The organism is Tepidanaerobacter syntrophicus, assembly GCF_001485475.2.
Classification (GTDB): Bacteria; Bacillota; Thermosediminibacteria; order Thermosediminibacterales; family Tepidanaerobacteraceae; genus Tepidanaerobacter; species Tepidanaerobacter syntrophicus.
Genome location: NZ_DF977003.1, coordinates 461,374 through 519,044, shown reverse-complemented (window position 1 = coordinate 519,044; position 57,671 = coordinate 461,374). Strand labels below are relative to the sequence as shown.

The 57,671-nt window shown below is 36.9% G+C and carries 59 protein-coding genes (2 of these 59 only partly in view); all 59 read left to right on the top strand.

Annotated features, from left to right (window positions below; genetic code table 11):
- Positions 1–1,112 carry the 3' portion of a flagellar protein export ATPase FliI gene (gene fliI / locus TSYNT_RS11465; RefSeq protein WP_083497753.1) on the top strand. The gene continues 211 nt to the left of window position 1, outside the view, so 1,112 of the gene's 1,323 nt are visible here — the last part of the coding sequence; its start codon lies beyond the left edge, outside the window; its stop codon occupies positions 1,110–1,112.
- Positions 1,113–1,116: 4 nt separating this feature from the next.
- Positions 1,117–1,587 carry a flagellar export protein FliJ gene (gene fliJ, locus TSYNT_RS11460; protein WP_059034162.1) on the top strand — a complete coding sequence of 157 codons (471 nt, stop codon included), beginning with the start codon at positions 1,117–1,119 and terminating at the stop codon, positions 1,585–1,587.
- A complete protein-coding gene (locus TSYNT_RS11455; protein ID WP_059034159.1) occupies positions 1,574–2,152 on the top strand; it encodes a MotE family protein in 579 nt (192 codons plus the stop codon). Before fliJ ends, TSYNT_RS11455 begins: the two co-directional genes overlap by 14 nt.
- Before the next feature lie 34 nt (positions 2,153–2,186).
- The gene (locus TSYNT_RS11450; RefSeq protein ID WP_059034157.1) at positions 2,187–3,515 is read left to right on the top strand and encodes a flagellar hook-length control protein FliK; all 1,329 of its coding nucleotides are present in this window, start codon (positions 2,187–2,189) and stop codon (positions 3,513–3,515) included.
- A 12-nt stretch (positions 3,516–3,527) separates the two neighbouring features.
- On the top strand, positions 3,528–3,920 hold the full coding sequence (locus TSYNT_RS11445) for a flagellar hook capping FlgD N-terminal domain-containing protein (protein ID WP_059034154.1): 393 nt from the start codon (positions 3,528–3,530) through the stop codon (positions 3,918–3,920).
- Between the two features lie 15 nt (positions 3,921–3,935).
- Entirely contained in the window at positions 3,936–4,325 is a 390-nt protein-coding gene (locus TSYNT_RS11440; protein ID WP_059034152.1) for a TIGR02530 family flagellar biosynthesis protein, read from the top strand.
- A gap of 75 nt (positions 4,326–4,400) precedes the next feature.
- A complete protein-coding gene (locus tag TSYNT_RS11435; protein WP_059034150.1) occupies positions 4,401–5,648 on the top strand; it encodes a flagellar hook protein FlgE in 1,248 nt (415 codons plus the stop codon).
- A 60-nt stretch (positions 5,649–5,708) separates the two neighbouring features.
- Positions 5,709–5,894, top strand: a complete 186-nt coding sequence (locus TSYNT_RS11430) for a flagellar FlbD family protein (protein WP_059034149.1) — start codon at positions 5,709–5,711, stop codon at positions 5,892–5,894.
- Positions 5,895–5,923: 29 nt separating this feature from the next.
- The gene (locus TSYNT_RS11425; protein WP_059034148.1) at positions 5,924–6,739 is read left to right on the top strand and encodes a motility protein A; all 816 of its coding nucleotides are present in this window, start codon (positions 5,924–5,926) and stop codon (positions 6,737–6,739) included.
- A gap of 37 nt (positions 6,740–6,776) precedes the next feature.
- A complete protein-coding gene (locus TSYNT_RS11420; protein ID WP_238142724.1) occupies positions 6,777–7,457 on the top strand; it encodes an OmpA/MotB family protein in 681 nt (226 codons plus the stop codon).
- Between the two features lie 17 nt (positions 7,458–7,474).
- A complete protein-coding gene (locus tag TSYNT_RS11415; RefSeq protein ID WP_059034146.1) occupies positions 7,475–7,954 on the top strand; it encodes a flagellar basal body-associated FliL family protein in 480 nt (159 codons plus the stop codon).
- 18 nt (positions 7,955–7,972) lie between these two features.
- On the top strand, positions 7,973–8,965 hold the full coding sequence (gene fliM, locus TSYNT_RS11410; protein WP_059034145.1) for a flagellar motor switch protein FliM: 993 nt from the start codon (positions 7,973–7,975) through the stop codon (positions 8,963–8,965).
- Positions 8,958–10,121 (top strand): flagellar motor switch phosphatase FliY, encoded by a 1,164-nt coding sequence (gene fliY / locus TSYNT_RS11405; RefSeq protein ID WP_059034143.1) that lies wholly within the window; start codon positions 8,958–8,960, stop codon positions 10,119–10,121. The genes fliM and fliY overlap by 8 nt, the downstream gene beginning before the upstream one ends.
- Before the next feature lie 16 nt (positions 10,122–10,137).
- Positions 10,138–10,497, top strand: coding sequence for a response regulator (locus TSYNT_RS11400; protein WP_059034138.1), 360 nt, complete (start codon positions 10,138–10,140; stop codon positions 10,495–10,497).
- 18 nt (positions 10,498–10,515) lie between these two features.
- Positions 10,516–11,070, top strand: a complete 555-nt coding sequence (locus tag TSYNT_RS11395) for a flagellar biosynthetic protein FliO (protein ID WP_059034137.1) — start codon at positions 10,516–10,518, stop codon at positions 11,068–11,070.
- A 151-nt stretch (positions 11,071–11,221) separates the two neighbouring features.
- The gene (fliP, locus tag TSYNT_RS11390) at positions 11,222–11,842 is read left to right on the top strand and encodes a flagellar type III secretion system pore protein FliP (protein WP_059034367.1); all 621 of its coding nucleotides are present in this window, start codon (positions 11,222–11,224) and stop codon (positions 11,840–11,842) included.
- A 26-nt stretch (positions 11,843–11,868) separates the two neighbouring features.
- Positions 11,869–12,138 carry a flagellar biosynthesis protein FliQ gene (fliQ, locus tag TSYNT_RS11385; RefSeq protein WP_059034136.1) on the top strand — a complete coding sequence of 90 codons (270 nt, stop codon included), beginning with the start codon at positions 11,869–11,871 and terminating at the stop codon, positions 12,136–12,138.
- Positions 12,139–12,165: 27 nt separating this feature from the next.
- Entirely contained in the window at positions 12,166–12,942 is a 777-nt protein-coding gene (gene fliR, locus TSYNT_RS11380) for a flagellar biosynthetic protein FliR (protein WP_059034134.1), read from the top strand.
- On the top strand, positions 12,939–14,015 hold the full coding sequence (flhB, locus tag TSYNT_RS11375) for a flagellar biosynthesis protein FlhB (RefSeq protein ID WP_059034132.1): 1,077 nt from the start codon (positions 12,939–12,941) through the stop codon (positions 14,013–14,015). The genes fliR and flhB overlap by 4 nt, the downstream gene beginning before the upstream one ends.
- Positions 14,016–16,049 (top strand): flagellar biosynthesis protein FlhA, encoded by a 2,034-nt coding sequence (gene flhA / locus TSYNT_RS11370; protein WP_059034130.1) that lies wholly within the window; start codon positions 14,016–14,018, stop codon positions 16,047–16,049. It abuts the gene before it with no gap.
- Positions 16,046–17,191: a flagellar biosynthesis GTPase FlhF gene (gene flhF, locus TSYNT_RS11365; protein ID WP_059034128.1), complete on the top strand. Its 1,146-nt coding sequence runs from the start codon at positions 16,046–16,048 to the stop codon at positions 17,189–17,191. The genes flhA and flhF overlap by 4 nt, the downstream gene beginning before the upstream one ends.
- Position 17,192: 1 nt before the next feature.
- A complete protein-coding gene (locus tag TSYNT_RS11360) occupies positions 17,193–18,089 on the top strand; it encodes a MinD/ParA family protein (RefSeq protein WP_059034126.1) in 897 nt (298 codons plus the stop codon).
- Positions 18,090–18,731 (top strand): flagellar brake protein, encoded by a 642-nt coding sequence (locus TSYNT_RS11355; protein WP_114272619.1) that lies wholly within the window; start codon positions 18,090–18,092, stop codon positions 18,729–18,731.
- A 39-nt stretch (positions 18,732–18,770) separates the two neighbouring features.
- Positions 18,771–20,801, top strand: a complete 2,031-nt coding sequence (locus TSYNT_RS11350) for a chemotaxis protein CheA (RefSeq protein ID WP_059034125.1) — start codon at positions 18,771–18,773, stop codon at positions 20,799–20,801.
- Positions 20,802–20,813: 12 nt separating this feature from the next.
- Positions 20,814–21,269, top strand: coding sequence for a chemotaxis protein CheW (locus TSYNT_RS11345; protein ID WP_059034123.1), 456 nt, complete (start codon positions 20,814–20,816; stop codon positions 21,267–21,269).
- Positions 21,270–21,281: 12 nt separating this feature from the next.
- On the top strand, positions 21,282–21,920 hold the full coding sequence (locus tag TSYNT_RS11340) for a chemotaxis protein CheC (RefSeq protein WP_059034121.1): 639 nt from the start codon (positions 21,282–21,284) through the stop codon (positions 21,918–21,920).
- Positions 21,907–22,371 (top strand): chemotaxis protein CheD, encoded by a 465-nt coding sequence (locus TSYNT_RS11335; RefSeq protein WP_059034363.1) that lies wholly within the window; start codon positions 21,907–21,909, stop codon positions 22,369–22,371. Before TSYNT_RS11340 ends, TSYNT_RS11335 begins: the two co-directional genes overlap by 14 nt.
- Positions 22,372–22,385: 14 nt before the next feature.
- Entirely contained in the window at positions 22,386–23,129 is a 744-nt protein-coding gene (locus TSYNT_RS11330; protein ID WP_059034119.1) for a FliA/WhiG family RNA polymerase sigma factor, read from the top strand.
- Between the two features lie 18 nt (positions 23,130–23,147).
- The gene (locus tag TSYNT_RS11325; RefSeq protein ID WP_059034117.1) at positions 23,148–24,599 is read left to right on the top strand and encodes a DUF342 domain-containing protein; all 1,452 of its coding nucleotides are present in this window, start codon (positions 23,148–23,150) and stop codon (positions 24,597–24,599) included.
- 9 nt (positions 24,600–24,608) lie between these two features.
- The gene (locus TSYNT_RS11320; RefSeq protein WP_162781001.1) at positions 24,609–24,905 is read left to right on the top strand and encodes a hypothetical protein; all 297 of its coding nucleotides are present in this window, start codon (positions 24,609–24,611) and stop codon (positions 24,903–24,905) included.
- A gap of 277 nt (positions 24,906–25,182) precedes the next feature.
- Positions 25,183–25,884, top strand: coding sequence for a 30S ribosomal protein S2 (gene rpsB / locus TSYNT_RS11315; protein WP_059034113.1), 702 nt, complete (start codon positions 25,183–25,185; stop codon positions 25,882–25,884).
- Positions 25,885–25,951: 67 nt separating this feature from the next.
- Positions 25,952–26,578, top strand: coding sequence for a translation elongation factor Ts (gene tsf / locus TSYNT_RS11310; protein WP_059034111.1), 627 nt, complete (start codon positions 25,952–25,954; stop codon positions 26,576–26,578).
- Between the two features lie 98 nt (positions 26,579–26,676).
- Complete coding sequence (gene pyrH / locus TSYNT_RS11305) at positions 26,677–27,390, top strand: UMP kinase (RefSeq protein ID WP_059034109.1); 714 nt, start codon at positions 26,677–26,679, stop codon at positions 27,388–27,390.
- A 30-nt stretch (positions 27,391–27,420) separates the two neighbouring features.
- The gene (frr, locus tag TSYNT_RS11300) at positions 27,421–27,954 is read left to right on the top strand and encodes a ribosome recycling factor (protein ID WP_059034361.1); all 534 of its coding nucleotides are present in this window, start codon (positions 27,421–27,423) and stop codon (positions 27,952–27,954) included.
- A gap of 82 nt (positions 27,955–28,036) precedes the next feature.
- Positions 28,037–28,786, top strand: a complete 750-nt coding sequence (locus tag TSYNT_RS11295; RefSeq protein WP_059034107.1) for an isoprenyl transferase — start codon at positions 28,037–28,039, stop codon at positions 28,784–28,786.
- 13 nt (positions 28,787–28,799) lie between these two features.
- Complete coding sequence (locus TSYNT_RS11290; protein WP_059034106.1) at positions 28,800–29,609, top strand: phosphatidate cytidylyltransferase; 810 nt, start codon at positions 28,800–28,802, stop codon at positions 29,607–29,609.
- Positions 29,609–30,688: a sporulation integral membrane protein YtvI gene (ytvI, locus tag TSYNT_RS11285; RefSeq protein WP_059034104.1), complete on the top strand. Its 1,080-nt coding sequence runs from the start codon at positions 29,609–29,611 to the stop codon at positions 30,686–30,688. The genes TSYNT_RS11290 and ytvI overlap by 1 nt, the downstream gene beginning before the upstream one ends.
- A 10-nt stretch (positions 30,689–30,698) precedes the next feature.
- Positions 30,699–31,724, top strand: coding sequence for an RIP metalloprotease RseP (gene rseP / locus TSYNT_RS11280; protein WP_420340976.1), 1,026 nt, complete (start codon positions 30,699–30,701; stop codon positions 31,722–31,724).
- A gap of 63 nt (positions 31,725–31,787) precedes the next feature.
- Positions 31,788–32,849 (top strand): flavodoxin-dependent (E)-4-hydroxy-3-methylbut-2-enyl-diphosphate synthase, encoded by a 1,062-nt coding sequence (ispG, locus tag TSYNT_RS11275; protein ID WP_059034100.1) that lies wholly within the window; start codon positions 31,788–31,790, stop codon positions 32,847–32,849.
- Between the two features lie 46 nt (positions 32,850–32,895).
- On the top strand, positions 32,896–34,332 hold the full coding sequence (proS, locus tag TSYNT_RS11270) for a proline--tRNA ligase (RefSeq protein WP_059034098.1): 1,437 nt from the start codon (positions 32,896–32,898) through the stop codon (positions 34,330–34,332).
- A gap of 45 nt (positions 34,333–34,377) precedes the next feature.
- Complete coding sequence (locus TSYNT_RS11265) at positions 34,378–35,031, top strand: glycosyltransferase family 2 protein (protein WP_059034096.1); 654 nt, start codon at positions 34,378–34,380, stop codon at positions 35,029–35,031.
- An 18-nt stretch (positions 35,032–35,049) separates the two neighbouring features.
- Entirely contained in the window at positions 35,050–39,348 is a 4,299-nt protein-coding gene (locus TSYNT_RS11260) for a PolC-type DNA polymerase III (protein WP_083497750.1), read from the top strand.
- Positions 39,349–39,480: 132 nt separating this feature from the next.
- Positions 39,481–39,954, top strand: a complete 474-nt coding sequence (locus tag TSYNT_RS11255) for a ribosome maturation factor RimP (protein ID WP_059034094.1) — start codon at positions 39,481–39,483, stop codon at positions 39,952–39,954.
- Positions 39,951–41,024 (top strand): transcription termination factor NusA, encoded by a 1,074-nt coding sequence (gene nusA / locus TSYNT_RS11250; protein ID WP_059034093.1) that lies wholly within the window; start codon positions 39,951–39,953, stop codon positions 41,022–41,024. Before TSYNT_RS11255 ends, nusA begins: the two co-directional genes overlap by 4 nt.
- Positions 41,014–41,280 carry an RNase P modulator RnpM gene (gene rnpM / locus TSYNT_RS11245; RefSeq protein WP_059034090.1) on the top strand — a complete coding sequence of 89 codons (267 nt, stop codon included), beginning with the start codon at positions 41,014–41,016 and terminating at the stop codon, positions 41,278–41,280. The genes nusA and rnpM overlap by 11 nt, the downstream gene beginning before the upstream one ends.
- 60 nt (positions 41,281–41,340) lie before the next feature.
- On the top strand, positions 41,341–43,359 hold the full coding sequence (infB, locus tag TSYNT_RS11240; RefSeq protein ID WP_059034088.1) for a translation initiation factor IF-2: 2,019 nt from the start codon (positions 41,341–41,343) through the stop codon (positions 43,357–43,359).
- 24 nt (positions 43,360–43,383) lie between these two features.
- Positions 43,384–43,770, top strand: coding sequence for a 30S ribosome-binding factor RbfA (rbfA, locus tag TSYNT_RS11235; RefSeq protein ID WP_059034086.1), 387 nt, complete (start codon positions 43,384–43,386; stop codon positions 43,768–43,770).
- A complete protein-coding gene (locus TSYNT_RS11230; protein ID WP_059034084.1) occupies positions 43,770–44,756 on the top strand; it encodes a DHH family phosphoesterase in 987 nt (328 codons plus the stop codon). Before rbfA ends, TSYNT_RS11230 begins: the two co-directional genes overlap by 1 nt.
- Positions 44,744–45,637 (top strand): tRNA pseudouridine(55) synthase TruB, encoded by an 894-nt coding sequence (truB, locus tag TSYNT_RS11225; protein WP_059034082.1) that lies wholly within the window; start codon positions 44,744–44,746, stop codon positions 45,635–45,637. The genes TSYNT_RS11230 and truB overlap by 13 nt, the downstream gene beginning before the upstream one ends.
- 18 nt (positions 45,638–45,655) lie before the next feature.
- On the top strand, positions 45,656–46,597 hold the full coding sequence (locus TSYNT_RS11220; protein WP_059034357.1) for a bifunctional riboflavin kinase/FAD synthetase: 942 nt from the start codon (positions 45,656–45,658) through the stop codon (positions 46,595–46,597).
- Between the two features lie 124 nt (positions 46,598–46,721).
- Positions 46,722–46,991, top strand: a complete 270-nt coding sequence (rpsO, locus tag TSYNT_RS11215) for a 30S ribosomal protein S15 (RefSeq protein ID WP_059034081.1) — start codon at positions 46,722–46,724, stop codon at positions 46,989–46,991.
- Between the two features lie 114 nt (positions 46,992–47,105).
- On the top strand, positions 47,106–49,214 hold the full coding sequence (locus tag TSYNT_RS11210) for a polyribonucleotide nucleotidyltransferase (RefSeq protein WP_059034079.1): 2,109 nt from the start codon (positions 47,106–47,108) through the stop codon (positions 49,212–49,214).
- A gap of 114 nt (positions 49,215–49,328) precedes the next feature.
- Complete coding sequence (gene alr / locus TSYNT_RS11205) at positions 49,329–50,459, top strand: alanine racemase (protein ID WP_059034077.1); 1,131 nt, start codon at positions 49,329–49,331, stop codon at positions 50,457–50,459.
- Positions 50,460–50,499: 40 nt separating this feature from the next.
- On the top strand, positions 50,500–50,952 hold the full coding sequence (gene dut / locus TSYNT_RS11200; RefSeq protein ID WP_059034075.1) for a dUTP diphosphatase: 453 nt from the start codon (positions 50,500–50,502) through the stop codon (positions 50,950–50,952).
- 144 nt (positions 50,953–51,096) lie between these two features.
- Entirely contained in the window at positions 51,097–52,773 is a 1,677-nt protein-coding gene (locus TSYNT_RS11195) for a ribonuclease J (protein WP_059034073.1), read from the top strand.
- A gap of 100 nt (positions 52,774–52,873) precedes the next feature.
- Entirely contained in the window at positions 52,874–55,036 is a 2,163-nt protein-coding gene (locus TSYNT_RS12060) for an FtsK/SpoIIIE family DNA translocase (RefSeq protein ID WP_059034071.1), read from the top strand.
- A gap of 24 nt (positions 55,037–55,060) precedes the next feature.
- Positions 55,061–55,972 carry a helix-turn-helix domain-containing protein gene (locus tag TSYNT_RS11185; RefSeq protein WP_059034069.1) on the top strand — a complete coding sequence of 304 codons (912 nt, stop codon included), beginning with the start codon at positions 55,061–55,063 and terminating at the stop codon, positions 55,970–55,972.
- Between the two features lie 57 nt (positions 55,973–56,029).
- Positions 56,030–57,385 carry a 30S ribosomal protein S12 methylthiotransferase RimO gene (gene rimO, locus TSYNT_RS11180; protein ID WP_059034355.1) on the top strand — a complete coding sequence of 452 codons (1,356 nt, stop codon included), beginning with the start codon at positions 56,030–56,032 and terminating at the stop codon, positions 57,383–57,385.
- Positions 57,386–57,447: 62 nt separating this feature from the next.
- Positions 57,448–57,671, top strand: partial view of a competence/damage-inducible protein A gene (locus TSYNT_RS11175; protein WP_059034068.1) — the 5' portion only. The gene runs 1,033 nt beyond the window's last position; 224 of the gene's 1,257 nt are visible here — the first part of the coding sequence; the start codon lies at positions 57,448–57,450; its stop codon lies beyond the right edge, outside the window.

Sequence of the window (57,671 nt, the reverse complement as noted above, 5' to 3'; positions counted from 1 at the left end):
TAATGCCGCTAGGTGATATGGAAGACCTGGGACCAGGGTGGGATGTAGAGGCAACAGGAAAAAAGCTTACAACTCCTGTGGGCACTGAGCTTCTAGGAAGAGTTCTTGATGGCCTCGGAAGTCCAATTGACGATAAAGGACCGCTAAATACGAAACTTCGCTACCCGATATTTAACGATCCGCCTAATCCTGTTGAAAGACCTGTTATCAGCAAGCCGCTACCCATGGGGATTAAAGCCATTGACGCACTGCTTACATGTGGAGTGGGTCAAAGGCTAGGCATTTTTGCCGGAAGCGGTGTAGGCAAGAGCACACTTTTGGGCATGATCGCCCGAAACACAAAAGCAGATATTAATGTCATAGCTTTAGTCGGCGAAAGAGGAAGAGAACTTAACTCTTTTATAAACAAAGACTTAGGTGAAGAAGGCTTAAAGAGGTCTGTTATTGTAGTGTCTACATCTGAAAAACCGCCATTGGTGCGAACAAGAGCCGCATTTACAGCTACAGCCATTGCAGAGTATTTTCGAGACCAAGGGGCAAATGTTTTATTAATGATGGACTCTGTAACAAGATTTGCTATGGCTCAAAGAGAAGTTGGGCTTGCAGCTGGAGAACCACCGGTTACCAGAGGTTATACTCCTTCTGTTTATGCAACACTGCCAAAACTTCTAGAAAGGGCCGGCACATCTTCAAAGGGAACTATAACCGGTATATACACAGTTTTGGTGGACGGCGATGATTTAAATGAGCCAATATCCGATGCTGTCCGCGGAATCTTAGACGGTCATATAGTGCTTTCTCGGGAGCTTGCTAACAGAAATCATTACCCGGCAATAGATGTTATGGCAAGTATAAGCAGGCTTATGAGCGATATAGTCAGCCCCCGCCATAAAAAACTTGCAGGCAAGGTTAAAAATATACTTTCGGTTTATAAGGAAGCAGAAGATTTGATAAATATCGGAGCATATGTTAAGGGGAACAATCCTCAAATAGACGAAGCGATAAAATATATAGATAAAATAGAGAATTTCTTACTCCAGGAAGTAAGTGAAAAACTAGATTTTGATGAAACTTTAAAGGCTTTAGAAAAAATCTTTGAAGAGGAGAATTAGTGATATGAAAAAATTCTCTTTTAGGTTAGAAACCCCTCTTCGAATTAAAGAACTAAAAGAAAAAATTGAAAAACAAAAGCTTGCCGAAGCTATTAATGAAAAAAACAAGGCAGAAAAATCTTTGACCCAATTAGAATTATCAAAGAAAGATACATGGGAGAAAATAGAAAAACAATTATATGATTCCGTGAAGACAAATGTTTTATCAGACTTTGGTGTTTATTCTGCTCATATTTCTTCTAAAATTGACAGGCAAAAAATCGTTGTAAAAAATACGCACAGATTTTATGAGGAGAGAGTGCATTCATATATAATTTCGAGAAGAGAAAAACAAATCCTAGAAAAAGTAAAAGAAAAAAAATTCGCAGTATACAATAAAAACCTGAATGCTGAGGAACAAAAAATCACCGATGAGGTTGCTAACATAAACTATGACCGATTAGAAAGGGATACAAACGGCAATGGAAACCAGTAAGGGCAGAAGCATTGTTTTGATTATAATAGCAATAATACTATTAATAGCACTTGCAGCAGGCATAATACTTTATTTTAATTTTTATGATATAAACAAACTCAATCCATCTTTAAAAGCGATTTTATCAAAAGTGCCTATTTTAAATAAAAAGATTATACAGCAAGATGTAAGCGCTGATGCAAACAAAGAAGAAGAAAAACAGCAGATACTTCAAGAAAAAGAGAAGATAAAGGAAGAATGGGCTGCAATAGAAAAACAAAAGTTAGAGCTGCAAAATAAAGAGGCAGAATTAAAGCAAAAAGAAGCAGAGCTTGAAGCAAAAGAACAAGAAATTCAAGTCAACAACGAAAAACTTGAGACACAAATAGCAAATGTTAAAAACTTAGCCCAGTACTACGAACTAATGGATGCAAGCAGCGCTGCTAAAATCCTTCAAAATGTAGAAGATGAATTTTTAATACAACTTTTTCAGAACATGAAAAAAGATGCCGTTGCCGAAATATTGTCCAATCTTGACCCTAAAAAAGCCGCTTCAGTTACTAAGAAAATGAGCGGATTACAGTAATTAAAAACAATGTGCGTGAAAGGAGGTGATAAAGATGAATATGGTTCTTCAACTTTCAGAGCCGGCGTCTGCATCAGCAAACAGTTCAACTAAAGCAAGAGTTAGCCCAAATGACAAGAAGGCAAAAAGTTTCCAGGATTGCCTAAAAAGCGTAAATCAGGACACGACTGAGAGCAGTCGACAAGCTGAAGATGATAGCGAAGATGGTATAAAAGAAGAAAAAACAGCAGTTTTAAGTCAGCTACTTATAATTTTGTACCAACACAGGCAAACAAAGGATTTGAATTTACCTTCAGATGCAAACGTTTTTGGAGCCTTGGTAAATTTTGAAAAAGATTTTCCTGTCTTGGAAATGACATTAAAATCTTGTGAAAAAAACCTTGCAGAATGCTGGCAAGATATACTTCATGAGTTTAACGCCAGTGGAAAAATCGACACTGAAAATATCAGTAAGTTTTATCAAATATTAAAAGATATCTTTCCTGATTTTTCAATAACAAAAGGCGAAACAGCTGATTTGCTAAATAAGACCTTGATAGCTACGCTGGATTCAAATAAAAACAATGGTAGTGATGTTTCAGACGATATAAACTCCTTACCAAATAAGCCCGAATTTTTCATATCCGATTTCTTGACAAAGGATAGCAAAAAGGCAGATAATGTAAATTATGTTAAAGAAGATAAGATAATAAATAATGAAAATCGGAAAGATAGGCAAACCTTGGACAAAAATGCCGCAAATGTTTTGATAAGCAAAGGCGATACGATCTCTGCGGAAACGTTGGATATTACGAATACCGGTAATAAAAACAGTTTTCAAGATTTATCTAATATGAATTTGCAAGACATATTTTTAAAAAAATCTTCGACAGTTGCCACGGCTAAATTTGGCTCTGAATTAACATCTGCTGCAAAAACCGATCAAAATTATGAGATATTTAATCAATTAATCGACAAAATAAATTTTGCTATAAAAGAAAATATGCAGCAAGTAAATATTAGATTAAAGCCTGATTATCTCGGAAATATCTTAATTAAACTGACATCAAGTAAAGATAAACTGAGAACAGAGTTTTTTGTGGAAAATGCCCAGCTCAGGGATGTTTTAAAAATGCATGCTATTGATTTTCAAAGTCAAATAAAAGAGCGAGGATACGAGGTCTCGGAAATTAATGTTTATAATTTGTCTGACGGACTTGACTTGAGCACATCCGACCAGCGGCAAAGTAATAATTACAATCGCAATAAGGCAAAAGGGGTGCGCAATATTTTTGGCAGTTTAGAAGAAGACGGAAGGCAAGCTTTACTGGAAAATCATTATGATCAATGGGGAAACATAAGCCAAGTCAATTACATTGTTTAGGAGGTGCGTTGTATGTCTACATCAATCAATACAGATTACTATAATGGCGCTGTAAACAAGCAGCAAGAATCAAAGGCGTCACAATTAGACAAAGATGATTTTCTAAAATTATTAGTAACACAGCTAAGATACCAAAACCCCTTAGAACCTATGGATAATAATGAATATATAGCTCAATTAGCTCAGTTTAGCTCATTAGAGCAAATGCAGAATCTTAATTTACAAGTAGCAAATCTTTCAGCTCTTAGTACTATAGGAAAGTCAGCCTCGGCTATTGTTGAACAAAGCGAAATAGAAGGTGTGATTACCGGAATTGCTTTTAATGAGGGCACAGTGAATTTGATTATAGACACAGGAGATTATGAAGTAAAAGTTCCTATAGCTAATGTAGCCGAAATAAGATAAAGAGAGGTTGTGAAAATGGACGATTATTTAAAGATACAACAAAGTATAAACGATGTGCGGATATTTCCTGCTTCAGAAAGTACAAAAAAACAGGATGCTGTTGCAAAAAACGGGACGTTCGGCGATATACTCAAGCAAAAAGTAGAAGAGAATGAATTAAAGATATCTCAACACGCCCAGATGCGTATGAATATGCGTAATATAAATTTAACAGAAGAACAAAAGAAGATGCTCAGCAATGCCGTTGACAGAGCAAGCCAAAAAGGCGTGAAAGAGTCTCTAGTTTTAATGCAAGACATGGCCTTTGTTGTTAGCGTAAAAAATCGCACTGTGATTACTGCTATGAACGGGGAGAGCATAAAAGAAAACGTATTTACAAATATTGACGGCGCCGTAATTTTATAAGCCGGACCGCAAGGAGGCTTTAAGCTCCCGACTGACTGAAGGAGCTGGCGCTAAAATTATTAGGAGGGATTTAGCATGATGCGGTCAATGTTTTCTGGGGTAACAGGCCTTAGAAATCATCAAGTAAAAATGGATGTTATAGGGAACAACATCGCAAATGTTAATACAGTTGGATTTAAAAAGAGCAGAGTAATTTTTCAAGATACATTAAGTCAGACTATGCAAGGAGCGTCGTCTCCTCAGGGAAACCGAGGAGGTACAAATCCCATGCAGGTCGGATTGGGTATGCAAATAGCTTCTATTGACACGATACATTCTCCAAGCAGTGCAGAATATACAGGGAATATGACAGATATGTCAATCGAAGGTGAAGGATATTTCATCCTTGGCGATGGAGCTCAAACATATTTTACAAGAGCCGGGAATTTCGGATTTGATGCAAACGGAAATCTTATAAATACTGCAAGCGGCCTTAAAGTAATGGGATGGCAAGATGCGGAAAAACATGAAGTTCCTCAAGACAAATCACCCGGGTCAATAACGAGCATTGAGATTAGAAAAGGCATGATGATACCGGCATCCGCTACAAGCGAAGTGAAGTTTGCAAAAAATCTCAATGCAGAAACAGCGGCTAATGAATCTTATACATTGCCATTTAAGGTATACGACTCCTTAGGCTCAGGACATACATTAAATATTAAATTTGCTAAAACTGCTACTGCAAATGAATGGTCTTATGAGATAACATCTGCAGACAGCGCATTAACCGGCTTGCAAAACAACACAGGCACTTTAAATTTTGATGTCAATGGCAAATATATCCCTCCGGCAAATGCACAAAATCCGCTGACTATAACGCTTAATAATGTAGCTGCCGATATATCAATTGATATTGATTTTTCAGGCATGACTCAATATGCAAAGGAGACTACCGCCGATCTTTCTTACCAAAATGGCTATCCGGCTGGAACATTGACAGATATTACTACTGATGCCAGTGGAGTAATTACCGGAATCTTTGACAACGGTTACAGCAAACAGCTTGCTCAAGTTGCCATCGCAAACTTTGATAATCCGGGGGGTCTTATAAAGGCAGGTCAGAATATGTACAACATATCTAACAATTCCGGTGAGCCTCAAATAGGAGAAAGCGGCACCGGCGGTCGCGGCGCTATTTCTCCTGGTTATCTTGAAATGTCTAATGTGGATCTTTCGGAAGAATTTACCCAGATGATAATAACTCAGAGGGGTTTTCAGGCTAATTCTCGTATTATTACTACATCGGATGAGATGCTTCAAGAACTTGTGAACCTTAAAAGATAGGATAATCTTTTATTAACCGGGCTTAGCAAAATGCTAAGCCCGGGATAGAGGTGTCAAAACATGATAGAACTTACCAGATTAAATGGCACAAAATTTTTTTTAAACGCCGAACTAATTGAAATTATAGAATCAACTCCCGACACCGTTATAACGCTAACAACCGATAAAAAGCTTGTAGTATTGGAAAACAAAGATGAAATTATTGATAAAGTAATAGAATATAAAAGACGAATTTTTCTAAAGTAAAACTTGCAATTTCGAAGGGACTGGCAAAAATGGATTTAGCTACAATTATAGGTATCATCAGCGGCATTGCGCTAATGACCTGGGCGATTTTCACAGGCGGTACCCTGTCTGCATTTATTGATATTCCCTCAGCTATGATAGTTTTTGGCGGCGTTATTGCAGCAACTCTTATTAATTATCCGCTGTCAAAACTTACTAGCTTAATGAAAATAATTAAAATCGTCTTTACTGAAAAACCCATTGAGGCAGGGGATGTAATACACACAATAATAGGACTTGCCGAAACTGCTAGAAGAGAGGGATTACTAGCCCTAGAAGATGCCGCATATCAGCTTAAAGATGATTTTATGAAAAAAGGGATACTCCTTATTGTAGACGGTACAGATCCTGAACTTGTAAAAAATATAATGGAGACTGAGCTTGCTTTTTTAGAGGAACGCCACAGCGAAGGCCAAGGCATACTTGAAACGATGGGTACCTTGGCTCCGGCTTTTGGACTTATAGGAACTATAATAGGACTTATAAATATGTTAAAAAATCTTGATAAACCTGAATTAATAGGTCCGGGGATGGCGGTAGCCCTTATTACTACATTTTACGGTGCGCTGATTGCTAATATGTTTTTCATTCCTATGGCAGGAAAACTCAAAGTAAGAAGTCGCGAAGAAATATTGGTTAAAGAAGTGATGATAGAAGGGATACTTTCCATACAGGCCGGCGAAAATCCAAGGATCATTGAAGAAAAACTCAAAGCGTTCTTAGCTCCAGACAATCGAAAACGTATGGGTTCTAATAAAAATACTGAAAGCGGTGAAGACGTTGCCTGGCAGCAGACGGCGAAATAATAATAACGAAAAGCAAGGCGGGGGTTCTCCTGCCTGGATGACAACTTACGGAGATCTTGTAACTCAAATTCTTTTATTTTTTGTTTTACTTTTTTCTCTTTCGAATTTAGACAGCGGAAAATTCAGCTCTGCAATGACATCTCTTCAAGGCTCTTTAGGCATATTAGATGGCGGTTCTGCTATTATGGGTGGAGAGTTTACGGAGGCCGGCAATAGCGGCGAATTCTTGATTTCTGCTGAGGAACAGCGAGAATTCGAGCAGCTGGAGTCGAAGATACAAAAAGTAATAGATGAAGGCGACATCGGCGGCGTGCATTTAAGTTTAGACGAAAGAGGGTTGGTAGTAAGATTTGTGGAAGGAGTGCTGTTTGATTCAGGAAAAGCAGAAATAAAAGACGATGCAAAAAAGATACTAGATAAGCTTGCACCTATTCTTATTGAAAGCCATAGGCAAATAAGAATAGAAGGTCATACAGATAATCTTCCCATACATACAAAAGAATTTCCGTCAAACTGGGAATTATCAACTGCTAGAGCGGTGAATGTGGTAAAATACCTTATAGAGCGGCACAATATGTCGCCTTATATCATATCAGCAGCCGGATATAGTGAATACAGACCGATAGCACCTAATGATTCCGAAAGAAACAGGGCCTTAAACAGGCGCGTTGATATTATAATTTTAAAATCAACATCAGAAGCACAAGAGCCTAGATAAAGGAGGACAATACAAACTTGGCAGCCCAAAATGAAAATGCAAATACTAACCCTAAAAAGGGTAAGTTCAGCAACTTGTTAATTATTATATTTATAGCTATAGTATTATTGGCCCTTACAACCGGTATAGCATACTTTGTTGCAACAAATACAGTAGGTCGAAGTTCAGATAACGCAAATGGTTCTTCGGAAAAATCTGCAAAAAGTTATGTTACTTATGATGCGGGAGAATTTCTTACTAATTTATCTGATAAGGGATATATAAAACTTTCATTAGTCTATTTATTAGAAAGCAAAGAAGTGCAAGAACAAGTTACACAAAAAGACAGTGAAATAAGAGATAGGATATTCAGTATACTAAGGTCGAAAACTTATGATTCAGTGAAAGACAGTAATGGCATGGAAGACCTGAGAAAAGAAATAAAAAGCTCATTGAACCAGATTCTTGGCGAAGGAAGTATCGTAGAGGTTTATTTTACCAGTATCATAGTAAACTAAAGACGGAGGCGGTAAGTTTTGTCAGATATACTTTCACAAAATGAGATAGATGCTCTTCTAGCCGCTCTGTCGACAGGGGAAGTCAAAGCTGAGGAAATAAAAAAAGAATCTGAAAAAAAAGTAAAACCATATGATTTTAAACGTCCGAATAAATTTTCTAAAGAACAACTGAATACCCTCAGCATGATACATGAAAATTTTGCTCGCCTTTTAACTACTTATTTATCTGCTCAATTGCGGACTTTTGTTCAAATAAATGTATTTTTTGTCGAGCAAATGACATATAACGAATTTATATCTTCTCTCCCGAATCCTTCTTTGATATCTGTTGTAGATTTTTCTCCGCTAAAGGGTGCGGCAATAATGGAAATAAATCCATCTATTGCATTTTCAATAATTGATAGATTACTAGGAGGACCGGGGGATTATAGCGGCAAGTTGCGGGAACCTACAGAAATTGAAACAACTATTATAGAAAAGATTTTTACAAAAATGACAAGTATACTAAATGAGGCATGGAAGGACATAGAAAATATTCAAACCAAAATGGAAAAACTTGAAACAAATTCTCAATTTGTTCAACTTGTTTCCCCTAACGAGGCAGTAGCCCTAATAACTTTTAATGCAAAAATCGGAAAAACTGAAGGTATGATAAACATTTGTATACCTCATATAGTCTTAGAGCCTATAATGCCTAAGCTGTCAACAAGAATTTGGTTGGCCACAACCGGTCAAGAGCAATCGAGTAGTGCAAAAGAAGTAATTATTGATAAGGTCCATGATACTAAAATACAATTGAGAGTTGAGCTTGGTCGAGCAAGTATAACAATAGGGGAGTTTCTTGGCCTTTCCGTTGGGGATGTAATAAGGCTAAACAGAGATATAAAGGATGGGGTAGATGTTCGCATAAGGGATAAATTAAAATTTTCAGGCTCCGTAGGTATACATCGCAACAAAATGGCTGTAAAAGTTCAAAAAATTTATTACGAAAAGGAGGGATCTTATGAATGATCACTTCCTGTCGCCGGAAGAGATTAAAGAGCTTATCAATGATCCGAATGGTGCAGATAAAAATATCCAGATTACAAAAGAAGAAATAGATGCGCTAGGAGAAATAGGAAATATATCAATAGGAACATCTGCCACCACACTTTATTCTTTGCTTAAGAATAAAGTTGTCATCACAACTCCGAAAGTATCGATAACAACTATTAAAAAACTAAAAGAGGCATATCCCATCCCATTTATAAGTGTTGAAGTTTCATATACTAAGGGCATAAACGGAAGTACCTTGATGATAATGAAAGAAGAAGATGCCAAAATTATAGCTGATCTTATGATGGGCGGAGATGGGCGAAACGTCGACGATTTGGAACTTGATGATATAAGAATGAGCGCCGTTGGAGAAGCCATGAATCAGATGATGGGATCTGCTGCCACTTCTTTGTCAATAATGCTTAAAAAGGACATAAGTATTTCGCCGCCTACTTTAACTAGAGTAGATTTAGCGGCAGATTCTTTGAAAGGGTATTTTGATGAAAATGAAGATATAGTAGATATATCCTTTACAATGGAAGTTGGCGATTTTCTAAAAAGCGAAATAATGCAGCTTATGCCCATAACCTTTGCAAAAAGGCTTGCCGCAGAGCTTTATTCGCTTTCGATGGGAGAAACTGCGCCTGAGGAAAGCCCTGCAAGTGGCGAAGATACTGATACAGATCTTACGGCAAATAGCACCTATAATAATGAACCGCCTAAAAAAGAACCTCAGCCAAATAGGCCAATAAAGCAGGAGGTACCGCAAAAATCAAAAGCAGAGGAGCACTCGGCTAACACGCAAAATCAAAATGTCACAGTTAAACCTGTAGAATTTCATCCGCTTCAAGAGGAAGCAGTGTTTAGCCCACCATCAAGCCTGGATTTAATATTGGACGTCCCGTTAGAGGTCACTGTCGAATTAGGCAGGACAGAAAAAACGGTAAAAGAGATTCTGGAAATTTCTTCAGGAACAATAATAGAACTGGACAAAATGGCAGGAGAGCCTGCCGACATTTTAGTTAATGGCAAACTAATAGCCAAAGGTGAAGTTGTAGTAATAGACGAAAACTTCGGAGTTCGAATAACGGAAATAATTAATTCTGTTGACAGGGTTAAAAGTTTACAGTAACAGGAGGATGAGTTTCATGGGAGGAATATTAATAGTAGACGATGCCGCTTTTATGAGAATGATGATTAAAGATATATTGACTAAAAACGGTTATCAAGTTTCAGGAGAAGCAGAAAATGGAGCGGTAGCAGTTCAGGCGTACAATGAATTAAAGCCAGATCTTGTAATAATGGATATCGCAATGCCGGAAATGGATGGAATTGAAGCTGTTAAAAAAATAAAGGCAATTGACCCTTCGGCAAAAATCATAATGTGCTCAGCAATGGGCCAGCAAGCCATGGTAATAGATGCTATTCAGGCCGGAGCCAGAGATTTTGTGGTAAAACCTTTTCAACCGGAAAGAGTCATTGAAGCAGTAAAGAAGGCCTTAAGTTAAACTGAAGAAGGTTCTTATATGAAAAGATATACAGTTTGCATTATAGTATTTTTTATCTTGTTTATGGCGTTGCCGGCTACTTATAGCTATGGTGACTCAATAAACATTGATAATCTTAAAAATTATGACTTTGATACTCCTAATATAAATGGAAATGGGACCAATCAAGGTTATAGTAGTTTTAAGGGTATTACCACGCTTTTAGTTTATTTCTTATTCTTTATAATTGTATCTTTCATGGCTTATTTTACTGTTAAGTGGGTGGGAAAGCATCAAGTTAAGGTAAATATAAAAAGCAAGTATATGGAAGTAGTTGATAGTTTATTTTTCGGAAGCGACAAGGGGCTGTACATTGTAAAAACTCCAGAGGGAATGTTTATACTAGGTGTGACTAAAGAAAATATAACTTTAATTGAAAGACTTGGAGAAAATGAAGAGGAGCTCATAAAAGCTGCCGAGTCAAATAAGGATACTCATGATAAAATTTTTTCTGATCATTTGAATTCTTATTTAAAAAAGCTAAAAAGCGGCTCAACAAAGACAAGTACGGTGAAAAAAAGTGAAAAATCTTAAACGTTACATATTTTTGATAACATCTGCAATGCTGTTATTCTTTATAGTCGGCCAAAAAGTTGTATATGCTGCTCCGGCTCCGGAAGAAATTCCTATTCCTATACCGGCATTTCCTTTTATTAAGCCTGCTGAAACCGCAAACGAAACTGCAATGACACTGCAAATAATTTTGATTTTGACAATATTGTCCCTTGCACCTTCTATATTAATATTATTGACATCATTTACCCGCACAATTATAGTGCTTTCATTTGTAAGGAATGGCTTAGGAGTTCAGCAAGTTCCACCAACTCAAGTTTTGATAGGTCTTGCATTATTTATTACTGTTTTTATAATGGCTCCTGTCTGGACTGATATAAATAACAATGCATTGCAGCCGTATCTTAGACAAGAAATAAATACGCAAGAGGCCTTAGAGAAAGCTCAGGTTCCCTTACGAAATTTTATGTTCCGGCAAACTAGAGAAAAAGATTTGGCTTTATTTGTCCATTATGCTAAATTGGAACAGCCTCTAAAAACACTTGACGATATACCTACATATGTCTTGATTCCGGCTTTTGTAATAAGCGAGCTAAAAACCGCTTTCCAGATGGGTTTTATAATATTCATACCGTTTTTAGTTATAGATATGATAGTATCAAGCACACTTATGTCAATGGGTATGCTGATGCTGCCTCCAATAATGATATCTTTACCGTTTAAAATACTGCTTTTTGTAATGGTGGACGGTTGGAATCTGGTGATTAATTCGTTACTTACAGGTTTTCATTAAAAAACTTAAAAGGACGTGAGGGCAAAATGACTCAAGAAACGGTGATATATATTGCAAAAGAAGCCCTATCAGTAGCTTTACTGGTCTCAGCACCTGCGCTGGTGTTAAGTATGGTAGTAGGTGTTATTATCAGTATTTTTCAAGCCACAACTCAAATTCAAGAACAAACATTAACGTTTGTCCCGAAAATCATAGCGGTAATGGTCTCTATGGTTATATTCGGTCCATGGATGCTAAATATTATAACGCAATTTACATACAATCTTTTTTCGAGCATCCCAAATTTTATTTATTAATAATTCTATAGTCATTAGGCAGATAATATGAGTACAGAAAACGAAATTGCTATAATCAAATATCTTTTAATTTTATTTAGATGTTCTAGCTTTTTTATGCTTACTCCCGTTTTTGGTAGGCGAGAAATTCCGGCTCAAGCCAAAATAGGACTTGCGGCACTGATTTCTTTTATAGTATACCCTTTTATTTCTGCCCCTAATCTGGCCATGAATTTTTGGGATATCGCTTCATGTGTTTTAAAAGAATTTGCAACAGGAATCTCGATGGGATATGCTGTCTTTTTAGTATTTTCTGCACTGTATCTTGCTGGGGGAATTATAGATTTTGAGATGGGTTTTGGAATGGTAAATGTTTTAGATCCTCAAAGCAACACACAAATTCCGCTTATGGGGAATTATTACTATATTTTAGCTCTTTTAATGTTTTTAACTTTTGACGGACACCATATGCTGATTACAGCAGTTATTAGGAGCTATGAATTGATACCTTTAGGGACAGCTACATACAGCAAGGGATTACTCAATATTATGATTACAGGGTTTGGTGATATGTTTGCACTTGGTGTGAAGATAGCACTGCCGATTGCCGCAATTGTTTTTCTGACAGATCTTTCCCTTGGAATAATTGCGCGGACTGTTCCGCAGATGAACGTATTTATACTAGGTCTTCCTTTAAAGATAGCAATAGGAATGATAGGAATGATTATAATTTTCCCGATGTTTATTGTGGTTTTAGGCTCTATGTATGATGAAGTTTATAGAAAAATCTTGATGGTTGTAATGGAAATGCAGGTAAGGCCATGAATTTGCAATTATTTTCAGAAGAAAGAACAGAGAAAGCCACACCGAGAAAGCGTCAAAAGGCTCGGGAAAAAGGCCAGGTTTTTTCTAGTAGAGAATTGAATTCTGCTTTATTACTTTTTACCGGTTTTTTACTTATTAAAATCACAGGGAAAAACTTAATCACAAATTCCATGGATTTTTTTGAATATATTTTGACTGACGTTATTAATTTAGATATCTTTAACATCCAATCCATAAAAGCTTTTTTCTACGAGGTGATTATTTTTATAGCAAAAGGCCTTGCACCTATTGCTCTAGGCTTATGCGCAGTTGGGATTATAGCAAATTACATGCAAGTAGGTTTTGTGATAAGTTTCGAACCTTTATCTCCAAAACTTGAAAGAATAAATCCCTTAGAAGGTTTTAAACGAATATTTTCAAAGCGAGGTTTACTCGAGCTTGTAAAGTCAATTGTAAAAATTCTTGGTGTAGCGTATATAGTTTATACGGTAATAAACAAATATAGGACTTATTTTTCCCTTATGCTAGATATGCAGCTTACAGACACTTTGAGTTTGACGGCAGGAATTGCTTTTGAAATTGGAATCAAGGCATCAGCTATTCTTTTAATAATAGCCGCAGTTGATTATTTCTACCAGTGGCGTGAATATGAAACAAGTTTAATGATGTCAAAGCAGGAGTTAAAGGAAGAATATAAAGAAGTGGAAGGGAATCCTCAGATAAAATCACGAATTCGGCAGGTACAGCGTCAAATGGCTCGAAGCAGAATGATGCAAAATGTAGGTAAGGCTGATGTTGTTATTACAAATCCTACACACTATGCTGTAGCATTAGGTTATGATGCCTCTACAAATCCCGCACCTGTTGTTTTAGCTAAAGGTGCTGACAAGGTTGCTGAAAAAATTAAGCAGATAGCAATAAAAGAGGATATTCCTATTGTAGAAAATAAAATGCTTGCCCGAACTTTATATAAAACTGTTGAAGTTGGTGACATGATACCTGAGTCGCTATACAATGCAGTTGCAGAAGTTTTGGCATTTATATACAGTTTGAAGGAAAGGGGGTTTAGTTAAATGCAGATTGGCGACATTGTAATGGCTGTAATAGCCGTGCTTATAGTTATTATGATGATAATACCGGTTCCGGCTGCCTTACTTGATCTTTTATTGACCTTTAATATAACACTGGCATTATTGATTCTGTTAATATCTATGAACACCGAAAAACCCCTTGATTTTTCAATATTTCCTTCTCTTTTGCTTATAACAACACTGCTTAGACTTTCCCTTAATATATCTTCAACAAGACTTATCTTAATAAATGGTTATGCCGGAAAGGTTATTGAGGCATTTGGAAATTTTGTCGTCAAAGGAAACCCCTTAGTTGGATTCATAATCTTTATTATAATAGAAGTTATTCAATTTATGGTAATTACCCGAGGCGCCGAAAGAGTTGCAGAGGTTGCCGCCAGATTTACGTTAGATGCTATGCCGGGTAAACAAATGAGTATAGACGCTGATTTAAATGCAGGTATTATTGATGAAGTGCAGGCGCGAGCCCGGCGAGAGGAGATTCAACGGGAAGCAGATTTTTATGGGGCCATGGACGGTGCCAGCAAATTTGTTAAAGGCGATGCCATAGCCGGCATTATCATAACCATAATTAATATCATAGGCGGATTTATTACCGGCATGGTATTTCAGGGATTAGAATTTGCAGAGGCATTAAACAGATATACCCTATTAACAGTAGGTGATGGCCTTATTAGTCAAATTCCTGCTCTTCTTATTTCTACAGCAACAGGTATAGTTGTTACAAAATCAGCAACTTCAGGCCATCTGGGCAAAGATATTATAAAGCAGTTTACGGCATACCCAAGATTACTTTTGCTATCCTCCGGAGTCTTAGCTTTATTTGCAATTATACCGGGTTTGCCGTTTATTCCGTTTATAGCTCTTGCCGGAATGCTGGGATATGCAGGAACGACTCTTAAAAAATCGTCCGAGAGAGAAAGCCAAAAAGTAGAAGAATTACAAAAAGAAAAAGAATTGGAAGAGATGAAAAAACCCGAAAATATATATTCGCTTCTTCAGGTAGATCCTATAGAAGTCGAATTTGGCTATAATATAATTCCCTTAGCTGATGCAAGCCAGGGAGGAGATTTGCTCGACAGGGTAGTTATGATAAGAAGACAGTGCGCTCTTGATTTGGGGATAGTGGTTCCTATGATACGCTTAAGAGATAACATGCAGCTTAGACCAAACGAATATATAATAAAGATAAAAGGCGTTGAAGCGGGCCGATATGAGATTAGAATTGATAGTTACTTGATAATGAATCCCACAGGAGAATCAATAGAAATAGAAGGGATAGAAACTCGCGAGCCTGCTTTTGGATTACCTGCTATGTGGATATCGGCAGATAAAAAGGAAATCGCTGAAATGAAAGGATATACAGTAGTTGATGCATCGTCAGTGCTGGCAACGCACCTTACGGAAATTATAAAAAGATATGCCCATGAACTATTAGGACGTCAAGAGGTCAAAAACCTACTGGACAATTTAAAAGAACAATACCCGGCTTTAGTGGATGAAATAGTGCCGAAACTGCTTACAATAGGAGAAGTACAAAAAGTATTGTCGAATTTATTAAAAGAAAATATACCAATACGCGATCTTGTAACGATTCTTGAAACGTTAGGGGATTATGCGATGCTTACCAAGGACACTGATATACTAACCGAATATGTACGACAAAGACTAAAACGCGTTATAACTGAAAGATTCGTTCCAAATAAAATAGCCCAAGTTATTACACTTGATAGGCAAATTGAAGAAATGATTTTAAATTCTATAACATCAGATGAAACCGGATCCCGCGCAGCCTTAGATCCGGTAGTGGTTCAAAAGATTAGAAATTCCTTTGTGCAAACCGTAAATGAATTGCACGCCAAAGGCATATCTCCAATAGTCTTAACGAGCCCAATGGTTAGAGTATATTTTAAAAAAATAGTGGAAGATTACATTTCTTTGGTGCCGGTTTTATCATACAATGAATTGGAGCCTGATGTTGAAGTCAGGTCAGTAGGAGTGGTAAGCTTAAAATGAAAATTAAAACCTATGTAGCTGACAATATTCAAGAGGCTTTTTATAAAGTAAAAACTGAACTTGGTAAAGATGCCGTTATTCTCCAAACAAAGCACATTAAAAAGGGCGGGCTTTTAGGCTTTTTCGCAAAAAATATGGTAGAAGTAGTTGCTGCCAATGATATTGATATAAGTAGTGTGCAAAGCGCTCCTAAAAAGCCCACAATTCAAGTATTGCCTGATATAATAAAACCAGAGGCAGCGGCTACAACTGAACTTGTTCAAATTAAAAGTGAAGTAAAAGAACTAAAGGATATGATAAATAAATTGATTTCTGTCCAAAAACAGTCTACAGATGACATAAAAGCAGATCAGAGCAACATATCTTCTCCACTCAAAGACATTTACAACAGAATGTCTGATATGGAAATAGAGACAGATATCATAAATGCGGTAATAAGCGGTATTAGCGCTGAGATAAAAGAAGGCAGCAGTGAAATCGACCTTCGTAATATTTTTAAAAAGGAAATAGCCTCTTTAGTTGACGCAACTGAGCCAATAGAGCTTTCAAGAGAAAACAATATAATAGCATTTGTGGGCCCTACAGGTGTAGGCAAAACAACTACAATTGCAAAGATTGCAGCACATTTCTCGTTATACAAAAATAAGAGGGTAGCTATGCTGACTACCGATACTTTTAGGGTTGGAGCTATAGAACAATTAAGGCTTTACGGCGATTTAATGGAAATTCCAGTTTTTGTCGTCTACAATTTAGAAGACATGAAGCTTATCCATAAAGATATATCAAATTATGATCTACTGCTAGTTGACACTATGGGATTTAATCCTAATAACCGAATGCAAATTAAGAAAATCAAAGGTCTTTTAGATAACATATGCCCTACTGAAATTCATTTGGTAATAAGTGCCTCAACTAAAACCTGTGATTTAATAGATATCTTGAATAATTATAAAGAACTTCAGTATACAAAAATAATAGTGACAAAACTAGATGAGACGAAATCGTATGGCGTACTTTTGAACACGATAAAAGCAGCAAAAAATTGCAAACTTTCTTATTTGACGATGGGTCAAAATGTCCCTGATGATATCGAGGTAGCTTCGGCTGACAGAATTGCAGACATGATTTTGGGGGAAATTTAAGATGTACGAACAAACTTCAAAATTGAGAAAAATAGTTGCGGAAAAGAATTCAATAAGCGACATCTCCGGTGATGGAAAAAATCTTAAAGTATATTGTGTAACAAGTGGTAAAGGCGGAGTCGGTAAAACTAATTTGTCCGTTAATTTAGGTCTTGCCATGCAAAGTTTAGGAAAAAAGGTTTTACTAATTGACGCAGACTTGGGCCTTGCAAATATAGACGTCCTGTTAGGCTTGTTCCCTGAGTACAACCTTTCTCATATATTGTCTATTGGAAAAAGTATTCGCGATATAATTTTGGAAGGTCCTTTGGGAATATCAATACTGCCGGGAGCTTCCGGCCTATATGAACTTGCAAATATTAGCAATTCTGATATTAAATTACTAATTAATAGTTTCAATACCTTAGCCGATGACTTTGATATAATTATAATTGATACAAGCGCCGGCATCTCAAAAAATGTAACAAGCTTTATTACATCTTCAAACGAAACGATAGTCATTACAACTCCGGAACCCGGGGCATTGGCTGATGCTTATGCCATAATTAAAATTTCGCGAGAGTTTTGCGATAAAATTCATGTAGTAGTTAACAAAGCCGACAATTACAAAGAAGCAAATCGAACAATGGAAAAGTTGTCAAGGTCAGCCAAAAAATTCTTAAACATGCAGCTGAATTATCTGGGTTTTGTTTTAGAAGACGAGACAGTTCATAAAGCAAATATGGAGCAAGTTGCATTTTTTGTAAATTACCCAAACAGCCTGGCATCAAAGTGTCTAATGGACATTGGCAGAAAACTGGTATATGGCGAACCGCTATTGCCTAAGACAAATGTAACGCTTAATAGTTGGTTTACAAGGCTTGTATCTATAATCAAAGCCAATACGGGGGTTATCTGATTGGAGAAATGCTACTTAGACATAGGAATGAAGGTGACTTTAGGAATCTTTAATAACGATGCAGAACATTTTTTTCCATCAAAAGTTGAAGATGTTCTAACCGATCATATAATTTTAGGAATGCCCATGAAGCAGGGAAGAATATATTATATAGAAAAAGGCGAAAAAATAAACATATATTTTCCTTCAAAAACTTCTTTTTACTGTATGGAAGGTTTAGTCGAAGGTAAACAATATGAACCGATTCCTGTCATAATTGTAAAGCCGATTGGAGAGCCTTGTAAAAAGCAAAAGCGAAATTATTTCCGGCTAAATATCGCTTTAAAAGCTTATATAAAATTACCTGATTGCCAAAACCCGATAAAGGTATATACAAAGGATATAAGTGCAGGCGGCGCAAAATTTTCCAGTTCACTGTTTATAAAAGAAGGAACTTTGATCGAAATAATGATTCCGGAAATTTTAGATGATTTATGGCTTAGAGCAATAATAGTCCGCACAGAAAAAAATTATCAAGCTCAGCACTCACATAAATACGATATAGCAGCCCAGTTTACAGAAATCGATGAGTATGCGCAAGATACTATAGCTAAATTTATCTTTTCTACACAAAGAAAGCTTATAAGAAAGGGAATCAAATAGTGCTTATTCGGTCAGTAATCAACTGTCGAGGTGAAAAAAATGAATAATAATCAATATTTGGATGTATTTTTAGAGGAAGCCAAAGAACATATTGCAAGTCTTAATACATACCTTTTAGAATTGGAAAATAATCCGGCGCAAGAGGTTATAGACGAAATATTTAGATCGGCTCATACCTTGAAAGGCATGTCAGGTACCATGGGCTTTACGCAGCTTTCAGAGCTGACCCATGAAATGGAAGATTTGCTTCAAGAGCTGCGAAACCATCAGTTAACTGTGACACCACAAATAATCGATACTTTATTAAGATGTGTAGATATTTTAGAAGAGTTGGTAAATGACATAGAACTCAATGGTGAAGAAAGCCAGCGCGACATCCAAGCACTTATAAATAGTTTAAAAGCGCGAAATAATGAATTTTTAAGCAATAATACTAACAATAAAGACGCGGCCGAAGAGATATCCGCAGGAAATATTGCGGTGCACAGTTTTAATGAGTATGAAGGCCGGTTAGTAACTCATGCGCTTGATAAAGGACTTAATGTCTGGCAGATAGTTGTTAGATTAGCTGATGAATGTTTACTTAAATCAGCAAGGGCATTTTTAGTATTTAAAACGCTGGAAGCCTTTGGAGAAATAATTAAAACTGAGCCAATAGCCCAAGATATTGAAGACGAAAAATTCGACAATGAGTTTACCATGTACCTGGTAACATCTCAAGGTAAAGAGGAAATATATAAAGCATTGGACACTGTTTCAGAATTAGAAAGTGTTGTAATAGAACCGATTGTACAAGAGTCAATATCAGTTAAGGAAACCAGTTCCTTTAATTACAAGCCAGATGATAAAGATACTGCGCAAACTTCGGAATCGCAGAACGATGCTTTAAACAGGACTACAAGCGTAAATACGTTTAAAAAGACAGGGAAAACTTTAAGGGTAGATATAGAACGTTTAGATACGCTAATGAATTTGGTCAGCGAGCTTATTATAATAAAAACACGTCTAGACGATATTAATAAGGGCGAAAAGGATTACCAAGCAAAGCAGCGTGAAGCCATAGAATATCTTGAACGTATAACATCAAGCCTCCACGATGCTGTAATGAAAGCAAGAATGGTTCCCATAGAAAATGTGTTCAATAGATTTCCCAGGGTGGTTCACGATTTGTCTCGAGAGCTTTCTAAAGAAATCGATCTTGTGGTCGAGGGGGCTGACACCGAATTAGATAGAACTATAATAGACGAGATCGGAGATCCGCTAATACACCTGATTCGAAATGCAGCAGACCACGGTATAGAAAATCCAAAGGAAAGAATTGAAAAAGGAAAGCCTGCCCATGGAACAATTAAGTTAAAAGCTTATCACGACGGAAATAATGTAGTTATAGAAGTATCTGACGATGGTAAAGGCATTGATTTAGATGGTGTAGTAAAAAAAGCTGTTGAGAGGGGATTAATTGATAAAGAACAGGCAAAGAGCCTTAAAGAGCATGAAATAACCTCATTTCTTTTCGAACCGGGGTTCAGCACGAAAGCTGAGGTTACAGATATTTCAGGCCGTGGGGTAGGTCTTGACGTGGTAAAGACTAAAATTGAGTCATTAGGCGGCTCTATTGATGTTACGAGTAAAAAGGATGCAGGAACTATATTTTCAATACGCCTGCCTCTTACATTAGCTATTATTCAGGCTCTTATGGTTATGGTTGGAAGTGAAAAATATGCTATCCCGCTGAGCTCGATTAAGGAGACTGTTATTGTTTCAAAAGAAGAAATTAAAAAGGTTCAAAAAACCGAAGTCACTATTTTAAGAGGCAATGTAATTCCTGTAATAAGGCTTAACAGAGTCTTAGATGTTAAAAGTGATTCTGATTATAATGAAATGACATTAGTAGTTGTAAAAAAAGGAGAAAAAGATATAGGCCTTGCGGTGGATGAGCTTCTTGGCCAGCAGGAAATAGTGATTAAAACACTGGGTAACTTTTTAAAGGATATTAAATTTATTGCCGGAGCTACAATACTTGGCGATGGTGAAGTGGCTTTAATTTTGGATGTTAACAAATTAGTTTAAAGGAGGATTTTTATGGCAGAGGATATTCGGCAATTTGTAGAATTTAAATTAAGTGACGAGGAATACGGAATTGATATACTGCAAGTAAAAACTATCGAGAGAATGATGCCTATAACTAGAGTGCCTAAAACGCCGGATTTTGTGGAAGGAGTCATAAATCTTAGAGGAGAAATAGTCCCGGTTATAGATCTTAAAAAAAGATTTGACCTCCCTCCCGGTGAAGTGACAGATAGCACAAGAATAATAATAGCTTCAATCGACGATATAACTGTGGGAATGATAGTAGACGCAGCTACAGAGGTAATCCAACTTTCTCAAGATGATATTGAACCTGCGCCACCTATTATAGGCGGTATTGATGCTAATTATCTTGACGGTGTAGGTAAAATTGACGGCAGATTATTAATCCTACTTAATGTTGCTAAATTGCTAAAGCCTCAAGAAATAAATCAGCTTGCTCAAATGTGAAGGTGGTTAAAAATGTATTCTGATTTAGAGATGGATGCATTGCGAGAAATAGGAAATATAGGCGCAGGTAATGCAGCTACAGCGCTATCTATGCTTCTTTGCAAAAAAATTACAATAAAAGTTCCGCAGATAAAGATTATCCCTTTTGATGAAGTTTCTCAATCTGTTGGCGGACCGGAAAAGCTTGTTGCAGGAATTTTTATGAGAATAAGCGGAGATATAGAAGGGAATATTTTAATAGTGATTCCTGAAATTGATGCATACCATCTTACGGAAATCTTGCTGAACGCAAAACGAGAGAATGGTATGGATTTTTCAGAAATGGAAAAATCCGCCTTATTGGAACTTGGAAATATTGTGGGAAGCTCATATGTTACTGCTTTGTCAGATTTTACAAAGCTCTCTTTAAAAATTTCGGTTCCAAGCTTTGCTTTTGATATGGCTGGAGCAATTATAAGTTTTCCGCTAAGTCTTTATGGATATATAGGAGATACTGCATTTTTAATTGATACCGAATTTACGGAAGGTTTGGATGGCATCAGGCTACATTATTTCCTAATCCCGGACGACAAGTCGTTACAGTTACTTTTAAAAGCTATTGGAGTGAATACCGTTGAACACATCAATCAGAGTAGGAATGGCAGAATATAAAGCTGCAAAGTCTCCTTACAGTTTAATCACATTGGGTCTTGGCTCTTGCGTCGGAGTAACGCTGTATGACAACTTAACAAAAGTTGGAGGTCTTGCCCATGTAATGTTGCCCGACAGCACTCTTAGCGGCAAAAAAGATTACAATCCGGGAAAATTTGCAGACACAGCCATTGATGTGCTGATTGAAGAAATGCTGAAGCTAGGTGCTAGTAAAAATCGCATGGTAAGCAAAATCGCCGGTGGAGCTCAAATGTTTCAAATAAAGTCTGAAAATAATATTATGCAAATCGGAAAGAGAAATGTTGAAGCGGTAAGAAATAAATTAAACCAACTCAATATCCGAATAATTGCCGAAGACGTAGAAGGTAATTACGGCCGTACGATAGAGTTTTTTTGCGAAGACGGCAGACTAGCGGTCAGAACCATCGGACATGGTACAAGGATTTTATAATCTGGGGTGTAGGAATGCAAATTCAAAATACCGAAAAGCTGTGGCAAAATTACAGTGCTACAAAGGACAAATATATCAAAGAACAGCTGATTGAAAAGTATCTTCCATTAGTAAAACACATAGTAAACAGGTTAAATATAAATTTACCTCCGTATTTGGAATACGAAGATCTTATCAGCTACGGCATATTCGGTCTTATCCAGGCAATTGAAAGATACGATGTAAATAAAGGCGTCAAATTTGAAACTTACGCATATGCAAGAATAAAAGGTTCAATAATAGATGAATTGAGAAAAATAGATGGAGTGCCACAAGAAACGAGAAAAAAGGCAAAAACGATCCAAAACACTTTTTCAGAATTAGAACAAATCTTAGGGCGTTCCGCTGACGACAGCGATATATGTGAATATCTTGGTATAACCAAAAGGGAACTTGACGAAATTTATAATGAGATATCTAAAGTCGGTTATGCCCTGTCTCTTAACGACTTAATAATTTCAGACGAAGATATAGAAAAAAATCATTTTCAGCGGCCCGATATTCAAGCGGAAAGGGAGGAAGCCAAGAGAATACTTGCAAATGCAATTAACAAACTTCCGCAGCAAGAAAAGCTAGTAATAGCTCTTTATTACTATGAAGATTTAAATTTTAAAGAGATTGCGGAAGTTATGGAACTTTCTCAAGGAAGGATATCTCAGCTTCATACAAAGGCTATACTTAGATTGCGGGGCCATCTGAGTCGAAAAAAAGTTTCATAATCAAAGGAGTGTTGGATAGTGGGGGCTGATGACAATAAAAAATTAGAAGAAGCAAACGTTTCTGAAGATAGCAAAAATAATACAGAAAATGACGCAAAAATAGAAATAGATATAAGTAAAGATGAAATGGAAGCTACGCTGTGTATAATTTCGCCAAGAGGCACCGAAAATTTGCCTGACTTTGATACCGTTTTAAAAGAGCTAGATGCAAAAAATATAACTTATGGGCTAAATTATGATTTAATTAAAGAAATACTTACAAAAAGAATTTTGAACAAGCCTATCAAGATAGCGTCAGGCACTGCGCCCGTTGATGGCAAGGATGGCTATGTGAAATACCATTTTGATCTTAAACAAGAAGCAAAACCCAAAATACTTGCCGATGGTACCGCTGATTATTATAATCTTGACATCATAATCAATGTTAAGAAAGGCCAGTTGATTGCAGAAATATTTCCACCAACAAAAGGGACGCCGGGCAAAACTGTAAAGGGCAAGCCTGTTAAGGCGAAAAATGGAAGAGAAGCAAGAATTATTATAGGCAAAAATGTAGTAATGTCAGATGATAAGAAGAAACTTTTTGCGAACATAGACGGCCAGCCTATTATTAGCGGTAACAAAATAAGTGTTTTACCTGTTTTAGAAATAAAAGGTGATGTAGGGCCTGCAACGGGAAATATTGATTTTTTAGGGAGCATAACTGTATTTGGGAATGTAAAAAGCGGTTTTAGCATTAAATCTGCAGGAGATATAGAGATAAACGGAATAGTCGAGGCAGCCGAGATCGAATCAGAGGGCAATATTATAATAAAAAGAGGAGTGCAGGGACAGGGAAAGGGATATTTGAAAGCCAATGGCTCAATTACAGCAAGATACATAGAAAATGCAACTGCTGAAGCTGGGGAAAATATTGAGATTTTAGATGCATCTATGCACAGCTCTCTTTCGGCCGGCAAAAATATAACGGCAAAAGGGAAAAAGGGTCTGATAGTAGGGGGTGTTGCAAGGGCAGGAGAAAAAATTGTTGCCAAAACAATAGGTTCTCCAATGTGCACCTATACAGAACTCGAGGTAGGCATGAACCCGTCCTTAAAGCTCAAATATCAAGAAATATGTAATAAGCTTCATGCAATCGAATCAGATTTGCATAAAATTGAACAGGCTGTGCCGGTGCTGGAAAAACTCAAGGAAGCAGATCAGCTTTCACCCGAAAAAGAAACCCTCCTTGAAAAACTTCTTAGCACTAAAGATGTATTAGTTGAAGAAAAATCAGAGCTTTTGATTGAAAAAGAAAATCTCGACCTTGCAATTTCATATTCAGATAAAGCGAACATATCTGCTTCTGATGTATGCTATGCAGGCGTGAATATAATTATTGGCAATGCCAGTTTAAAAATTAGAGATAAAATTGACCATGTAACCTTTTACAATTATGGAGGCCAAATAAAATTTGGACCTTATGAAGGTTAGGTGTTTATAATGGCGATAAAACCGATAGATATGCAGATGATTGTACCAAAAGCTACAGAAATTGCAAAAGTACAAAATGTTATAAATGAAAATATTGATGACAACAAGGCTATTCTTGCCGCAGGCTTTCAAGAACAGATTAAAACTAAAAGACAAAAAATCACTGAACGAGACCAGATCGAAAAGGCAGAGTTCCGACAAGAGCAACGAAGTAACCAAAAAGGTAGTTCGAAAGGCAAAAAGAAAAAGGAAGAAACGAAAGAAGCTAATAAAAAACTTAATCGTCATCTTGATGTAAGGATTTAGTGCTTGGTAAATTTTCGTAAAATCATGCTGCCCAATATTTATTCGCCGAATATACGGCGTTTTTTATTACAATAAACATTTTGCAAGTTACAGTTAATCGGAGAAAAGAGATAAAATCACATAAAAATTTTAGTTTTAGGTCCTTGCGCTGATGAAGCTTTTATGGTATACTAACACACGGTAAAAATACACATATCGGTGGATTTTCAAAGGCGGTACCTTTTAGGTTCCTTTGATCAATGAAGCCGGTAGAGGAATAAAACCGGGAGGTGAAAAAATGTCAATTATTTCAATGAAACAACTATTAGAAGCGGGAGTTCATTTTGGGCATCAAACAAGAAGATGGAACCCCAAAATGAAGGAATACATCTTTACCGAAAGAAATGGAATATATATCATAGACCTTCAAAAAACGGTAAAGAAAATGGAGGAGGCCTATGAGTTTGTAAAAAATATTTCCGCAGAGGGCGGCACCATTTTATTCGTGGGTACAAAAAAACAGGCCCAAGAATCTATTAAAGAAGAAGCCGAAAGATGTGGAATGTACTATGTCAATCAGCGTTGGCTCGGCGGAATGCTTACAAACTTCAAGACTATCCGTAAAAGAATTGATAGGCTCCATGAGCTAGAGAAAATGGAGGAAGAAGGAGTTTTTGAAGTTCTTCCAAAAAAAGAAGTAATTAATTTACGTCATGAAAAGGAAAGATTAGAGAAGAACTTAAGCGGTATAAAAAATATGACAGAACTCCCCCAAGCAGTTTTTGTTGTTGATCCCAGAAAGGAACGGATAGCCGTTCAGGAAGCGAGAAAACTGCAAATACCATTAATCGCAATTGTCGATACAAACTGTGATCCAGACGAGATAGATTATGTAATACCCGGAAACGACGATGCTATAAGAGCTGTTAAATTGATAACAGAAAAGATTGCCGATGCTGTAATCGAGGGTAGACAGGGAGAACAGTTAGCGGCTGAATGAACACACTTTAGGTAAGGGCGTTAACTACCCTTACCTTTTATTTCAAAAATGAGGAGGTTTGTGCTTTATGATTACTCCACAACAGGTTAAAGAGCTGCGCGAAAAGACAGGCGCAGGAATTATGGACTGTAAGAATGCATTAACCGAAGCAGACGGAGATATAGAGAAGGCTATAGTAATTTTGAGGGAAAGAGGCTTGGCTAAAGCCGCAAAGAAGCAAAGCAGAGTAGCCACCGAAGGTGTTATAGAAGCATATGTCCATGGCGACGGAAGAATTGGAGTTTTGGTAGAGGTTAACTGTGAGACTGACTTTGTTGCAAGAAACGAAGAATTTAGAAGGTTTGCAAAAGACATTGCGATGCAGGTAGCTGCTTCAAATCCTAAATATCTTTCAAGGGATATGGTTCCTGCTGATGTAATTAATCAAGAACGAGAAATATTTAGGACACAAGCTTTAAACGAAGGCAAGCCCGAGAATATAGTTGATAAAATTGTCGATGGAAAACTTGAAAAGTTTTACGAAGAAAATTGTCTTTTGGAACAACCTTTTATTAAAGATCCTGATAAAAACATTTCACAGCTGTTAACGGAAAAAATTGCATTACTCGGTGAGAATATAGTTATTAGCCGTTTTGTAAGATTCGAAAAAGGAGAAACACTGGAAAACACCGAGAGTGGATGCTGCTGCAGTTAAACAGCAAAAAGAGACACTATTTTTTAAGTGTCTCTTTTTTAAAAAAGAGGATTTTACCAATTAAATAGAGAATTATTTTAGTAAAGAGAGGGTTTTTAATGCAAAAACCAATTTACAAGAGAGTTGTATTAAAAATAAGTGGAGAGGCATTAGCCGGTAACAAGGGTTTTGGCATAGATCAGGATACACTAAATTCGATTGCAGATCAAATCAAGGAAATTCATGACCTTAATGTAGAAATTGCAATCGTAGTGGGTGGTGGTAATATATGGAGAGGTAGAGATTATAAAGAAATGGATAGAGCAACGGCGGATTATATGGGGATGCTGGCTACCGTTATTAATGCTCTTGCATTGCAAGACGCATTGGAAAACAGAGAAGTTCAAACCAGGGTCCAGACCGCTATAGAAATGCGAGAAATTGCAGAACCTTATATTCGCCGCAAAGCAATCAGGCATTTGGAAAAAGGGCGAGTTGTTATATTTGCCGCAGGCACGGGAAATCCGTTTTTTTCTACAGATACTGCTGCAGCCTTAAGAGCGGCTGAAATCGATGCAGAAGTTATTCTTCTGGCAAAAAAAGTTGACGGTGTATATGATTCAGATCCTGTAATAAATCCTACAGCGCAAAAATTTACTTCGCTTGACTATATTGATGTTTTAAACAAAAGTTTGGGAGTCATGGATTCTACAGCAACTTCGCTGTGCATGGACAATAAGATACCTATTATTGTCTTCGGCATTAATACGCCGGGAAATATAAAAAAAGTAATAATGGGGGAGAATATAGGAACAACAGTAAAAGGGAGTTGATTTTGCTTGGATAAGAGCATATATACGGAAATGGAAAAAGAAATGAAGGAAGTGCTGTCAAAGTTAAAATCGGAATTTGTCGTTATACGAACCGGCAGGGCGTCGGCTTCACTTTTAGACAAGATATATGTAGATTACTACGGTTCGCCGGTTCCGATAAATCAGATCGCTTCAATAAGCGTTCCGGAACCAAAGATGATAGTGATACAACCTTGGGATATTAAAATGCTTGGAGTCATAGAAAAGGCAATTTTAAAATCAGATCTTCGACTTACCCCGAATAACGATGGTAAAGTTATAAGGCTTGTTTTGCCTGAACTTACTTCAGAAAGAAGGCAGGAACTTTTAAAATTGGCCAAGAAAAAGGCCGAAGAAGCTAGAGTATCTATAAGAAATATTCGCCGTGAATACAATGAAAATTTGAAGAAAATGGAAAAAAGTGGAGAAATTTCTGAAGATGAGTTGAAGCGTTCTCAGGAAGAAATCCAAAAATTAACCGATAAATACATAGAAGAAGTAGACAAGATGCTAGCAGCTAAAGAAACTGATATAATGGAAGTGTAAAACTTGATTCCAGCCGAGGCTAAATATTTAATCTGCGATCCCCTCGCCGGAGAGGGGATCTTTTTGCACAAACTGGGGGCGTATATCCGTGAAAGAAACGTTAAATAATATAAAAAAACTATCACCCGATAAAATGCCACAGCATATAGCAATTATTATGGATGGAAACGGCAGGTGGGCGCAAAAAAACGGGCTTCCAAGGATAGCTGGCCATTGGGCGGGCGCAGAAACCCTAAAAAGTATTGTGGAATCTTGCTCAAAACTTAAAATTAAAGTATTAACTGTTTTTGCATTTTCTACAGAGAATTGGAAAAGGCCCATTGAAGAAGTAAGCTCACTAATGAATCTACTGCTCTATTATTTTAAAAAAGAGGTAGATGCCCTCCATAAAAATAATGTTAAAATAGTAATAAGCGGAAATTGGGAAGAACTACCTGAAAAAATTGCTGATCAGATAAGAAAGAGTATGACAAAAACTCAAAATAATTCAGGCCTAATTTTAAATATAGCTTTAAACTATGGAGGACGCAGCGAAATCCTCTTTGCCTGTAAAAATATATGCACTGATGTTTTAAATGGAGATTTATGCATTGATAAGATTGATGAGAAATTGTTTGAGCAATATTTATACACATACGGACTTCCGGATCCGGATTTGCTGATAAGGCCAAGTGGAGAACTGAGAATAAGCAACTTTTTATTATGGCAAATTGCTTACTCGGAATTATGGTTTACCCAAACATATTGGCCTGACTTTAAAGAAGAAGATCTGATTTGTGCAATTTATGATTACCAAACGCGAGAACGAAGATTTGGGGGTTTAAAAAAGTAAAGCGGGTGGATTGATGCTTACAAGAATTATCAGCGCTGTTATTGGAATACTGCTTTTAGGATACATAATAAATACAGGCAACTGGATATTTTATCTTGGCATCTATATATTAAACTTATGCGCACTTTATGAGCTAAGCAATGCCTTTAAACAAAAAGGCATCAGCATAAATCTTGTTTTAGATGCTGCTGTAGCCGCAATATTACTTTATTTTGCTAATTTTTCGGTAGACTTTGATTTTATTTTGGCGTATTTTGCTATAATTTTGATTATTATTATAACATTTCTATATAATCTGCTCAACAATAATAAAAAGTCTTTGACTGATTCTGTTTTTAGTATTTTTTCTTTTGCATATACATCCTTTTTGTTTATGTGTATTATTTTAGTTAGAAATCTTCCGAATGGAACAATTCTTACTTGGTGGATATTCATTACAATCTGGGCATGTGATACCGGTGCATTTTTTATAGGAATTGTGTTTGGAAAAAGACTGTTAGCCCCTACTATTAGTCCAAAAAAAACTTTAGAAGGAAGTATGGGTGGCATTTTATTTAGTGTGCTTGCGTGTGCCATTTTTGCTAAGTATTTTATACCCGAAGCAGCTATGGTTTACGTAATTGCATTGGGCTTTTTGATCTCACTTTTCTCGCAAGCCGGTGATCTGGCAGCTTCCTTAATTAAGCGCTATTGCAATTTAAAGGATTTTTCCAATATAATTCCCGGTCACGGTGGAGTGCTTGATAGACTTGACAGTGCCCTGTTTTCCTTTCCCGTAGCATATATTTATATTTTGTTCATACTTCAAAAGGGTGGTTTTTGATGAAAACAAAAAGTCCGTATGCGCCTATAATCATGCTGATTTTAGCTGTAATAATAAGCGCGTTTTTGATTATCTTATCTTTCAGGCACTTACTTCCTTTAGTTATTGCTGTAATTTTTGCTATAATAATTGATACACCGGTGAGTTTTGTTGAAAAAAAGACAGGTTTTTCTCGGGGAGTAGTTACGATAATCTTTCTTACTCTTTTATTCTGTGGATTAGGCTATCTTTTATTTGTAATGGCTGCACGTTTTGTTTTCGAGCTTGCGCGGCTGATAAATTTACTGCCTATGCAGCGGGAATATTTCAATTCGATCTTTGATAAAATATTACAATCCATAGGTAAGTTTTCATCAAGTATACCCGATGAAGTCATAACTTATTTAAAGGCTAATGTAGATCAAATATTATTAATGATCACTAACAAAATATCTGAGTACTACAGTTTCTTAGTTGATAAGATATGGCTTGTTCCAAATTTATTTATTAATATTTTCTTCGTAATAATTTTTGTATTTTTGTTTACTTATTTTCTTACCAAAGACAAAAATAAAATCATTGAATCAATAAAGAATCTTTTTCCTGAGCAAATTCAGGAAAGGGTGCGTTCTGTACAAATTGAGATTATTTTATCGTTTTTTCGTTTGATAAAAGCGCAGATAATACTAGTCATGATTTCTACTATAATTACTATTGCAGGTTTTTACATTTTAAAGGTGGACTATGCGCTGATTTTAGGATTGATTTGTGGGCTATTAGACCTTGTACCTATATTTGGACCAAGCTTGATATTTATACCATGGATAATTTTTTCAGTGATAGTAAATAAAATAGGTTTTGCTGTAAGCTTGCTTATATTATATATTGTGGTACTTGGAACGAGGCAGGTCCTGCAAGCGAAAATTATAGGACAAAACCTGAATGTTGACCCTATGCTAACTTTAATTTCCATATATTTTGGTATAGAATTTTTGGGCTGGATAGGCTTGTTTATAGGCCCTCTTGTTGTAGTAGTAGTAAGAGCATTGATTCATTCAGGGATAATACCTCCATTAAATAAGTCTACAAAAAAAGTTTAAGTTTCAGAAGGTGGAAATATTGTTAACTCTTATTCCGACAATAATAGTTCTGGGAGCGCTTATTTTTTTTCATGAATTTGGACACTTTATAGTTGCAAAGCTTTCAGGTATAAAGGTCAACGAATTCAGTATGGGATTCGGACCTCAAATTTTGAAAATTAAAGGTAAAGAGACTGATTACTTCATAAGATTATTGCCTTTGGGCGGCTATGTTAAAATGGAAGGTGAAGATGCTGCTACCAGCGACCCCCGCGCTTTCAACAATAAGCCGCCACTTACAAGATTAGCTGTTATTTTGGCAGGCCCCCTAATGAATTTTCTTATTGCCGCTATCTTGCTTTCTGCTATAAGTTTTTCTTCAGGAATTGCAACAACGCAGGTTACTGTCATTCCCGGCGAGCCTGCTGCAGAAGCCGGGATACGCGACGGAGACGTAATTTATGCCGTTGACGGCATTAAAGTAAATTCATGGGAAGATGTAGTCGATAGAATAAGCAATAGGCCAAAAGAACAAGTAGAAATAACAGTCTCTAGAAACAATACCCTTATAACATATAATGTAACGGCAAAAGAAGATCCCGACACAAAAAGAGGTATAATAGGGATTAAAACAGTTGTTGTAAAACACTCTTTGAGCCGCAGTCTTCAATTTGGAATTCAGAAAACCTTTTGGATAACTAAAATGATATTAGTCGGTCTAGCTCAGATGTTAACAGGTAAAGCAGCGGTTGACGTGGTAGGGCCTGTTGGTATCTTCCAAATAGTAGAAGAAGCTGCGAAGAATGGAATTTTTCAGGTTATGTACATTGCGGCTCTCATAAGTATAAATCTGGGACTATTTAATATTTTTCCTATTCCTGCCCTTGACGGCGGCAGATGCGTATTTATTATATTAGAAATTTTAAGAGGCAGGCCGATAGATTTAGAAAAAGAGGGGTTTATACATTTTATAGGTTTTGTAATTTTGATGATTTTTATGATAATAGTTTTGTTTAAAGACATTAGTAAGCTCGATTTAATCAAGTGGATAAAGTAAACCTTGTATTATCATAGGAATAGGAAAGGAAGTTTTGATTAGGCTATGGAGGAAAAATACGGCATGAAAAAAAGGCGTAAGACGAGAAAGATTACAGTAGGTAACACAGCAGTTGGCGGTGACTCTCCTATAAGTGTTCAGTCTATGACCAATACAAAGACATATGATATAGAAAATACTGTATCTCAAATATTAAAGCTTGAAGATGCCGGTTGTGATATAATCCGTGTTGCAGTTCCAGATGAAGATAGCGCAATTGCGATTTCTAAGATAAAAAGTCAAGTTCATATACCTATTGTGGCCGATATTCAATTTGACCACAGACTTGCTATTGAATCTATTAAGTACGGGGCAGATGCAATACGTATAAATCCCGGCAACATTGGCAGTAAGAATAAAATAAAACAAGTTGTGGATTATGCAAAAGATTACAAAATTCCGATAAGAATAGGGATTAATTCCGGCTCTGTAGAAAAAGACTTAATTCAAAAATACGGCAGGCCAAGCGCTGAAGCAATGGTCGAAAGTGCTCTAAGGCATATTAATATTCTTGAAGATATGAATTTTAGCGATATAGTTCTTTCACTAAAATCTTCTGATGTTATATCCGGCATCATGGCTTATGAAATGATAGCCGATAAAACCGATTATCCTCTTCATTTAGGTATTACAGAGGCAGGAACTTTTATGGCAGGCACTGTAAAATCTGCAATAGGTTTAGGAGTTTTATTATACGAAGGAATTGGCGATACTATACGAGTATCTTTGACCGGTGAGCCTTTGGACGAGGTTAGGGTCGGTATTGAAATATTAAAAAGTCTGAATTTAAAGGAGTATGGAGTAACATTAATATCTTGCCCTACATGTGCTAGAACAGAGATTGACTTAATTAATATAGCAAAAAAAGTAGAGGAACAATTATCTTCTATTAAACAGCCTCTGAAAGTTGCGGTTATGGGTTGCATAGTAAACGGGCCGGGCGAAGCGAAGGAAGCTGATATAGGGATTGCAGGAGGTAAAAAAAGGGTTGCAATATTTAAAAAAGGTGAGATAATAAAAACTGTGCCGGAGGAAGATGCAGTTTCAGAACTTATGCATGAAATATATGATATTATTAATTCATGAATGTGATACAACGTAGGATAATTGAAGGAGGAAATACTTTATAATTATGGAAAATGATTTTGTAAAAGAGATTACATCGAAAACCGAAGATTTTTCGCAATGGTACGTAGATGTCATACTTAAAACCGAATTGGCAGATTATTCCCCCGTCCGAGGTTGCATGGTTATAAGGCCTTATGGTTATGCTTTGTGGGAAAATATACAAAAGCTTTTAGATGACCGTTTAAAGGCTACTGGACATAAAAATGCTTATTTCCCTTTATTTATACCAGAATCCCTTTTGCAAAAAGAAAGTGAGCATGTGGAAGGTTTCGCTCCGGAAGTGGCGTGGGTGACTCATGGAGGCGATGAAGAATTAGCTGAACGCTTAGCTGTAAGACCCACTTCTGAAACGATAATATGCAATATGTATTCCAAATGGATAAAGTCGTGGAGAGACTTGCCGGTACTTATAAATCAGTGGTGCAATGTGGTCCGCTGGGAAAAAAGCACAAAACCATTTTTGCGCACTGCTGAATTTCTTTGGCAAGAAGGCCATACAGCTCATCGCACCGATACAGAAGCAGAAGAAGAGACTTTAAGAATACTTGATATATATCAAGATCTTGTGGAAAAAGATTTATCCCTGCCGGTTATAAAAGGAGTAAAATCCGAGAGTGAAAAATTTGCAGGGGCATTAAAAACTTATACCATTGAAGCTCTCATGGGAGACGGTAGAGCGCTTCAGGCAGGAACTTCCCATAATCTTGGACAGCATTTTGCAAAAGCATATGATATAACTTATTTAGATACAGATGGTCAGCTAAAATATGTATGGCAGACCTCCTGGGGTGTTACTACTAGGCTGATAGGAGCCATTGTTATGGTTCACGGCGATGATCGCGGCCTAAAACTGCCGCCTGTTATAGCTCCTATTCAAGCAATTCTCGTACCTATTTTAGGCAAGCAAAAAGAAACAGTGCTTGCTAAAGCTGACGAGATTTTAGCTCAACTGAAAGACGACATAAGAATTGAAATAGACAGCCGAGATGAATATACTCCCGGATGGAAATTTAATGAATGGGAAATGCGCGGGGTACCGGTGCGCATCGAAATAGGGCCTAAAGATATTCAAAAACATCAGGTAGTTCTTGTAAGAAGAGATACCGGAGAAAAATACTTTGTTGATGAATCAGAGCTGCTCCCTCGATTAAAAGAATTACTGGATGACATACAAAACAACATGTTCTTGCAGGCTAAAAAATTCATGGACGATAACATTAGAGAAACTGACAACTTTGAAGAATTTAGAGAAATCATAGAAGCCAAACGCGGCTTTATAAAATCTCACTGGTGCGGCAGCCCTGATTGCGAAAAACATATAAAGGAGCAGACAGGAGCAACCTTAAGATGCATTCCGTTTTCAGAGGAGCTCAATACCGGTAAGTGCATAATATGTGGAAAAGAATCTAACACAACTGCTTATTTTGCAAAATCTTATTAGGATTTAATTTACGGGTTCAAACACTTTAAAAAGGTGGTATTATATATGAAGATCGCTGCTGTAATACCCGCTTATAATGAAGAAAAAACAATAGGCGGTGTTCTAGAGCCGCTATGCGCCCATGAGCTAATAGATGAAGTTATTGTTATAAGTGACGGCTCAAGCGATAATACTGCAAAAATAGCAAAAGCGTATAGAACTATCGTAATCGAACTTGAGAAAAATCAAGGAAAAACAAATGCGGTACTATTAGGAGTAAAAAGTACTGATGCTGACATTATTTTAATGCTTGACGCAGATTTAATAGGACTTAAGCGCGAACATATAACTCAGCTTATTTGGCCGGTAGCAGATGGCCAGGCCGATATGACCATAGGCATATTTAAGTTTGGCAGAGGTGCAACAGATTTTGCTCAAAAAATTGCCCCATTTCTTTCTGGCCAGAGAGGTGTAAAGCGAACGCTTTTTTGCAAGCTTGAAAAACACAATGTGCAAGATTATGGCATAGAAATGGCGCTAACTCTAGTGGCTGCGAAAGAAAAAATAAATGTTAAACAAGTTTATCTTTCAAATCTTACACATGTTATGAAAGAAGAGAAAAGAGGTTTAGTAATAGGCTTTTTGTCGAGAATGAAGATGTACTTTGACATAATGACCAGTGTTGTAAAATTTAAAATAAACGAAAATGCATCTTCATAGAATAAGAAGGATCGTGGCATGATTAAAATTAAGAATATATTTACCGAGCAGGATTTAGACATTTTTAATTTTGAAGAAAAAAAACTGCTTGATAACATATTGTTAGAAAATGTAACAGTTTCTAAGGAAAATAAGGACCTAAAATTGTCTATACTTGCAGAATCAGAACTAACTGAAAGCATATTATCAAAACTCAAACAACTAATATTCAAACATTTGCCAGCTACTGGCAAAATAGAACTTGGTTTTACTAAACTTAATTCCCAAAATAAGTTCCAAATACTTATTACAAAGATATGGGATAAATTGTTAGAGCGCGTTTTTCTCAAAGCTCCTGCGGCGCAAATGTGGCTATTGGACAGTTATTGGGAATTAGACGAAAAGCGAATAAATATTTATGTAGAACCCGGTGGTGCTGAATTTTTAAAAGAACGCAAGGTTTCTTCATTGATAGAGCATTACCTTGCAAATTCCGGTATTCCATTAAAGGTTTCTTTCAAAGAAATTCCATCTAATGGTAGAAAAAAAGATACATATGATATAAATGAAGAAGAAAAAGAAATAATCGAATCAATCTTAAGGCAGAATAGTGAAAGAAGCGGCTATGAAAAATCATCAGTTGATTTAGTTTCTAACGGGGTAACAGGTCAATATTCATCTATTTTACTGGGTAAAAAAATCGAAGAAAGGCCGATTCCTATAGGCGAAAATATTACTGAAAATAGTAATATAACCTTTATGGGAGAAATCTTTAATATTGAAAAGCGAGAGCTTAGAAATAGGACACTTCTTCTTACCTTTGGATTAACTGATTATACAGGCTCAATTCCGGTAAAGATTTTTCTGTCCGAGAAGCAAAAATCTTTAGAGCAGGCCATTAAAGAGGGTATGTGGGTTAAGGTAAGAGGCAAGATTGAAATTAGCAAATATACTCAAGAGCATGAACTAGTCCCACTTGATATTAATATTGACGATAAACCTGAAAGAGTAGATACGAGCCCTGAAAAGAGAGTGGAATTACACTTACATACACGGTATAGTTCTATGGATGCCTTATGTTCTCCGGAATCGGTATTAAAAACAGTCAAAAAATGGGGACATAAGGCAGTTGCTTTTACAGATCACGGAGTACTTCAGTCCTTTCCTGAAGTATATTCTGTTTCGAAAAAGCTTGGCATAAAGCCGATTTACGGAGTAGAAGCCTATATATTTGATGATGAAAACCCGGTTATGGCTCAACCTCCGGATAAAATGATAAAGGATACGGTTTTTGTTGTTACTGACATCGAAACAACCGGTCTTTGCTTTGACGGAGACGAAATAATAGAAATCGGAGCAGTTAAAGTTATTAATAATGAAATCATCGACAGGTTCAGTTCATTTGTTAAGCCGAAGCATCCGGTTCCGCCAAATATTGTAAATTTAACAGGTATTACCAACGAAATGTTAGAGTCTGCAGAGCCTATAGAAAAAGTTTTGCCTCAATTTATAGATTTTCTCGGTAATGCAGTTTTTGTAGCCCATAATGCCGATTTTGACTCTGGATTTATCCGCAGAGATGCCGAAAGGCTCGGACTATCTTTTAAGAACGGTGTATTGGATACTCTAGCTCTTGCCAGGATTATCCTTTCAAAATTAAAAAACCATAGACTTGATACCATCGCAAAGGATCTTAATATAGGGATGGGCTCTCATCATAGAGCAGTGGATGACGCAAACACAGCAGCTCTCATATTAAAAGAACTGCTGGGTCGGGTGAATGAAGCCGGTATAAATAATCTTTCAAAGATAAATGATATCTATAAGCTGCAAAAAGGAACGGTAACCCTAAGCTCATATCATGCAATTATTCAAGTAAAAAGCAATGAAGGCTTAAAAAATTTATATCGACTTGTCTCTATGTCTCATTTGAACTTTTTTTACAGACATCCCCGAATACCAAAATCGTTACTTAAGCGTTATCGAGATGGGTTAATAATTGGAAGTGGATGTCAGGCAGGTGAACTTTATCAATCTCTGCTTCATTTCGATGATCCTGCTAAAATCGAAAGAATAGCTGAGTTCTATGATTTTTTAGAGATTCAGCCTCTCCAAAATAATATGTTTTTAATTGACGGAGAATATGTAAGTGGAATAGAAAGATTAGGAAATATAAACCGAGCAATATGCGATCTTGGGAAAAAATTAAATAAACCCGTTGTCATGACAGGCGATGTACACTTTTTAAATCCGCAAGATGAGATATTTAGAAAAATTCTCTTAAATGCTCAGGGTTTTCAAGATGCTGATAAAGAATCAAAACTGTATTTACGCACTACAGATGAAATGCTAAATGAATGCCAATACTTAGGGGAGAAAACAGCCTACGAAGTAGTTGTTGAAAATCCAAATATTATAGCTAATGAGATTGCAGATGATATAGTTCCTTTTCCCGAGGGTCTTTATCCGCCTAAAATAGATGGCGCTGAAGAAGAAATAATAGAAATGACTTATCGGCAAGCAAAGCAAATTTATGGCGAAGAATTGCCGCAAATTGTCGAAGATCGGCTAAAGCATGAATTAGATTCAATAGTCAATAACGGCTATGCTGTGATATATCTTATTGCGCACAAATTAGTGAAAAAATCTATGGAAGATGGTTATCTTGTGGGCTCAAGAGGTTCTGTAGGTTCCTCTTTGGTTGCGACCATGTGCCAAATTACTGAGGTAAACCCCCTGCCCCCTCACTATATATGTCCAAAATGCAAGCTGTCGATCTTTGAAGAAGATAAAAATGACATAACAGGTCCTGACTTACCTGATATTAATTGTCCTAAATGTGGAACGCCTATGAGAAAAGAAGGTTTTAACATCCCCTTCGAAGTTTTTATGGGCTTTGAAGGCGATAAAATTCCCGACATAGATTTGAACTTTTCCGGAGAGTATCAGTCAAAGGCGCATAAATATGTAGAAGAGTTATTCGGCGAACATCATGTTTTTAGGGCAGGCACGATCTCAACAGTTGCACAAAAAACTGCTTTTGGCTTTGTAAGGGCTTATCTGGAAGAAAAAAATGTTCAGCTGCCTAATATTGAGTTAACAAGGCTTTCAGAAGGAATTACAGGCGTCAAAAGAACAACCGGCCAACATCCCGGAGGAATTATAGTAGTTCCAAAAGACAAGGAGATTTTTGAATTTACACCGATTCAACATCCTGCAGACGATAAGGGGTCGGGGGTCATTACAACTCACTTTGAATATCATTCTATAAGCGACAGACTTTTAAAGCTTGATTTACTGGGCCATGATGATCCTACGGTAATTAAAATGCTCGAAGAAGAAACAGGCGTAAATGTGCGCAAGATTCCTCTTGATGATCCTGCAACTTTAAAAATATTTTCTTCCTTAGAGTCACTAGGCCTAGATCCAAAGGTTTTAGGAACTACTGTGGGAACTTTAGGGGTACCGGAATTCGGCACTAAGTTTGTAAGACAAATGTTGGAAGATACCAGGCCGACAACTTTTTCTGAATTGGTGCGAATAAGCGGATTGTCCCACGGCACGGATGTGTGGCTCAATAACGCACAAAATATAATAAAAAGCCGGATAGCCACTTTAAAGGATGTAATTGCTACAAGAGACGACATAATGATTTACTTAATCAATAATGGCGTTAATGCAAAAATCGCCTTTAGTATTATGGAAGACGTAAGAAAAGGGAGAGGCTTAAAGCCCGAATATGAAAAAATTTTAAGCGAAAATAAAAATGTAAATAGCTGGTTTATTGACTCTTGTAAGAAGATAAGGTACCTTTTTCCTAAGGCCCATGCCGTTGCATATGTAATAATGGCATTTAGGATAGCCTATTTTAAAGTGCATTACCCCGAGGCATTTTATGCTACTTATTTTACCGTTAAAGCAGATGATTTTGATGCTGAACTTATATTACAGGGTCCTAAGAAAATCAGAGAAAAGATGGCTGAAATTGAGAGAAACGAAAAGGAAGCAACAGCAAAAGAGAAAAACCTCTTTACGATTTTAGAAGTTGCAAATGAAATGTATGCACGAGGTATACAATTTGCTCAGATAGATCTATATAAGTCGGATGTAAAGAGATTTAAAATAACAGAAGCCGGAATACTGCCGCCTTTAAAATCACTGCAAGGCTTAGGAATTACTGCAGCGCAAAATATAGAAAGAGAAAGGCGGAAAGGAAGATTTACATCAATAGATGATCTTCAGCGAAGGGCGAGAATAACAAAAAATGTTGTTCAGATTTTAAGGCAAAACGGGGTGCTGGCTAATTTACAGGAAACGGACCAAATAAGCTTGTTTTAAGTTGCATTCATCAATATCCTGTGGTATAATTATACCGTGACAAGCAGACATTTTAACGGGCAGAAACTTAGAGTGGGTAAATTCCCACTCTTTAATATTATATTTATCGTTTTAGATTTAGGAGTGGTTTTTATGCTGAATGAAAAAATTTTTAAGAAGCTGCTGGACATTGGAAATTTAGTAGCTGACAGTAAGGGATTTGAGTTGGTTGATATGGAATTTGTAAAGGAATCTGGAAACTGGTATTTAAGGTATTATATTGATAAACCTGGAGGAGTAACTCTTGATGATTGTCAGTTGGTAAGCATGGAGCTCAGTAAGATGCTGGACGAAATGGACCCAATACCCTACAGCTATTTTTTAGAGGTATCATCTCCAGGTGTTGAAAGACCCCTTAAAAAAGATAAAGATTTTATAAAATATATTGGCTCTATGGTAGAAATTAAGACTTTTGAAAAGATAGACGGCAAAAAGAATTTTACAGGGATCCTAAAAAATTATTCAAATGATACCGTCACCATCGAGGATGGGAAAACTTATTCAATTCCGAAAGACAAAATATCGGCAGCAAAACTTAAATTTGAATGGAATGAGGAGCAAGAATGAATACAGAATTTATCGAAGCTTTGGTACAAATCGAAAAAGAAAAAGGAATATCCAAGGACATATTACTAGATGCGCTTGAGGCATCTCTTATATCAGCTTACAAAAAAAATTACGGTTCTTCTCAAAATGTAGCCGTCAATATCGATAGAGACACCGGAGAGGTTAAAGTATTTTCGAAGAAAATAGTAACAGACGATGTTAAGGACGAACTTTTGGAAATCAGTATAGAAGAAGCACGAGAAATTAACCCTACTGCAAAAATAGGTGATATTGTCTCTATAGAGGTAACCCCGAAAAAATTTGGCAGAATCGCCGCGCAAACTGCAAAACAAGTTGTAATGCAGAGAATACGGGAAGCTGAAAGGGATTTAATATTTGAGGAGTACGCCGGCAGAGAAACGGATATAGTCACAGGCATAATTCAAAGATTTGATAAAAAAAATGTTATAATTGATCTTGGTAAAATTGAAGCTATTCTTCCGGCAACAGAGCAAATAAGTTTTGAAGAATATGTCCCGGGCAGCAGAATCAAAGTCTATATTTTAGAAGTTAAGAAAACTACAAAAGGTCCGCTAATAACTGTTTCTCGCTCCCACCCCGGCCTTGTAAAAAGGCTGTTTGAGCTTGAAGTGCCCGAAATCTACGAAGGTATTGTGGAAATTAAAGGAATAGCGCGGGAAGCAGGTTCAAGAACTAAAATAGCTGTATATTCAAAAGACGAGAACGTAGATCCGGTAGGCGCTTGTGTCGGACCGAAAGGTTCTAGAGTTCAATCTGTTGTAGATGAGCTGCACGGTGAAAAAATTGATATAATCAAGTGGGACAAAGATCCTGCGATTTTTATCTCGAATGCTTTAAGTCCTGCTAAAGTCTTGAATGTAATTATCGAAGAACACAATAAAACAGCACGAGTTACCGTATCAGAAAATCAGCTGTCGCTTGCTATCGGCAAAGAAGGCCAAAATGCCAGGCTTGCAGCAAAACTTACCGGTTGGAAAATAGATATCAAGAGCGATGATGAAAAATCGAAGCCGGCCGAGGATAAGAGAGGGGATGAAGATGAAACGTAAGAAGATACCAATGCGCATGTGCATCGGATGCAGAGAAATGAAACCAAAAAATGAATTGATTAGAATAGTTAAAACCCCTGACAATAATGTAGAAATAGATCCTACGGGCAAAAAGTCCGGCCGAGGTGCCTACGTTTGCAAAAACGATAAGTGTATAGAGGCCTCTATGAAAGAAAATCAGCTTTCTAAAGCATTAGACATCAATGTGACTAAAGAAATTGTTTCGAAGATTAAAGAGGAGTTATCGAATTTATGAAATATTATAATCTTTTTTCTCTATTAGTATTAAAGAATCCTTTAACGGAGGTGGGGTATATTGACGAAACTGCGCGTATATGAATTAGCAAAAGAACTAGGAATTTCAAGCAAAAAGCTGATTGAAACCCTAGAAGATTTGGATGTAGTTGTAAAAAATCACATGAGTACAATTGATGATGATATAGCAAAGCTAGTAACTGAATTGATTGAAGAAGAATCTGGTAAAAGCAATAAAAAGAAAGCCGCTCAAGCTTCTGACGACAAAAAAGCAGAGCCGGCTGATAAAGAGGAGAAAAAGGTCCTAACTGCTAAGAATGAAAAAGCAGAGGATAAACAAAAAACAATTACAGTACCGAGCAAAATAAGTGTAAAGGATTTAGGCGCTTTACTCGGAATAGAACCTGTAAAAATAATTAAAAGGCTGATGAATTACGGCCTTATGGTTAACATTAACGCAGAAATAGATTTTGAATCTGCGAAAAAAATTGCAAATGAATTTGATGTTGATATAGTTGAAGAAAAACAAGATAATGAAGAGTTTATGCTTGAAGAAGTTGATGATCCTAAAGACCTGAAACCTCGTCCACCTGTTGTGACAGTAATGGGCCATGTAGATCATGGAAAGACTTCTTTGCTTGATGCAATAAGGCAGACAAATGTTACGCAGCAAGAAGCCGGAGGCATCACTCAACATATCGGTGCTTCAGAGGTAGAGGTAAACGGCAAAAAAATTGTATTTTTGGACACCCCGGGACATGAAGCATTTACAGCTATGCGCGCAAGAGGAGCTAAAGTTACAGATATAGCAATTTTAGTGGTAGCGGCTGATGACGGGGTTATGCCTCAAACAGTAGAGGCTTTAAACCATGCAAAAGCAGCTGATATTCCTATTATAGTTGCAATAAATAAAATTGATAAACCTAACGCAAATCCAGAAAGAATAAAGCAGCAGCTTTCAGATTACGGCTTGATTCCTGAAGAATGGGGCGGGGATACGATTTTTGTAAATGTTTCCGCAAAAGCCAGAATAGGAATTGAACAGCTTTTAGAAATGATATTGCTTGTAGCCGAGATGCAGGAACTAAAAGCCAATTACAATTGTCGGGCACGGGGTGTAATAATAGAAGCTAAACTGGATAAAGGCCGTGGACCTATTGCAACTGTTTTAGTCCAGCGGGGAACATTAAAGTTGGGTGACGGGATAGTTGCGGGTACCGCCTACGGAAAGGTCAGGGCACTATTTGATTCCCATGGAAAAAGAATAAAATCAGCAGGGCCATCAACACCTGTAGAGGTTTTAGGATTATCCGAAGTGCCAACTGCGGGAGATATTTTACTTGCTGTATCCAGCGAAAAAGAAGCAAAGTCTATTTCTGATGAGAGAAAAAATCTGCAAAAAGAACCGGAATATGATACGCCTCAGCGAATTTCTTTAGATAAGTTGTTCGAGAAGATGCAAAAAGGCGAAGTTAAAGACCTGAACTTAATTGTAAAAGCTGACACCCAGGGCTCAGTTGAAGCAATTAAACAAGCTTTGGAAAAATGTTCAAACGATCAAGTTCAAGTCAAAATAATCCATGGCGGCGTCGGCGCTATCACTGAAAGCGATGTAATGCTTGCCTCAGCGTCTAATGCTATTATTATAGGATTTAATGTAAGACCTGATCCCAACGCTAAAAAAATGGCGGAAAAAGAACAAATAGATATTAGGACCTATAGGATTATTTATGATGTGGTAGATGACATACAAGCAGCAATGGAAGGAATGCTTGAGCCGGAATATGAAGAAGTCGTTCAAGGCAGAGCAGAAGTTCGCACTTTATTTAAAGTGCCTTCTGTAGGCACTGTTGCCGGCTGTTTTGTAACTGATGGAAAAATCACGAGAAATTCACAAATCCGGGTAATACGACAAGGAATAGTCATACACGAAGGCAAAATAGCTTCACTAAAACGTTTTAAAGATGACGTTCGCGAGGTTGCAAGTGGATATGAATGCGGCATAGCTCTTGAAAGATTTAATGATATAAAGGAACAAGACATTCTTGAAGCCTTTGTAGTAAGACAAGTCAAGGAGTAATATGGTATTTAGAGGTGAAGACCTGTGGAGTTTTCAAGAAATGAAAGAATTGCAGAAGAAATAAAAAAAGGCATGAGTGAAATTATCAGCACTAATTTAAAGGATCCGCGCGTAAAGGGCTTGGTATCCATAACGAGAGTTAAAGTCACGAAAGACTTAAGTCATGCTACGATATTTCTGAGTTTTTATTGTGACGAAATCGAAAAGGAGGCCGCCTTTGACGCTATTCAAAGCGCAAAGGGTTTTATAAAGCGAGAGCTTGCAAGCAAAATAAGGATTAAGTATATGCCGGATATATCCTTTAAAATGGATGAATCTATTGAATATGGAATTCATATAAGCAAGGTTTTGGAAGAAATAAAGCAGCAAGAACAAGGCGAAGAAAAGGAAAATGGGGACGAGGACGATTGATGAGCATTGCAAATCTTGGCAGTTTCAATGAAATCTTAAAATCAAATAAAAGTTTTACAATCGCATCACATGTGGACCCTGATGGAGACAGTATAGGATCTGTACTTTCTTTGACCCTTGCCTTGAAAAAAATGGGGAAATGTGCAGAACCTGTTATAATTGATAAAATACCCGAGAAATATAAATTCTTACCTGGAAATAAACTAATTTCGAATCAATTTTCCTCAAGATCTGATGTTTTAATCTCTCTAGACAGCAGCGACATAAATCGTCTTGGTTTAAATGAAGATATAAGGGATTACGGAAATATAATTGTAAATATTGATCACCACAAAAATAATGCGCTTTTTGGCGATTTGAACATCGTAGACAGCAGCGCTTCATCAGCAGGAGAAATTGTTTACCAATTAATTAAAGATAAGATCAAAATAGACAATGATATTGCAATCAATATATACACTTCAATTATTACAGATACAGGTTCTGCAAGGTACTCAAACACAACCCCTTTATGCCTTAGAATTTTAGCAGATTTGGTTGACATTGGCGTCAAGCCTGATTATGTAAGCAGACAAGTTTTTGAAAAAAGGACTTTGAGCTCTATAAAACTTCTAAAGCTCGCCTTAGATACATTAGAACTGTTAGAAAACAATAAGATAGCCGCTATGTATATTACTCAAGAAATGTTAGAAGTTAGTAAAGCTATGGAAGAAGAAACCGAAGGTATAATTAATTATGCAAGAGAAATCGACGGCGTAGAGGTGGCAGTGCTTTTCAGGGAGAAGGAAAAGTCTGTAACAAAAGTAGGATTAAGATCAAATGAGTGGGTAGATGTGAGCAAAATAGCAGAAAAGTTTAACGGTGGCGGTCACTTGAGAGCTGCAGGCTGTATTGTAGAACTTCCTATAAATCAAGCCCGTGCCGTTGTTTTAAATGCGGTATCTGCTGCCCTAGCTGATAACGGAGGGATTTTGTGCAAGGAGTAATTAATGTATTAAAGCCTTCTGGTATGACTTCCCATGATATAATAAAACGTCTTAGAAAACTATTGAATATAAAAAAGATAGGACACAGTGGAACATTGGATCCGGCAGCAACTGGTGTATTACCTGTATTTGTAGGGCGGGCTACAAAAGCAATAGAATTTTTTGAAAAAGATGATAAAGAATATATAGCTGAAATCTGCTTTGGAATTACTACGAGCACAGCAGATGCAGAGGGAGAAGTTGTAAACATATACCCTCATCCTTTTGAAATTAATCGAGAGGAGCTAGAAAAAATACTTGTAGAATTTATTGGAGAAATTGAACAAATTCCCCCAATGTACTCAGCTGTCCATTATAAGGGCAAGAAATTGTATGAACTTGCCCGACAAGGAGTCACAGTTGAAAGAGAGCCGCGCAGAGTGAGAATTTATTCAATAAAAGTTATGAGTGTAAGTTCTATCTCGGCAGTAATAGAGGTTATATGTTCAAAGGGCACATATATAAGAACGCTCTGCGAAGATATAGGAGAAAAACTAGGTTTCGGGGCGCATCTTTTAAAGCTTAGAAGAACGCGATCAGGGCCTTTTGACATACAAAATGCTTTTACCCTCGAACAAATAGAGGAAAATATTAAGAATGGTACCCTTGAAAAAGTCCTGCTTCCTGTTGATAAGTATCTATGCAATATGCCGGCTGTCATATTAGAATATCCGGATGATAGTTTTTTTATAAAAGGCAGATTAATCCATGAAGATTTTAGCCATCTGGCAAAACAGGAAGGGAAATTTGTTCGTGTTTATAATTTTGAAAAATTCTTAGGCATCGCGGTTGTAAAATCCATAGAACAGCAGGTTGTTTTGCAAGTATACAAATCTTTATAGCAGGATTGAGTGAAGCATATGCAAATATATAACGACTTAGCATCGATGAACTTGCCAAATTATACAGTTTGCGGAATAGGTAACTTTGACGGGGTGCACAAGGGGCATCAGGAATTAATCAAAAAATTGCTTTGTACCGCAAAAGAGAAGTATTTAGATTCTCTGATCCTTACTTTTGAACCTCATCCTTTAAAAGTTCTTTCACCAAACAGCAATATCAAGCTTATAACAACATTGGAACAGAAAAAAAAGATAATGCGTTCTTACGGAATTGATCACTTTGTACTTGCACCGTTTACCGATGAGTTTTCAAAGATAGACTACACTGATTTTATTTATGACATATTGATAAAAAAGTGCAGGGCAAAAGTTGTAGTTGTAGGCTATAATTATAGGTTCGGTTATAAAGGAAGAGGAACGGCAGAAGCCTTAAAAGAAATATGCGGCAAAAACGGAATCGATACAATTATAATCCCTCAAGTCACCTACAATGGTTATACTGTGAGCAGTACTTTAATTAGAGAACTTATAGAAAAAGGCGATGTAAAAACGGCTGCAGAGCTTTTAGGGCGTCCCTTTACGATTGAGGGTATAGTAAAGCCCGGAAACTCTATAGGCAAAAAAATCGGTTTTCCAACTGCAAATATTGCACCCGAAGAAAATATTGTTTTGCCTCCAAGGGGAGTTTACGCAGTTTTAGCCCGCAGAGAAAATAATGTGCACACAGGTATCGCTAATTTGGGAGTGAAGCCAACTTTTAACGGCAGTAACTTAGTCCTGGAAGTGCATCTTTTCGACTTTAACAGAGAATTATATGGGGAAAATTTAGAGATTATGTTTATAGAAAGACTTCGTCCTGAATTCAAGTTTGCAACTGTAAAAGATCTTGTAAGGCAAATTCAGCAGGACATTCTGCAGGCCAAAGAAATTTTTAAAATTAATGCTGTGGAATTAATTTAAATTTACTTTTTTCCGATACTATGATAAAATTTGTTTGTGACACATGAACCCTTGCTCGGTTAATCGTAGGCTCCGACGATTTACTTGGCAATTGGGGATTTTGCAGCAATGAGGAGGTGAAAAGATGGCATTAACTAAAGAGATTAAACAGTCAATAATAAATGAATATAAGATACATGAGACAGACACGGGTTCCCCGGAAGTTCAAGTTGCTATGCTTACAGAAAGAATCAACGAGCTTACAGAGCATCTGAAGGAGCATAAAAAGGATCATCATTCTCGTAGAGGGTTGCTTAAGATGGTAGGCAAGCGGCGCGCTTTATTGAACTATTTGAAGAAAAATGACCCGGAACGTTACAGAAGTCTTATTGAAAAATTGGAATTACGAAAATAAAGCGGGGTTTCCCCGCTTAAATTTTATCAGCTATTTCTGCACAATAATGTAATGTAGAAATTCTGATAAAGCGCAAAATAAAAATATAAAAACTAAATAAAGGAGGATTATTTCTTGCCAGAATTTAAAACAGAAGTAGCTGGACGTAAACTGGTTGTAGAAACAGGTAAGGTAGCTCAGCAAGCTAATGGTTCAGTTATGATAAAATACGAAGATACAGTTCTTTTGGTAACAGCTACAGCTTCAAAAAAACCGAGAGAGGGCGTAGATTTTTTACCACTTACCGTAGATTATGAAGAAAAGTTATATGCTGTTGGCAAAATTCCCGGCGGTTTCATTAAGCGGGAGGGAAAGCCCAGCGAAAAAGCAATTCTTTCAGCCCGCCTAATTGACAGACCGTTGAGGCCACTTTTTCCGAAGAATTTAAGAAATGATGTACAGGTAATAGCAACCGTCTTATCTGTAGATCAAGATAATATGCCTGATATACTTGCTATAAACGGTGCATCTTGCGCTCTTTGCATTTCAGACATACCCTTTGACGGACCTGTAGGTGCGGTATCTGTGGGCTTAGTAAACGGCGAATACGTTATAAATCCAACTGTGGAGGAAAGCGAAAAAAGCAGATTAAGGCTTTCCGTTGCAGGAACAAAGGATGCGGTACTGATGGTTGAAGCCGGCGCCGATGAGGTATCAGAAGATGAAATGCTAAATGCAATACTCTATGGTCATGAAGAAATTAAAAAAATCATAGCTTTTCAAGAAGAAATAATAAAAGAAGTTGGAAAGCCCAAGATGGAGATAGTTACCGATGATGAGAATGAGGAATTGGAAAAAGCCGTTAGGGAGTTTGCAACAGAAAAGATATTAAAGGCCATACGGATATTCGATAAAACCGAGCGAGAAGATTGTCTAGATAAAATAGCTGAAGAAACTATTCTTAATTTCCAGGAAGCTTATCCGGAATCAGACAAACAAATAACTGAGATTTTAACTACAATCACAAAAGAAGAAGTCAGAAAAATGATTTCATATGAGGGAATAAGACCTGATGGCAGGACAGCTAAGGAGATAAGGCCTATTTGGTGTGAAGTTGGAGTTTTGCCAAGAACCCATGGTTCAGGACTATTTACTCGCGGCCAGACACAAGTTCTTACAGTTGCAACTCTTGGTGCTTTAGGAGATGTACAAATTTTAGATGGTCTGGGTATCGAGGAATCTAAAAGGTATATGCACCATTACAATTTTCCACCTTACAGCACTGGTGAAACAAGACCGATGAGAGGCCCCGGCCGAAGAGAAATTGGGCACGGAGCATTGGCTGAAAGGGCATTAGAGCCAATGATACCTCCGGAAGAAGACTTTCCATATACTATACGGCTAGTCTCTGAAGTCCTAAGTTCAAACGGTTCAAGTTCTATGGCAAGCGTGTGCGGTTCTACCTTAGCTTTAATGGATGCCGGTGTTCCCATAAAAGCTCCTGTATCCGGCGTAGCTATGGGGCTCATAAAGCAAGAAGATAAAGTAACCATTTTAACGGATATCCAAGGTATGGAAGATTTTTATGGAGATATGGATTTTAAGGTTGCAGGCACTAGGAATGGTATTACGGCAATCCAGATGGACATTAAAATAAAGGGAATAGACAGAGATATATTAAAAACTGCTTTAGAGCAAGCAAGAGAAGGCAGACTATATATCATGGACAAGATGCTTGCGGTTATCCCCGAACCTAGAAAAGAATTGTCGCCTTATGCGCCGAGAATATTTACAACAACAATTGATCCGGAAAAAATCAGAGATATTATCGGACCCGGAGGAAAGACAATAAATAAGATAATCTCGGAAACTAATACAAAGATAGATATAGAAGAAGATGGAAAAGTGTACATTGCGGCTCCAGATGAGTCTGCAGGCGTAAAAGCTTTGGAAATTATAAATAAGATAACTCAAGATGTGGAAGTCGGTAAAATATATATGGGTAAAGTCATGCGTACAACTAACTTTGGAGCATTTGCCGAGATTCTTCCGGGCAAAGAAGGCCTTATCCATATTTCTAAGTTGTCTTCGGAAAGAGTTAAGCGTGTTGAAGATGTTGTGAAGGTCGGCGATGAAATCCTTGTCAAGGTAACCGATATTGATAAACAGGGTAGAATTAACCTCTCACATAAAGATGCCCTCGATGAAATTCAATCAAAAAACAAAAAGAATTCTAAGGCATAATCCGAATAAGTGCGGCTTATGCCTTCTTAATTTTTACTCCATATAATAAAAAGTTGAAATAAAGCCTTAATTCATGTATACTTTATTTAATACAAATATGAGAAAGGCAATATCATGACAAATTTAACCTCTTGGCTTTATGTGGATTTGGATATAATAGCCGATAATATCAAGGCTATTAAAGAATATATAGGACCGGTTAAACTTCTTGCAGTTGTGAAAGCTGATGCATATGGCCACGGAATATTCCCGGTAGCATCTTGCGCTGTTGAAAATGGAGCTGATTATCTAGGTGTATCTTCCGTTGAGGAAGGTATTTTTCTGCGAAAAAAAGGAATAATTGCGCCGGTGCTCATCTTTAACACTATACTCCCGGAACAAGCAGAAGATGTGGTAAACTTTAATTTGACATCTACGATTTGCTCAATAGAATCTGTAAAAGCTGTTGATGAGGCAGCAAAAAAATGTGGGAAAAAGGCGCGTGTTCATCTAAAAATCGATACAGGGATGGGCAGATTTGGTATATTACCAAAAGATGTAGTTGAATTTACGGCAAAAATTTATTCAGGTTTTAATAATATTTATTTAGAGGGGCTTTATACTCATTTTTCTCTCGCAAGTAATGAAGGGAATACTCGCAAACAGTTCAATCTATTTTCTTCGTTAATAAACGAATTAAAGAAGAAAGGTATCGAGATACCCTTAAAACATGCTTGCAACAGTACCGCGCTTTTGAATTACAAAGATATGCATCTCGATATGGTAAGAAGCGGAAATCTTGTGTACGGTATGTGTCCCACAAGTAAGATAAAAACGAAAAACCCTTCTCAGCTATACTCTAAAATAGTTTTTCTCAAGACACTTCCAAAAGGCCACCACGTAGGCTATGGAAATAAGTTTACCACTAAAAAAACCACGACTATTGCAATTATTCCATTTGGATATTACGAAGGCCTCGGTCTTACAGTTCATCAACCTAGCAATGCAGTAGATGTTTTAAAATATCTGCTAAAACATCTACTTACTGCTTTAGGGATAAGAAAGCAGGACCGAATCGTTACGATAAAGGGTGTTAAGTGCAATATATTAGGTAAAATAAGCATGCAGAATTCTATAATAGACGTAACCGACATAAGAGATAAGGTTTCTATAGGAGATGTTGCAGAGCTTAATGCTCGTCGCATAAATATATCTTCTAGTGTTGCGCGTGTTTATCATAAAGAAAATAGGATTTTTACAGAATAATTTTCAGCAACTATTTATTGCAAACAGGGAGGCAACATTGTTGGACGATAAAATCAAAGTATTTGTTTGTAAGGTGGACGGAGCCGAAGATCTGCCGTTACCTGAATATATGTCGCAAGGAGCGGCAGGCATGGACCTTGTTGCAAATATTACAGAAACCGTTTATTTAAATAGCGGCGAATTTAAGATGATACCCTGCGGAATAAAGATAGAGCTCCCGCAAGGTTTCGAAGCTCAGGTCAGACCCAGAAGCGGTCTTGCTGCAAAACATGGAATTACAGTGCTCAACAGCCCCGGCACAATTGATTGTGATTTTAGGGGTGAGATACAGGTTATATTAATAAATCATGGCAAAGATAGATTTGCTATAAAGAGAGGTGACAGAATAGCTCAACTCGTTATAGGACGTGTAATTAGGGCAGAGTTTTGTCTAAGTGAAGATCTGCTTAAAACAGACAGGGGCGAGGGCGGCTTCGGCCATACGGGCGTTTAGCTTTTATCCTTTAAATCAAAAAACTTTCGAGCGGAAATTAGAATTATCCTTTATAGGTCAATTCTAGCTTTATAACAAAATCATGGAAGCTAAAAATCAATTAAAACTTATCAAAAACATGGAATCATTGGAGGTGTTCCGTTATTGTCAAAAAATGAACAAAATAATAAACTGCTTATAATTCCTTTAGGCGGAATTGGCGAAATAGGAAAAAATATGACTATAATTCAGTACGGAAAAGAAATTTTGCTGATAGATGCAGGGCTAATGTTTCCCGAAGAGGAAATGCTGGGAATAGATATTGTTATTCCCGACATAACTTATCTTCTGGAAAATAAAGACTATATAAAAGGAATTCTAATAACCCACGGTCACGAAGATCATATAGGAGCTTTGCCTTATATTCTTCAGCAGCTGAATGCTCCGCTTTATGGAACAAAATTAACATTAGGGCTGGTCGAGGGAAAACTAAAGGAAACAAAACTAAACAAGAAAAATATTTCCATGAACGTTGTAAAGCCGCCGGCAAGTATTAACCTAGGAAGTTTTACAGTAGATTTTATAAGGGTAAATCACAGTATACCGGATTCAGTTGCTTTTGCCATTCATACCCCAGTAGGTATCGTTTGCCATACAGGAGATTTTAAATTGGATCAAACACCTGTTGACGGCGAAAAAGCCGATCTTAATAAATTCGCCGAACTAGGCACAAAAGGTGTTTTGGCCCTTTTGTCCGATAGCACCAACGCGGAGCGGGAAGGATATACAATGTCTGAAAAGGTTGTCGGACATACAATCGATGATATATTTAGAAGTGCCAAGGGCAGAATAATCATAGCTACTTTTGCATCGAACATACACCGCATTCAGCAAATATTTGATGCCGCATATAAAAATGATAAAAAAGTAGCAGTAGTAGGAAGAAGTATGGTAAACGCCGTAAACATTGCGCTGGATTTGGGTTATTTGACAATCCCCAAGTCTTTAATGATGGAATTAGACGAGATTTGCCGCCTTCCAAAGGAAAGGATTGTAATCATCACAACCGGCAGCCAAGGAGAGCCTATGTCTGCTTTGACAAGGATGGCTATGTCTGAGCATAAAAAGGTTGAAATTATTCCGGGGGACACTGTTCTTATTTCTGCCAGCGCTATTCCCGGAAATGAAAAGCTTATATCAAGGACAATAGATCGCTTATTTAAAAGCGGTGCTAATGTAATATATGAGCCTATTTCAGGCGTCCATGTTTCCGGCCACGCCAGTCAGGAAGAGCTAAAACTGATGATCAATCTTGTAAAGCCGAAGTTTTTTATACCTGTACATGGCGAATACAGGCATTTGGTTCATCATTCCCGTCTTGCAGAAGAAGTTGGTATTCCACAAGAAAATATATTTATAACCGAAAATGGCAGGATCTTAGAGTTTACAAAAGATTCTTGTAGATTTGCCGGAAGAGTTACCGCCGGTAAGGTGCTTGTAGATGGTTTAGGCGTAGGTGATGTAGGTAACATCGTGCTGCGAGATAGAAGACAGCTTTCTCAAGACGGTATTTTAATCGTGGTTGTCGCTATAGACAAGGAAACGGGAGAAGTTGTTTCCGGCCCTGATATAATATCAAGGGGTTTTGTCTATGTCAGAGAATCTGAAACACTTATGGAACAAGCTAGAGAAAAGGTTAAACAATCGCTGAAAAAATGTCATGAAGAAAATATAAGTGAATGGTCTACAATAAAATCACAGGTAAGGGAAGACTTAGGAAAGCTTTTATTTGAACAAACCCGCAGAAGGCCTATGATACTGCCTATAATTATGGAAGTATGACAAGTTCCTTGTCATACTTCCATAATTATGCGTATATTTTAATTAAAAGAAAGGACTTTTCTAAGTTTTGAAGAATAATAGAATTACTGAGGTGTAATAAATGGCAAAGTCAAGTGAAAAGGCTAAGATTAAGATAAAATGGGAAATAAAGGGCATTATTTTGATTTCACTTGGATTGCTGGGGATTTTTTCGCTCTATACAGATGGGGTTGGTGCTGCGGGAATTTTAATAAGCAAAAATTTGAAGGGCCTTGTAGGTCAGGGAGCTTTATTAGCATCATTGATTGTGATTTTTGCCGGTATTTATCTTGTTTACTATAAAAAGAAACCAGCTTCGAAATTTAGGGCAATAGGACTCTTTATTATTTTTACGGTAGTTGTAACGCTTTTTCACCTAAGACCTCACAGTGAGCTTAATGGAATGAACTTTTTAAATAGATTACGAGCCAGTGCGGATATGGCGGCAAATAGCAAAGGCGGCGGTATATTCGGAGAGGTAATTACATCGCTTCTTATAAACATCTTCGGCACTGCCGGTCTGCAAATAGTTATTGTTGCAGCTACAATAATAGGAATTATTTTGTTGAGTGAAAAATCATTGTCAGATATAGTTTTGAAAATAAGGCCGCAAAGAAAGGCTAAAAGTGAGTCTGATATGTCGGGCAAAAATTCAGCGGCTAAAAATATAAAAGTTATAACAAACATTACGCCGGAAAATGAAGTTCCGCTTAATAAAGCAGCAGTAGAAGAAAGCAAAGCACCTAAAAAGCAAAAAAAAGAACAAAAAGAAAACTCTTCTACTGCAGAATCTGAACCTATCATAATTAACGAAGATAAAGAAGAGGAAGATTATAAACTGCCTCCGGTATCACTACTTTCAAAAAGCACGGCAAAGCAGAGTAGTTTTACAGAAAAAGAATTACTTGGCAATGCGGAAATACTTGAAAATACATTAGAAAGCTTCGGCATCGATGCAAAAGTAGTTCAGGTAAATTGCGGTCCTACCATTACACGCTTTGAAGTTCAGCCGTCGCCGGGCGTAAAAGTAAGCAGGATTGTAAACTTAGCTGACGATATTGCTTTAAGCCTTGCGGCCTCTGATGTTAGAATCGAAGCTCCTATTCCGGGAAAAGCGGCAGTTGGAATTGAAGTTCCAAATAAGAAAAGAAGTTCGGTTTTTTTGCGGGATGTAATAGAGTCAGCTGAATTTACTTCTTCACCCTCTAAATTAACAATAGCCCTTGGAAAAGACGTAGGCGGCAACTCCGTAGTTGCAGATTTAGCCGATATGCCTCATCTTCTTATTGCCGGTGCTACAGGTTCAGGTAAAAGCGTATGTATAAATACAATCATAGCAAGCATTTTGTATAAGGCACTTCCCAGTGAAGTCAAACTTATGATGATAGACCCAAAAGTCGTGGAATTAGCAGTTTATGACGGTATTGCTCATCTTATTTCTCCTGTAGTGACTGATGTTAAAAAAGCTGCTGCTGCCCTAAATTGGATAGTTGAGGAAATGGAGCGAAGGTACCAGACATTTGCTAAGGAAGGCGTTCGGGATATAGCAAAATACAATGAAACAAACTCTGAAAAACCTATGCCCCAAATAGTAGTAATAATAGATGAGCTTGCTGATCTAATGATGATCTCTCCACGAGAAATCGAAGACAATATCTGCAGGCTTGCCCAAATGGCACGAGCTGCCGGAATTCACTTAGTTGTTGCAACTCAAAGGCCATCTGTTGATATAATAACAGGCCTCATTAAGGCAAATATTCCTTCAAGGATTTCGTTTGCTGTATCGTCACAAGTGGATTCCAGGACGATATTAGATACTTCAGGTGCTGAAAAACTGCTGGGAAAGGGAGATATGCTGTTTTTCCCTGTAGGAGCCGCCAAACCGCTTCGCATACAAGGTGCATTTATTTCAGAAGCCGAAGTAGAAAAGCTCGTAAATTTCATCAAAAACCAAAAAGAACCTCTTTATGAAAAAAATCTTTCAGATTTTAATGAAATGGAAATGAAAAAGAATCTTGCACAAACTGATGAGCTATTTGAGGAAGCTGTGTCGATAGTCCTTGAAAATGGTCAAGCATCTATTTCGATGCTGCAAAGGCGATTAAAGATAGGTTACGCTCGAGCAGCAAGGCTTATTGACGAAATGGAAGAACGCGGCTTTATAAGTGGCTATGACGGCCCAAAGCCTAGAGAAATACTTATTACAAAAGAGTATTTCCAGCAATATTTTAACAAAAGTGATTAGGTTTTAGAACTTTATGCAAGGGCGGTGAGTAAACTGAGTTATAATGAGCATGATATAAAAACAACAGAGCAACTGGGAGAATATCTAAAAAAACTTCGGGAACAAAAAAATATTTCTTTAGAAGAAGTTCAAAAGAACACGAATATACAAATAAGATACTTGGCAGCTCTTGAAAGCGGCGACTTTTCTGCAATACCCGGTGGACAGGTATATATAAAAGGTTTTTTGAAAAACTATGCCCGCTCCATAGGAATAGATGACAAAGAAATTTTGGAAATCTATAAGTCGATAATTGAATCCGAGAGAAAAGAAGCTGAAGAAAAAGCAAAAGAGGATGAATCCGGCGCTGACTCAGAAGAGCTACAGACTCCACTAAGACCTCCGATACCTAAAATTCATGTAGAACCCAAGGCCAGGCACCGAAAAGGCTTAGTTATTATAGCAATAATAGTTGTGATAGGAGCATTGCTTGTTTTTAAGATGAGCGGACTGCAGGAGTCTAAGCCCAAAGAAGAAATTAAACCTCCGGTTTCCCAGAACACGCCTTTGAATGAAAATGGTAGCGAAAACAATACAAATAATCCGCCTTTAAATGAAAATGAAAATAATGACAATGAGCCTGTAGAAAATTCGAAAGAGGCAGTAATAGAGCTAGTAGAAGATTTGCCTACACAGACCGTGTATGATATCCAGGATGAATACATTGAAGTTACTATAAATATTCCTGAGGGAAGATGTTGGATTTCGGTATCAAAAGATGGCTCAGCTGAATTCGAGGGTATCCTAAATGCCGGTGACACAAGGACATGGAGAGCGGATCAAAGCCTAAAGATTAAAATAGGAAATCCGCCTGTCGTCAATTTAACCATAAACGGAAAGGATTTTGGCAGATTAAAAGGTCAAACCAGGAACTTCATCTTTAACAGGAGAGCTTAAATGTTCTTCTGTTGTTTTATTTAATCTTTATACGCTGTTAGGAGGATTAATTTGCAAATTAAAAAAATAGGATTTATTTCATTGGGATGCGACAAAAATCTTGTAGATTCAGAGTATATGCTTGGCGCATTAAAAAAGAGCGGTTATGAAATTACAAATAATCCCTGTGAAGCTGAAGTAATAATAATAAATACATGCGGTTTTATAGAAAAAGCAAAACAAGAATCCATAGATACGATTTTAGAAATGGCGCAATTAAAAGAAAAAGGCAAATGCAAATTACTTATAGCTGCCGGCTGCCTTTCTCAACGATATAAAGACGAACTTCTAGATGAAATGCCTGAAATCGATGCAGTTGTCGGCACAGGAAATTTCAATGAAATATCCGAGGTAATCCAAAGACTTGAAGCGGGAGAAAGTAAAATAAACTTTACAAATAATTGTAGTTTTATTGACTATGATATATACAGCAGAATCCAAATTTATCCTTATATTTCATTTGTTAAGATAGCCGAAGGATGCGATAATCGCTGCTCATATTGTGCGATTCCAAACATCCGAGGGTCATATAAAAGCCGAGATATCGAAGCTATAAAAAAAGAGGTAAAATTGCTTGTGTCCGGAGGGGCAAAGGAGATAAACCTTGTAGCGCAAAATACCACAAACTACGGAATTGACATTTATGGAAAACCATCTCTTCCCCATTTGCTTGAAGAATTAATAAAAATTGAAGGCGACTATCTCATAAGAATTCTTTATACCTATCCAACAAATATAAATGATGAACTCTTGGAAATAATTAAAAGAAGTGACAAAATAGCAAAATATCTCGACATACCTTTGCAGCATGTAAATGATAGGATTTTGCGACTTATGGGAAGGCCTGGAAATAAAAGATTCATACAGAACCTGATTGATAATATAAGAAGACAAATACCGGAAATAACGTTAAGAACAACTTTTATCGTAGGTTTCCCAACTGAGACAGAAGAAGAGTATAATGAGCTTCTCGATTTTATAAAAAAATATGAATTTGATAAAGTTGGAGCATTTAAATATTCTCAAGAGGATGGAACTTTGGCAGCGGAACTTTCACCTCAAATATCTGCCAGGATAAAACAAATAAGGTATGAAAGACTTATGGAACTTCAAAAGATGATCTCAAAGAAGAGGAATCAAAGATTTAAGACAAAAGTGCTTAATGTGCTTATAGAAAGATACGATCCTGAAAAAGATGTATTCATAGGACGTTCCGAAAATGATGCTCCCTTTGTAGATGGTGTAATTGAAATTATGAATAATGGAGATGAAATAGAAATTGGCAAATTCTACCGGGTCAGAATCATCGAGGCTTATGAATATGATCTTGCAGGAAAATTGGAGAAATCGTCAGAAGTTTTAAGGGACAATTGATGTTTAAAATGCTATAATGTTACTGGATATACACTCAATTTTATAATCTTGGGGTGATGCTTTTGAAGGCAGAAATAATAGCAGTCGGCACTGAACTAATTTTAGGGCAAATACCTAATACTAATGCTCAAGTTATATCTCAAGCATTACAGGAAATAGGTATAGACGTTTATTATCATATATGTGTAGGAGATAACAAAGAAAGGCTTAAGGAAGTATTCCAAACAAGTTTTAAACGCTCGGATATAATTATCTTGACAGGCGGCCTTGGCCCCACAGAAGATGA

Bases quoted from the DNA above. Each gene is read 5' to 3' on its own strand.
- fliJ (WP_059034162.1), top strand. From the start codon at position 1,117: ATGAAAAAATTCTCTTTTAGGTTAGAAACCCCTCTTCGAATTAAAGAA.
- TSYNT_RS11455 (WP_059034159.1), top strand. From the start codon at position 1,574: ATGGAAACCAGTAAGGGCAGAAGCATTGTTTTGATTATAATAGCAATA.
- TSYNT_RS11450 (WP_059034157.1), top strand. From the start codon at position 2,187: ATGAATATGGTTCTTCAACTTTCAGAGCCGGCGTCTGCATCAGCAAAC.
- TSYNT_RS11445 (WP_059034154.1), top strand. From the start codon at position 3,528: ATGTCTACATCAATCAATACAGATTACTATAATGGCGCTGTAAACAAG.
- TSYNT_RS11440 (WP_059034152.1), top strand. From the start codon at position 3,936: ATGGACGATTATTTAAAGATACAACAAAGTATAAACGATGTGCGGATA.
- TSYNT_RS11435 (WP_059034150.1), top strand. From the start codon at position 4,401: ATGATGCGGTCAATGTTTTCTGGGGTAACAGGCCTTAGAAATCATCAA.
- TSYNT_RS11430 (WP_059034149.1), top strand. From the start codon at position 5,709: ATGATAGAACTTACCAGATTAAATGGCACAAAATTTTTTTTAAACGCC.
- TSYNT_RS11425 (WP_059034148.1), top strand. From the start codon at position 5,924: ATGGATTTAGCTACAATTATAGGTATCATCAGCGGCATTGCGCTAATG.
- TSYNT_RS11420 (WP_238142724.1), top strand. From the start codon at position 6,777: ATGACAACTTACGGAGATCTTGTAACTCAAATTCTTTTATTTTTTGTT.
- fliY (WP_059034143.1), top strand. From the start codon at position 8,958: ATGAATGATCACTTCCTGTCGCCGGAAGAGATTAAAGAGCTTATCAAT.
- TSYNT_RS11400 (WP_059034138.1), top strand. From the start codon at position 10,138: ATGGGAGGAATATTAATAGTAGACGATGCCGCTTTTATGAGAATGATG.
- TSYNT_RS11395 (WP_059034137.1), top strand. From the start codon at position 10,516: ATGAAAAGATATACAGTTTGCATTATAGTATTTTTTATCTTGTTTATG.
- fliP (WP_059034367.1), top strand. From the start codon at position 11,222: ATGACACTGCAAATAATTTTGATTTTGACAATATTGTCCCTTGCACCT.
- fliQ (WP_059034136.1), top strand. From the start codon at position 11,869: ATGACTCAAGAAACGGTGATATATATTGCAAAAGAAGCCCTATCAGTA.
- fliR (WP_059034134.1), top strand. From the start codon at position 12,166: ATGAGTACAGAAAACGAAATTGCTATAATCAAATATCTTTTAATTTTA.
- flhB (WP_059034132.1), top strand. From the start codon at position 12,939: ATGAATTTGCAATTATTTTCAGAAGAAAGAACAGAGAAAGCCACACCG.
- flhA (WP_059034130.1), top strand. From the start codon at position 14,016: ATGCAGATTGGCGACATTGTAATGGCTGTAATAGCCGTGCTTATAGTT.
- flhF (WP_059034128.1), top strand. From the start codon at position 16,046: ATGAAAATTAAAACCTATGTAGCTGACAATATTCAAGAGGCTTTTTAT.
- TSYNT_RS11360 (WP_059034126.1), top strand. From the start codon at position 17,193: ATGTACGAACAAACTTCAAAATTGAGAAAAATAGTTGCGGAAAAGAAT.
- TSYNT_RS11350 (WP_059034125.1), top strand. From the start codon at position 18,771: ATGAATAATAATCAATATTTGGATGTATTTTTAGAGGAAGCCAAAGAA.
- TSYNT_RS11345 (WP_059034123.1), top strand. From the start codon at position 20,814: ATGGCAGAGGATATTCGGCAATTTGTAGAATTTAAATTAAGTGACGAG.
- TSYNT_RS11340 (WP_059034121.1), top strand. From the start codon at position 21,282: ATGTATTCTGATTTAGAGATGGATGCATTGCGAGAAATAGGAAATATA.
- TSYNT_RS11335 (WP_059034363.1), top strand. From the start codon at position 21,907: ATGGCAGAATATAAAGCTGCAAAGTCTCCTTACAGTTTAATCACATTG.
- TSYNT_RS11330 (WP_059034119.1), top strand. From the start codon at position 22,386: ATGCAAATTCAAAATACCGAAAAGCTGTGGCAAAATTACAGTGCTACA.
- TSYNT_RS11320 (WP_162781001.1), top strand. From the start codon at position 24,609: ATGGCGATAAAACCGATAGATATGCAGATGATTGTACCAAAAGCTACA.
- rpsB (WP_059034113.1), top strand. From the start codon at position 25,183: ATGTCAATTATTTCAATGAAACAACTATTAGAAGCGGGAGTTCATTTT.
- tsf (WP_059034111.1), top strand. From the start codon at position 25,952: ATGATTACTCCACAACAGGTTAAAGAGCTGCGCGAAAAGACAGGCGCA.
- pyrH (WP_059034109.1), top strand. From the start codon at position 26,677: ATGCAAAAACCAATTTACAAGAGAGTTGTATTAAAAATAAGTGGAGAG.
- frr (WP_059034361.1), top strand. From the start codon at position 27,421: ATGGAAAAAGAAATGAAGGAAGTGCTGTCAAAGTTAAAATCGGAATTT.
- TSYNT_RS11290 (WP_059034106.1), top strand. From the start codon at position 28,800: ATGCTTACAAGAATTATCAGCGCTGTTATTGGAATACTGCTTTTAGGA.
- ytvI (WP_059034104.1), top strand. From the start codon at position 29,609: ATGAAAACAAAAAGTCCGTATGCGCCTATAATCATGCTGATTTTAGCT.
- ispG (WP_059034100.1), top strand. From the start codon at position 31,788: ATGAAAAAAAGGCGTAAGACGAGAAAGATTACAGTAGGTAACACAGCA.
- proS (WP_059034098.1), top strand. From the start codon at position 32,896: ATGGAAAATGATTTTGTAAAAGAGATTACATCGAAAACCGAAGATTTT.
- TSYNT_RS11265 (WP_059034096.1), top strand. From the start codon at position 34,378: ATGAAGATCGCTGCTGTAATACCCGCTTATAATGAAGAAAAAACAATA.
- TSYNT_RS11260 (WP_083497750.1), top strand. From the start codon at position 35,050: ATGATTAAAATTAAGAATATATTTACCGAGCAGGATTTAGACATTTTT.
- TSYNT_RS11255 (WP_059034094.1), top strand. From the start codon at position 39,481: ATGCTGAATGAAAAAATTTTTAAGAAGCTGCTGGACATTGGAAATTTA.
- nusA (WP_059034093.1), top strand. From the start codon at position 39,951: ATGAATACAGAATTTATCGAAGCTTTGGTACAAATCGAAAAAGAAAAA.
- rnpM (WP_059034090.1), top strand. From the start codon at position 41,014: ATGAAACGTAAGAAGATACCAATGCGCATGTGCATCGGATGCAGAGAA.
- TSYNT_RS11230 (WP_059034084.1), top strand. From the start codon at position 43,770: ATGAGCATTGCAAATCTTGGCAGTTTCAATGAAATCTTAAAATCAAAT.
- TSYNT_RS11220 (WP_059034357.1), top strand. From the start codon at position 45,656: ATGCAAATATATAACGACTTAGCATCGATGAACTTGCCAAATTATACA.
- rpsO (WP_059034081.1), top strand. From the start codon at position 46,722: ATGGCATTAACTAAAGAGATTAAACAGTCAATAATAAATGAATATAAG.
- alr (WP_059034077.1), top strand. From the start codon at position 49,329: ATGACAAATTTAACCTCTTGGCTTTATGTGGATTTGGATATAATAGCC.
- TSYNT_RS12060 (WP_059034071.1), top strand. From the start codon at position 52,874: ATGGCAAAGTCAAGTGAAAAGGCTAAGATTAAGATAAAATGGGAAATA.